Annotated in this window: 35 protein-coding genes and 3 pseudogenes; 19 read left to right on the top strand and 19 right to left on the bottom strand. The window is 62.9% G+C overall.

The features are described 5' to 3' along the window. On the bottom strand, window positions 1-292 hold a 292-nt coding region (locus tag K288_RS0130580; RefSeq protein WP_027582976.1), incomplete at its 3' end, for a transposase. Between the two features lie 592 nt (window positions 293-884). On the opposite strand from K288_RS0130580, the gene K288_RS0130575 reads away from it, so the two are divergent. From K288_RS0130575 to K288_RS0130565, 3 genes are all read left to right on the top strand, one after another. Then, complete coding sequence (locus K288_RS0130575) at window positions 885-1340, top strand: (2Fe-2S)-binding protein (protein WP_027582975.1); 456 nt, start codon at window positions 885-887, stop codon at window positions 1338-1340. Further along, window positions 1324-3552 carry a xanthine dehydrogenase family protein molybdopterin-binding subunit gene (locus K288_RS0130570; protein WP_244443314.1) on the top strand — a complete coding sequence of 743 codons (2229 nt, stop codon included), beginning with the start codon at window positions 1324-1326 and terminating at the stop codon, window positions 3550-3552. Before K288_RS0130575 ends, K288_RS0130570 begins: the two co-directional genes overlap by 17 nt. A 459-nt stretch (window positions 3553-4011) precedes the next feature. Further along, entirely contained in the window at window positions 4012-4950 is a 939-nt protein-coding gene (locus K288_RS0130565; RefSeq protein WP_244443313.1) for an AraC family transcriptional regulator, read from the top strand. Between the two features lie 230 nt (window positions 4951-5180). On the opposite strand, the gene K288_RS0130560 is transcribed toward K288_RS0130565, so the two are convergent. From K288_RS0130560 to K288_RS0130545, 4 genes are all read right to left on the bottom strand, one after another. Then, window positions 5181-5696: a DNA starvation/stationary phase protection protein gene (locus K288_RS0130560; RefSeq protein ID WP_027582972.1), complete on the bottom strand. Its 516-nt coding sequence runs from the start codon at window positions 5694-5696 to the stop codon at window positions 5181-5183. A gap of 221 nt (window positions 5697-5917) precedes the next feature. Further along, window positions 5918-7513 (bottom strand): GMC family oxidoreductase N-terminal domain-containing protein, encoded by a 1596-nt coding sequence (locus tag K288_RS0130555; RefSeq protein WP_027582971.1) that lies wholly within the window; start codon window positions 7511-7513, stop codon window positions 5918-5920. Between the two features lie 393 nt (window positions 7514-7906). Continuing rightward, the gene (locus tag K288_RS0130550) at window positions 7907-11080 is read right to left on the bottom strand and encodes a multidrug efflux RND transporter permease subunit (RefSeq protein ID WP_027582970.1); all 3174 of its coding nucleotides are present in this window, start codon (window positions 11078-11080) and stop codon (window positions 7907-7909) included. Continuing rightward, window positions 11077-12219 (bottom strand): efflux RND transporter periplasmic adaptor subunit, encoded by a 1143-nt coding sequence (locus K288_RS0130545; protein WP_244443315.1) that lies wholly within the window; start codon window positions 12217-12219, stop codon window positions 11077-11079. The genes K288_RS0130550 and K288_RS0130545 overlap by 4 nt, the downstream gene beginning before the upstream one ends. An 850-nt stretch (window positions 12220-13069) precedes the next feature. Here K288_RS0130545 and K288_RS51000 point away from each other — a divergent pair. The 4 genes and pseudogenes from K288_RS51000 to K288_RS50995 all read left to right on the top strand — a co-directional run bounded on the left by K288_RS51000 (window position 13070) and on the right by K288_RS50995 (window position 15571). Continuing rightward, window positions 13070-13561 (top strand): OsmC family protein, encoded by a 492-nt coding sequence (locus K288_RS51000; protein WP_160169026.1) that lies wholly within the window; start codon window positions 13070-13072, stop codon window positions 13559-13561. 260 nt (window positions 13562-13821) lie between these two features. Further along, complete coding sequence (locus tag K288_RS0130525; protein ID WP_027582967.1) at window positions 13822-14739, top strand: NADP-dependent oxidoreductase; 918 nt, start codon at window positions 13822-13824, stop codon at window positions 14737-14739. A gap of 40 nt (window positions 14740-14779) precedes the next feature. Beyond that, window positions 14780-14989: pseudogene (locus K288_RS0130520) on the top strand (nitroreductase family protein); the annotation flags it as partial. A 36-nt stretch (window positions 14990-15025) separates the two neighbouring features. Then, window positions 15026-15571 carry a carboxymuconolactone decarboxylase family protein gene (locus K288_RS50995; protein WP_084799809.1) on the top strand — a complete coding sequence of 182 codons (546 nt, stop codon included), beginning with the start codon at window positions 15026-15028 and terminating at the stop codon, window positions 15569-15571. Between the two features lie 392 nt (window positions 15572-15963). Here the strand turns inward: K288_RS50995 and K288_RS54955 are convergent. The 9 genes and pseudogenes from K288_RS54955 to K288_RS0130465 form a co-directional block, all read right to left on the bottom strand. Continuing rightward, window positions 15964-17229, bottom strand: a pseudogene (locus K288_RS54955) (MFS transporter); the annotation flags it as partial. Window positions 17230-17386: 157 nt separating this feature from the next. Continuing rightward, on the bottom strand, window positions 17387-17791 hold the full coding sequence (locus tag K288_RS47020; RefSeq protein WP_064737368.1) for a DUF4440 domain-containing protein: 405 nt from the start codon (window positions 17789-17791) through the stop codon (window positions 17387-17389). Between the two features lie 385 nt (window positions 17792-18176). Then, window positions 18177-18578 carry a hypothetical protein gene (locus K288_RS0130495; protein ID WP_027582964.1) on the bottom strand — a complete coding sequence of 134 codons (402 nt, stop codon included), beginning with the start codon at window positions 18576-18578 and terminating at the stop codon, window positions 18177-18179. Between the two features lie 354 nt (window positions 18579-18932). Continuing rightward, window positions 18933-19832, bottom strand: a complete 900-nt coding sequence (locus K288_RS47015; protein WP_152535753.1) for an ATP-binding protein — start codon at window positions 19830-19832, stop codon at window positions 18933-18935. Further along, window positions 19819-20352: a DUF1993 family protein gene (locus tag K288_RS0130485; RefSeq protein ID WP_160169025.1), complete on the bottom strand. Its 534-nt coding sequence runs from the start codon at window positions 20350-20352 to the stop codon at window positions 19819-19821. The genes K288_RS47015 and K288_RS0130485 overlap by 14 nt, the downstream gene beginning before the upstream one ends. 170 nt (window positions 20353-20522) lie before the next feature. Further along, window positions 20523-21098: a cytochrome P460 family protein gene (locus K288_RS0130480; protein WP_027582962.1), complete on the bottom strand. Its 576-nt coding sequence runs from the start codon at window positions 21096-21098 to the stop codon at window positions 20523-20525. 221 nt (window positions 21099-21319) lie between these two features. After that, complete coding sequence (locus tag K288_RS0130475; protein ID WP_027582961.1) at window positions 21320-21601, bottom strand: GNAT family N-acetyltransferase; 282 nt, start codon at window positions 21599-21601, stop codon at window positions 21320-21322. Window positions 21602-21613: 12 nt separating this feature from the next. Beyond that, window positions 21614-22351, bottom strand: coding sequence for a peroxiredoxin-like family protein (locus K288_RS0130470; RefSeq protein ID WP_027582960.1), 738 nt, complete (start codon window positions 22349-22351; stop codon window positions 21614-21616). Continuing rightward, window positions 22348-23283, bottom strand: a complete 936-nt coding sequence (locus tag K288_RS0130465) for a LysR family transcriptional regulator (RefSeq protein WP_027582959.1) — start codon at window positions 23281-23283, stop codon at window positions 22348-22350. Before K288_RS0130465 ends, K288_RS0130470 begins: the two co-directional genes overlap by 4 nt. 698 nt (window positions 23284-23981) lie before the next feature. Between K288_RS0130465 and K288_RS55540 the strand changes: the two genes are divergently transcribed. Next, on the top strand, window positions 23982-24116 hold the full coding sequence (locus tag K288_RS55540; protein ID WP_256378855.1) for a hypothetical protein: 135 nt from the start codon (window positions 23982-23984) through the stop codon (window positions 24114-24116). A gap of 49 nt (window positions 24117-24165) precedes the next feature. Here K288_RS55540 and K288_RS0130455 read toward each other — a convergent pair whose 3' ends face one another. Next, the gene (locus K288_RS0130455; protein ID WP_244443312.1) at window positions 24166-24957 is read right to left on the bottom strand and encodes an antibiotic biosynthesis monooxygenase; all 792 of its coding nucleotides are present in this window, start codon (window positions 24955-24957) and stop codon (window positions 24166-24168) included. A gap of 554 nt (window positions 24958-25511) precedes the next feature. Here K288_RS0130455 and K288_RS0130445 point away from each other — a divergent pair. Beyond that, the gene (locus tag K288_RS0130445) at window positions 25512-25913 is read left to right on the top strand and encodes a host attachment protein (RefSeq protein ID WP_027582956.1); all 402 of its coding nucleotides are present in this window, start codon (window positions 25512-25514) and stop codon (window positions 25911-25913) included. A 37-nt stretch (window positions 25914-25950) separates the two neighbouring features. On the opposite strand, the gene K288_RS0130440 is transcribed toward K288_RS0130445, so the two are convergent. Continuing rightward, complete coding sequence (locus K288_RS0130440) at window positions 25951-27243, bottom strand: c-type cytochrome (protein ID WP_027582955.1); 1293 nt, start codon at window positions 27241-27243, stop codon at window positions 25951-25953. A 534-nt stretch (window positions 27244-27777) separates the two neighbouring features. Between K288_RS0130440 and K288_RS0130435 the strand changes: the two genes are divergently transcribed. The 3 genes from K288_RS0130435 (at window position 27778) to K288_RS0130425 (ending at window position 35613) form a co-directional block, all read left to right on the top strand. After that, complete coding sequence (locus K288_RS0130435) at window positions 27778-28578, top strand: hypothetical protein (RefSeq protein WP_027582954.1); 801 nt, start codon at window positions 27778-27780, stop codon at window positions 28576-28578. An 811-nt stretch (window positions 28579-29389) separates the two neighbouring features. Then, window positions 29390-31267 carry a BamA/TamA family outer membrane protein gene (locus tag K288_RS0130430; RefSeq protein ID WP_244443311.1) on the top strand — a complete coding sequence of 626 codons (1878 nt, stop codon included), beginning with the start codon at window positions 29390-29392 and terminating at the stop codon, window positions 31265-31267. Next, window positions 31267-35613 (top strand): translocation/assembly module TamB domain-containing protein, encoded by a 4347-nt coding sequence (locus tag K288_RS0130425; protein ID WP_027582952.1) that lies wholly within the window; start codon window positions 31267-31269, stop codon window positions 35611-35613. Before K288_RS0130430 ends, K288_RS0130425 begins: the two co-directional genes overlap by 1 nt. Window positions 35614-35683: 70 nt before the next feature. Here the strand turns inward: K288_RS0130425 and K288_RS47010 are convergent. Next, window positions 35684-36112: pseudogene (locus K288_RS47010) on the bottom strand (integrase core domain-containing protein); the annotation flags it as partial. Between the two features lie 308 nt (window positions 36113-36420). Here K288_RS47010 and K288_RS47005 point away from each other — a divergent pair. From K288_RS47005 to K288_RS0130390, 5 genes are all read left to right on the top strand, one after another. Beyond that, window positions 36421-37020, top strand: coding sequence for a TonB C-terminal domain-containing protein (locus K288_RS47005; RefSeq protein WP_152535752.1), 600 nt, complete (start codon window positions 36421-36423; stop codon window positions 37018-37020). A 128-nt stretch (window positions 37021-37148) separates the two neighbouring features. After that, window positions 37149-37712 carry a sigma-70 family RNA polymerase sigma factor gene (locus K288_RS47000; RefSeq protein WP_051334822.1) on the top strand — a complete coding sequence of 188 codons (564 nt, stop codon included), beginning with the start codon at window positions 37149-37151 and terminating at the stop codon, window positions 37710-37712. Between the two features lie 195 nt (window positions 37713-37907). Further along, window positions 37908-38873, top strand: a complete 966-nt coding sequence (locus tag K288_RS0130405) for a DUF4880 domain-containing protein (RefSeq protein ID WP_027582950.1) — start codon at window positions 37908-37910, stop codon at window positions 38871-38873. 140 nt (window positions 38874-39013) lie between these two features. Next, entirely contained in the window at window positions 39014-42493 is a 3480-nt protein-coding gene (locus tag K288_RS55685) for a filamentous hemagglutinin N-terminal domain-containing protein (RefSeq protein ID WP_160169024.1), read from the top strand. 190 nt (window positions 42494-42683) lie between these two features. Then, window positions 42684-50039: a filamentous hemagglutinin family protein gene (locus tag K288_RS0130390; RefSeq protein ID WP_343208846.1), complete on the top strand. Its 7356-nt coding sequence runs from the start codon at window positions 42684-42686 to the stop codon at window positions 50037-50039. A 94-nt stretch (window positions 50040-50133) separates the two neighbouring features. Here K288_RS0130390 and K288_RS0130385 read toward each other — a convergent pair whose 3' ends face one another. Beyond that, window positions 50134-50880: a DUF3616 domain-containing protein gene (locus tag K288_RS0130385; protein WP_160169023.1), complete on the bottom strand. Its 747-nt coding sequence runs from the start codon at window positions 50878-50880 to the stop codon at window positions 50134-50136. Between the two features lie 599 nt (window positions 50881-51479). On the opposite strand from K288_RS0130385, the gene K288_RS52765 reads away from it, so the two are divergent. Both K288_RS52765 and K288_RS0130380 read left to right on the top strand, forming a co-directional pair. Beyond that, window positions 51480-51764: a hypothetical protein gene (locus K288_RS52765; RefSeq protein ID WP_152535750.1), complete on the top strand. Its 285-nt coding sequence runs from the start codon at window positions 51480-51482 to the stop codon at window positions 51762-51764. Next, complete coding sequence (locus K288_RS0130380; protein ID WP_027582945.1) at window positions 51737-54517, top strand: phospholipase D-like domain-containing protein; 2781 nt, start codon at window positions 51737-51739, stop codon at window positions 54515-54517. The genes K288_RS52765 and K288_RS0130380 overlap by 28 nt, the downstream gene beginning before the upstream one ends. 169 nt (window positions 54518-54686) lie before the next feature. On the opposite strand, the gene K288_RS54950 is transcribed toward K288_RS0130380, so the two are convergent. Beyond that, window positions 54687-54945: transposase (locus K288_RS54950; protein WP_027583457.1), on the bottom strand; the 259-nt coding region annotated here is incomplete at its 5' end.

The following is a 54945-nucleotide window of genomic DNA, read 5'->3' as shown; positions in this document are numbered from 1 at the left end:
GGGCTGCGATCATCATGAAGTCGGCGCGCTCGATGCACGCCTTGGCGATGCGCCGGGAGGAGTAGATGCCGCTCGCATAGCCGTTGAGCAGCAGCGCCACCATCAGGCGCGGATCGAACGGCGGCTGGCCGAGTGCACTCGTGTAGCTGCTGATAATCTCGGTGAGGTCGAGGCTCTCCCGCACCAGTTCCACGATGAACCGTGACAAGTGGTCCCTCGGTACGAAATCCTGCACGCTGGGCGGCAGAAGCTGCGGCTGATCAATCTTCCAGAGGCGAAAATACTTGCTCATCGCCGCCAATAAAATCAGACTCCCACCCAATTGAACAGGGACTACTCGGACAGGCTCCTAGTGCCCGTCATTGTTCCGATTTGAGCACTTCATCCGGACGCTTGTTACGTCGAGCGCCGAACTACATCGATCGCAATCGGTCAGCGCTCCCTCCCGCTCGATAGGCCCTCGTTGTCGCCTTCATTTTAGCTGAGTCGCGGCGCTCAATTTGCGCCAGGAAAGGTGCAAAACTGCACGACCGATGTTCTTATTCTGAAGAGAAGCCTAAGCCGCGTTCAGCCGCTGTATCGGCAATCAATGCCGTCGCGGCCTGCGCACTTGCCCCTGATTTACGAATGGCAGAGAGGACCGTCGCAGCAGTATTCCCCGCTGCTATGGAAACTATACATGCGGGCTATTGGAAAATTTTGTCCCGCGCTGCGATCAATGGGTGCCACTGTCGCAGATTTCATCGAGTAACGCCCAGCGCAACCTCAATCCGAATCCAATCTCCCCGAACATACCGCATCGGGCAACTTGATCCTGCGAAGAATTTCAATGCGTGGGTGTTCGTCGGCTCACCGCTCACTCCTTACGCGCTCAAGAGGCATCCATGGCTTTCACGTTAAAGATCAACGGTACACCCCATGATGTCGATGTCGACGGCGACGCCCCGCTGCTGTGGGTGCTGCGCGATGTGCTCGGCATGACCGGGACCAAGTTCGGCTGCGGCCAGGCGCTGTGCGGCGCCTGCACCGTGCATATCGACGGCCAAGCGGTCCGCTCCTGCCAGACAACGGTCGACAGCGTTGGCGACAGCGCGGTCACCACGATCGAGGCGATCGGCCGGGCCCCGCAGGGCGCGGCCTTGCAGAAGGCGTGGCTGGAGCTGGAGGTGGTGCAGTGCGGCTATTGCCAGTCCGGCCAGATCATGTCGGCGGCGGCGCTCCTGAAGGACACGCCGAAGCCGACGGATGACGACATCGACGCCGCCATGTCGGGGAATGTCTGCCGATGCGGCACCTATCAGCGCATCCGCGCTGCGATCAAGCATGCTGCGGGAGTTTGACATCATGGATAGGCTTACTCTGAGAGAGCAGATCGCCGATGAAAAAGCGATGTCGCGGCGTGCCTTTCTACAGGGCACAGGTTTGCTGCTTGGTTTTGCGCTGACCGGTGCAAGCACGGAGTCCGTCTTCGCGGCGCCTGCTTCGCAGGTGGTCGAAGACGAGGTCATGGGTGCTTTCGCGCCGAATGGATTTATACGGATCAATCCAACCGGCGCCGTGACCCTTGTCATTCCGATGATCGAGATGGGGCAGGGGGTTTACACGTCGCTCTCGATGCTTCTCGCTGAAGAACTGGAAGTGAAGCTTGACCAGATTCAGGTTCAGCATGCGCCGCCCAATCATGCGCTTTACGCCAACTCGATCATAGGCATTCAAAATACAGGTGGTTCCGCCTCTGTCCGCGCCTTCTGGATACCGCTGCGTCAGGCGGGGGCGGTAGGTCGAAATCTGCTGATAGCAGCAGCCGCAAAGCGCTGGAATGTCGATCCAGCGACTTGCCGCGCCAAGGGTGGCGTCGTATTTGATGCGTCGGGCTCGAAGCATCTGAGCTACGGCGAACTTGCGAAGGCCGCGGCGAAATTGCCTGTGCCGCCTGCGGCAAACGTCAAACTGAAGGATCCGAAGGATTTCACGCTGATCGGCACGCGTGCCAAGCGCGTGGATTCGGCAATAAAGGTCGATGGGCGCGCGCTCTACGGCATCGATACGCGACTGCCGGGTATGAAGGTTGCGGCGGTTGCTATTTCGCCTGTGCTCGGTGGTAAAGCGAAAACGGTGGACGAGAAGGCCGCGCTGGCAGTGAAGGGCGTCCGGCAGGTGGTGAATATCGATGAAGCTGTTGCCGTGGTAGCGGATCACATGGGTGCGGCGAAGAAGGGGCTCGAGGCCGCCGCGATCACGTGGGACGACGGGCCGAATGGCAAGGTCAGCAACGCCGATATCGTCAAGCAATTGGAGGAGGAATCCAAAAAGCCGGGCGCGGTTGCCCGTAACGTCGGTGATGTGGCGAAGGCGCTTGCGGAGGCAGCGCAACGGGTTGACGCCATCTATCAGGTGCCTTTCCTGGCCCATGCGGCGATGGAGCCGATGAACTGTACCGTTCATCTGCAGAAGGATCGTTGCGACCTTTGGGTCGGAACACAGGCGCCTACGATCACGCAGTCTCAGGTGGCCGAACTCACCGGCCTGCCAAAGGATGCGATCAAAATTCACAATCATCTGATTGGTGGCGGCTTCGGCCGACGGCTGGAAGCCGATGGTACGATCCTCGCCGTCAAGATCGCCAAGCACGTCGACGGCCCGGTGAAGGTGATCTGGAGTCGCGAGGAAGACATCCAGCACGATATGTATCGGCCGTACTATCTGGATCGGCTGTCGGCCGGACTTGATGCGGCCGGCAAGCCGGTTGCCTGGACGCATCGGATCGCCGGCTCCTCAGTCATGGCTCGCTACTATCCCCCTTACGTCAAGGACGGATTGGACCCCGATGCCGTAGAAGCGGCGGCCGAGCCGCCCTATGAACTGCCCAATATCCATGTCGACTTTGTCCGGGTCGAGCCCCCTGGTGTCCGGACGTCTTGGTGGCGCGGTGTCGGACCGACTCACAATGTTTTTGTGGTCGAAAGCTTCATAGATGAGCTCGCGCATGCTGCGAAGCAGGATCCCGTCGCTTATCGCAAGGGATTGCTTGGCCACAATCCGCGAGCGCTTGCCGTTCTGTCGCTTGCTGCGGAAAAAGCGGGGTGGGGATCACCACTTCCCGCGCGGCATGGCCGCGGGATTTCGGTACAATTCGCATACGGAAGCTACACGTCGCAGGTTGCTGAGGTCGAAGTGGCGGCCGATGGCTCTGTCAAAGTCAAGCGGATCGTCTGTGCGATTGATTGCGGCATGTACGTCAATCCCGATACGATCGAAGCACAGGTTCAGGGTGGAACGCTTTTCGGGCTGACCGCTGCGCTCCATGGGGCAATCACTTTCAAGAATGGACGCGTCGAGCAGAGCAATTTCGACAGCTATCTGCCGATGCGTATCGACGAGGTGCCAGTGGTGGAGACGCACTTGATCAAGAACGCGGAAGCTCCAGGTGGCATCGGTGAAGCTCCGACAGCCATTGTCAGTGCTGCAGTCACAAATGCGATCTTCGCTGCCACCGGCAAGCGCCTGCGCAGCCTTCCGATCGATACGGATTCGCTGAAGTCATCGTCATAGTCTTTGCCCGTCATCCCGAACGCATCGCAGCGCGCACGGGAATGACGGTCCGGGACCAGAGCTCCCAAGCACAACGACTATAGGAGCCCTCGCGTTCTCCGCTCGGAAGAAATCACCTCTCAGAAGGACGCCGTCTCGGGTCGCAAACTCGATCCGCTTCGAAGCTGTCATGTGGGCTCCCTACGTAGTGCCTGCAACCGAATTACGGCCTGGTCCGTTCAGGGGTCCCAATTCGTCTCAAGACGTCGCGCGAATCGATGGCAAGAGACGAAGTTCAGTGGTACGAACGAGCATGGCGACGCCCTCGCTGATCCTTAGAGAACGGGCTTCGGAGCATTATCGGCGCCGGTAGCCACGCAGTAAAGGGCCACTACAATCATGCGGAATACCCCGAAAGCAGTTCCAAGGCAGGCTCTCGTCGGGCAGAACGTTTCGCTGCCCGCGAGCTCCACTGTCAAATTGTCTACAACAGACCTCAACAACTTGATGCAGGCGCTCAACATCGATGTCATCGCCCTGACTGAGCTTCTGGTGCCGCACGGCCATCGAGCCGAAATGGGAATGATTGACGCACCCGGGATCCACTACAACTTGAGTGGCGTGGGACGCATGTCGATCAACGGCGGACCAAAGATGCCGTTGAGCCCTCATTTGCTCATCATCGTGCCGCCAAACACTCCATTCATGATCGAGGTTGACGGTGGAAGTGGCCCACTGAAGCTCATTTCGAGAGACTGCTGGACTCGTCAAGACGGCATCCTCCGCATCGCTGCGCCAAACGAGCAACCCGAAATCGTTCAGATATGCGGCTTTTTTAACGCATCCTTTGGTCAATCTGTGAGGCTGTTCGGAGAACTCCGCGAACCGGTGATCGAGCAGTTCGAGCCTGCGGACAAGATCGATCTGAAGCTTCGCGAGGCTATGGACGAGCTGCTACAGCAAGAGGTCGGCGTTGGAGCCATGACGGCGTCTCTGCTCAAGCAAATCGTTGTCTCATTGGTGCGACGGTCCCTTAAGTCATGCCAGCGGTGGACTGAGCGATTCTCGATACTTGCCGACAGGCAGGTCACCCGTGCTTTTGCAGATATGGTGGCGCGGCCGGGAGCCGCCCATTCAGTTCAAAGCTTGGCACACAGTGCAGGATTGAGTCGTTCGGCGTTCATGGCGCGATTCTCGGACATCTTCGGACAATCCCCGATGGTCATCTTGCGAGACTTGAGAATGCGCCAGGCCGCGATCGATTTGACGACAACGACGATGTCGATCGACGTCGTTGCTCTTAATGCAGGGTACGAGAGCCGTTCAAGTTTTGTGCGAGCTTTTCGAAAGGCGTATGAACGAGATCCGAGCGACTATCGGCGGATAGCCAGGGAGGGCAAAGCCCAGAAGGATATCTGAGAACGAGGTACGATCTATAGCAAGAAGTGGGCCGCCCGTCACGGCGTGTCCCCCGCTTTGCGTCATACAGAAATGCACTCTACGACGCATACCCTAAGCATCCTAGAGGGAGTGCCTGACGCGTTGGACGTGTGCGGCACCAGCTCCTTGTGTACCGAGGTCATCACAAGCGGAGGGATTTTTGCGGGGGCGTAGGCAGTCGAGCTTCGCGGGTGGGCGTGCACTCGGGGTCAAGCTCTCCTGGTCGCCTCGAACAGGAACCATGAGCGGCTTTCCGCCTCATCGATCCAGTTTTCGATCAGGCTGGCCGTGGCGACATCGCCATGCTCGTCGCAGACATTGTGGGTCTGCCGCATGCGCTGGGTGAGCGCAAAGTTGTCTTCCTTCAGCTCGGCCAGCATGTCTTCGGGCGTGACGAAATCCGCATCATTGCCCTCGATATGCTTCACCCTGGCGATGGGGCCGATCGAGCGGGTCGTCGTGCCGCCGATTTTGCGGGCTCTTTCCGCGATCTCGTCCGTCATCGCGAAAATCTGCGTGGCCTGCTCATCAAGGAGGAGGTGATAGTCCCGGAAATGCGCGCCTGATATGTGCCAATGGATGTTCTTGGTCTTGACGTAAAGCGCGAACACGTCTGCCAGAAGCACAGTGAGGGCGCCCGAAATATCCTTGGTGGCATTGGAGCCGAGATTGCTCGGCGTGTCGAGTGGCGCCTCGCCGCGCGTTTTCGCGTCTTCTATATTCATTTTGATCCCTCCTTCGGTATTGACGCAGTCCTGCTGTTCGCCGGAGGATGCTTCTGAATCAGCAATTCTGCGAAACTGTTCACCGAGTGGCAGTGGGTCACGATCACGAACACCCCGCCCGCCTATTCCTTACAAGAGTATAGACACCTCCCGCGCCCCCCCCCAGCGGGCGTGGGCGGGGGACCGCGGCCATCGCTGTCGTCGGCTCGCGCCAGAACTCCCTAGGTCCGCTTCAGATCCTCGACCAGCATCGCCGCGGCGTGGCGCGCAAGCGCCTGGGTCGGGGCGTTGGTATTGCCGCTAGTGATGTTCGGCATGATCGAGGCGTCGATCACCCGGAGGCTGTCGACCCCGCGGACCCTGAGCCTTGCGTCGACCACCGCTCGCGCATCCTGGCCCATCCGGCAGGTGCCGACCGGGTGCCACATTGTCGTCACGACACGCTTCACCCATTCGCCGATCTCCGCGTCCGACTGGATATGCGGGCCGGGATCGATCTCCTCCTCGATCACCGACGCTAACGACTCCTGGGCCATAACCTCGCGGATCGCGCGCACCGATTCCACCGCGACCCTCAAGTCTTCGTCCTCGCCGATGAAGTTTGGGTTGATGAAGGGCATCGACGTCGGGTCGCTGTCGGCCAGCCGCACCCAGCCACGGCTCTTGGGCTGAAGCACCACGAGTTCGAAAGTGATGCCCGAGCGGTCGCCCGCCGGCCCGAGTTGCTCGTTCAAGACGATAGGAGCGTGATAGCATTGGATCGTCGGTTCGGCGGTGAAGTCGGACGGATTCCAGTGGGTCACCGTCTCGATGCCGTTGCCCGACGCCGGGCCATCCTTGGTGACGAGATAACGCAGGCCCGCCTTCACAGTGCCGATTCCCTGCGCGGCCGCCTGATAGCCGAGATCGCCCTTCACATAGGCACGGACCGGTACCATCGGGTGGTCGTGGAGATTTTCACCCACCCCCGGAGAATCGACGTTCACGGCGATGCCGTGCTCGCGAAGGTGCTCGGCCGGTCCAATGCCCGAGTGCATGAGGATCTTCGGGCTATGGACGGACCCGGCCGACAGCACGACCTCGCCGGCCTTGATCCTCTCGAGGCCGTTGTCCTTCAGCTCGATGCCGGCAGCCCGCTTGTTTTCGATAAGAATCCGAATGACGGTCTTGCCGGTGAGAAGAGTGATGCGGCCCGAGGCGAGGTGCGGACGCAGATAAGCGTCGACCGCACTGCACCGGCGCTGATCTCCGACCGTCGACTGCACCGGCGAGACGCCGACTTGGCTCTTGCCGTTATAGTCGGAATTATAGGGAACCCCATATTCCTGGAATGCCTTGAGGCAATATTCGTTCAGCTTATTGATGCCCTTGGGCAACTGGACCGCCAGACCACCATTGATGCCGTGATATTCGTCGTGGAAGGTGTCGTTGCGTTCCTGCGCCATGAAGACGGGAAGCAGGTCTCTATACGACCATTTGCCGGTGTCGCCGACCGCGTCCTGCCACGCGGCGAAGTCGCGTATCTGACCACGGACGTAGCACATCGCGTTGATCGAGGAGCCGCCGCCGAGTACCTTGCCTGAGCGATAAGCTCGCTTGGTGCCATGCTGGGGCACCGTCTCGTATTTCCAGACATGCCGATCGTGTACCAGTATATTGGCGAAGCCAGCGGGAATGTGGATGAACGGATCGCGATCCAGGTCGCCTGCTTCGATCAGCGCGATCGACGCATCGGTGTGTTCGGCGAGATAACTCGCAACGACGCAGCCGGCCGCGCCCGCGCCAACAATGACAATGTCGTACTCCTTTTGAGACATCAGCGTCTTTCTATTTCGCGCCATTAGTATCGTTGAATCAATACCCGGAGCTGGCGCGGCGCCATCACGGTGCCTGATCCTGAGATTGATTGGACCATGCTTTTGGAGAGTGCCCTTGCAACGCCCGCGGGGGAAATCACCTCTCGCCATAGAGTCGATAGACGATCGTTATTGCCGCTCGCCGCGCGACGTGATGCCGTCGCAAGGAAGGCCACTAGCCACGTCGCACCTCGAAACCGACGTTTTGGTCTTCTCAAATATCTGAGACGAGATGGCGATCAGCGAAGCTCCAGTCCGCCGAGAAGGTGCAGGTCGAGCGAGACGCGCGTTCCGCGCTCCTCAGGGTGACGGAGATAGTGTTCCGGCTTCATCGCGCATAGGCGTCACCGCGACTCACTCCGCCGCTGCCGCGGTCGTCTGGGTCGGCTTGCCCTCGTTCTTGCCTTCCGCGAGGTTGCGCACCACCATGTAGAAGATCGGCGTGAAGATCAGGCCGAACAGCGTGACGCCGAGCATGCCGAAGAACACGGCGACGCCAACCGCCTGACGCATCTCCGAGCCGGAGCCGGTCGATACCACCAGCGGCAGCACGCCGAGGATGAAGGCGAACGAGGTCATCAGGATCGGCCGCAGGCGGAGCCGGCAGGCCTCGATGACAGCCTCCAGCCGCGACCTGCCCTTGAGCTCGATGTCGCGCGCGAACTCGACGATCAGGATCGCGTTCTTGGCGGCAAGTCCCACCAGCACCACGAAGCCGATCTGGGTCAGGATGTTGACGTCCTGGCTCATGATGCGCACGCCGATGGTGGCCGCGAACAGGCACATCGGCACGATCAGGATCACCGCGAATGGCAGCGTCCAGCTACCATATTGCGCCGCCAGCACCAGATAGACGAACAGCACGCAGATCGGGAACACATAGAGGCCGGCATTGCCACCCGTCACCTGCTGATAGGACAGATCGGTCCATTCGAAGGAAAAGCCGCTGGGCAATGTTTCGTCGGCCAGTTGCTTGATGGTGTTGAGCGCCGTCGTCGAGCTCACGCCCGGCGCCGGCTCACCCTGCAGCTCGGACGCGGAGTAGAGATTGTAACGCGCGACACGATCGGGGCCCGAGATGTTCTTGAAGTCCACGACGCTGCCGAGCATCACCATGTCGCCAGCGGCGTTGCGGGTGCGCAGCCGCGCCAGGTCGGAGGTCTCCTTGCGGAATGGGAGGTCGGCCTGCGCCGTAACGTGATAGGTGCGGCCGAACAAATTGAAGTCATTGACGTAGGTCGAGCCGAAATAGGTCTGAATGGTGTCATTGATGTTGGCGATCGGCACCCCGAGCTTCTGCGCCTTGACGCGATCGATGTCGACGAACAGCTGCGGCGTGTTGGCGAAGAACGGCGAGAACACCGACGTGAGATTCGGTGACTTGCGCGCGGCCGCCACCAGTTCGTCGGTCGCAGCCGCCAGCAGCTCAGGGCCGCGGCCTTGCCGATCCTGGATGCGGATGGTGAAGCCGCCGCCAGTGCCGATGCCTGGTACCGCCGGCGGTGGAATGACGATGATGAAAGCGCCCTGGATCACTGACAGCCGCTTGCGCAGATCGGCCGTGATCGCGTTGGCCGACAATCCCTTCTTCAGCCGTGCCTCCGGCTCTTCGAACACCGGGAACAGCGCTGCGGCGTTGCCGGCCTGCGTGCGCGTAGCGCCGGAGAAGCCGTTGAACGCCCCGACATGGTCGATACCTGGCGTATCCAGCGCGATCCGCTCGATTTCGTGCACCACCGCAGCCGTCCGCGCCAGCGACGCGGCGCCTGGCAATTGCACCGAGATGATGAGGTAACCGCGATCCTGTTCGGGAATGAAGCCCTGCGAGGTGGTGGCGAGCAGCCAGCCGGCGCTGCCGATCAGCGCGAGATAGATCACAAGCATCACCGCCGTATGCCGGATCACGAAGTTGGCGGCGGCCGCGTAGCCGTGCGCCAGGCGATCGAAGATGCGGTTGAACAGCGCGGTGAAGCCGTCCCAGCCGCGCGCAATGATGTTCCAGCGCGCCGGCGGACGTTTCTCCTCGTGCGGAGTAAGGATCTGCGAGGCCAGCGCCGGCGACAGCGTCAGCGAGCAGAAGCAGGAGATCGCGGTCGCGACCGCGATGGTGACAGCGAATTGCTGGAAGAACTGGCCGGAGATGCCACCGAGAAACGCTGTCGGTACGAACACAGCGCACAGCACGAGCGCGATCGACACCAGCGCGCCGCCGACCTCCTCCATGGTCTTGAGCGCCGCCTCGCGCCGGCTCAGACCGAGCTGGAGATGTCGCGCGACATTCTCGACAACCACGATAGCATCGTCGACCACGATGCCGACCGCGAGAACCAGACCGAACAGCGTCAAATTATTGATCGAGAATCCGAGCGCCGCCATCACCGCGAAGGTGCCGACCAACGACACCGGAATCGCGACGATCGGGATGATCGCGGGGCGCCACCCCTGCAAAAACACCAGCACCACGATGACGACGAGCGCCATCGCCTCGTAGACCGTCTTGATCAGCTCATGGACCGATTGGGCGATGAATTCGGTGGGGTTGTAGCCGATATCGTAGTCGAGCCCCTTCGGAAAGCTCTCCTTCAGCTTCGCCATGGTGGTGGAGATAGCCTTCGCGGTGGCGAGCGCGTTCGATCCGGGCCGTTGCGTCACCACCATTGCGACGGCCGACTTGCGCAGTATGCGGCTGCTGGTGGCGTAGGACAGCGCACCGAGCTCGACGCGGGCGACATCGCGCAGCCGCAACGTACGACCATCCGAGCCGGCCTTCACCACGATGTCCTCGAACTGGCTGATATCTTTGAGGCGCCCAGTGAAGACGAGGTTCGGCTGGAATGCGCGATCGACAATCGGCGGCTCAGCGATCTGTCCGCCGGCGATCTGCAGGTTCTGGGCGCGGATTGCCGCCAGCACCTCGCTCGATGTCAGACCGACATCAGCAATCCGGTCGGGATCGAGCCACAACCGCATCGAGTAGTCGCGCGCGCCAAACATCTGGATGTCACCGACGCCGTCGAGCCGCAAAAGCTGATCGCGGACCTGCAGCAGCGTGTAGTTGGAGATGTAGAGCTGATCGAACGAGTCGTCGGGCGACAGCACGAACACAGCCATCAGGATGTCGGGCGAGTTCTTGCGGGTGACGACGCCGTTGCGCTGCACCTCATCGGGCAGCCTCGGCTGCGCGATCGCGACGCGGTTCTGAACCAGCACCTGGGCCTTGTCGAGGTCGGTGCCGAGCTTGAAGGTGACGGTGATCGTGAGCTGGCCGTTCGAGGTCGCCTGGCTGTAGAGATACAGCATGTCCTCGACGCCGTTGATCTCCTGCTCGATCGGGGCGGCGACGGTGTCGGATACGGTCTGCGCCGAAGCGCCGGGATATTGCGTGGTGACGGTAACGGTCGGCGGCACGACCTGCGGATATTCCGAGACCGGCAGCGTTTGGTAGGCGATCGCGCCGACGATCAGCAGCACGATCGACAGCACCATCGCGAGGATGGGCTGGTTGACGGAAAGCCTTCCGAGATTCATGGCTTGGCACCTGCCGGAGCCTCGTCGCCTGCCGGCGCCTGCGCCATTTTCGGTGCCACCTTGGCGCCGACGCGGACACGCTGCAGCCCGTCCACAATGACGTGATCCTCCGCCTTGAGGCCCTCGCGAATCACGCGCAGCCCCTCATCGAGCGGCCCGAGCACAACCGGCCTTGCCTCCACCGTGTTGTCGTCCTTGACCACGAACACGATCTTGCGCGACTGGTCGGTGGCTATAGCGGTGTCCGGAATCAGCAGCGCCTCGTAGGGCGAGGAGCCGATGATCCTGACGCGGCCAAACTGCCCCGGCAGGATCGAGAGATCCTTGTTCGGGACGATTGCGCGGCTGCGCAGCGTCGCGGTTGAGATGTCCAGCCGATTGTCGAGGAAGTCCATCTTCCCCTCATGCGAGGGCTTTATCTCGCCGGCGAGTGTCACCTGCACCGGGTTCGGGGTGTCGCGCGAGCTCGGACGCTTGCCTTCGAACCAGAGCTTGCTGTTGCGCTGATAGGTCGCCTCGTCGACGTCGAAATAGATGTAGATCGGGTCGAGCGACACGATCGAGGTGAGCAGCGTCGCGCCGCCCTCGCTGCCCTGCACCAGATTGCCCGGAGTCACCAGATGGCGGCTGACGCGGCCGGTGATCGGCGCCAGCACATGGGTGAATTCGACATTGAGCTGGGCGGCCTTCAGCGCGCCTTCGGCCTGGGTCTCGGCGGCGCGCGCCGCCTGCAACGCCTGGCGGCGCTGGTCGACGACTTGTTCGGAGACAGCACTGGTCTGCACGAGGTTCAGGCCGCGCTCGAGATCGCGCTTGGTAAGCTCTTCCTTGGCGCGTGCATCGGCCAGCTGCCCCTCGGCTTGCAGCACGACTGCCTCGAACGGGCGCGGATCGATGATGTAAAGCAGATCGCCAGCGCGGACGATCGCACCATCCTTGAACTCCACACTGTTGACGAAGCCGCCGACGCGGGCACGGACCTGAACCTCCTCGATCGCCTCGAAGCGGCCGGTGAACTCGTCCCAGTCGGTGACCGTACGCTTGACTGGTTGTGCGACTGTCACGGGCGGCGGCGGGGGCGCGGCCGCCTGCGATTGCGCCTTCTCGTTGCAGCCAGCGAGCGCCAGCGCAAACAGCATGCCGATCGGTGCGCTGCCGCATCGTGGAAGGCGACGAAACGAACCGCGATCGAGCCGGGTCGCCGGGGCAGGATGCTCCGTTCTGTCAGTCGTACTCACTTCCGTCTCTCCAAGGACCTAGGATGTTGCAATTGAATTGGACCGGTCGACACCGTTACCGTCGGGCCGTCTCGATACAGGCAGCAGCATTCGCACCGCCGTTCCGATGCCGACCTCGGACTTGATTTCAAGGACGCTGCCGTTTTCTCGGACAAATGCTGAACCTGGCCGAGACCGAGACCCGAACCTTGCCACGCGGAACCGCAAGTTTCGGCACGACGATGCTTTGGAGGATGACCTTGCAACGCCGGCGAGGAAAATCACCTCTCGCCATGGAGTCGATAAACGGTCGTTATTGCCGCTCGCTGCGCGGCGTGATGCCGTAGCGAGGAATGCCACAAGCCGCATGGCACTCGAAGCCGACGTTTTTATTCAGGCTTCCAAGCGGCGTTCAGTGGCTAAATCTGCAGCCGATGCCGTTGCGGCTTGCACAACTGGTACCGCGAGATTCGCGTAGCGAGCCCCGAGAGAAGTTCTTACATGGCGTACGGAACGGCAAAAAGCGCGCGGGGCACTGTGGGTCATTCATGACCGGCATGAGTAACGGCGCTGACTTCACAGAGCATTCGTGGCGGTTATGGATATGATAGCTTTACCGGAATGGTCGCCGGATTTAGTTGCTGAAGGCACTGGCTGGAGAGGACGCGGCGCTGCAATCTCGCACGAACTCCAAGACTTATTTTGCGCTGCTGCCGGCGTACACACTCGTCGAGGCTGGTGGATCAATCATTCGAACGATCGGGACCTAATCATGACCAAGATCCGCGAAGTTGTCGTCGTAAGCGACCCAATCAACCATGGCGCGCTGGTTGGCCACGTCGGCGAATCTCAGTTTTCTGTCGGCGGCCCGGATGGCGTCGGCCACATATCTTCTGGTCCCAATCCTTACGACCTTCTTGGCGCATCTCTCGCCGCATGCACCGCTATGAGCGTTCGTTTTCAGGCTCGGCGCCAGAAACTTCCGCTGGAGCGAGTGGAAGTGAGCGTCAGCTTCCACCACGGCGCCCAGGGCGAAAGAGATTCGTTCGAGCGCACCCTCGTGCTGGGGGGAGAACTCGACGCGCAACAGCGAGCGTTCTTGCTGGAAGCCGCAAACCTTTGTCCCGTTGGCAAAATTCTCGGTATTAGTGCGGATATTAACACACGCCTCGACGCTACCACGTCCGGCCGCGACGAAAGCCCTCAGGCCAACTATGAGGATGATCTGGCTGAATTCCAAATTCCGAATATCAATCCGGATTGAGCGTCTCTCGTGCCGTCGATTGCTGCACCGGGGCACCGCGGCCTGTCATGCATACCCCAACTCTCTCTCACGCGTGTCCTCGCGCGGCATTGGCTCCGGTTCACTGCTGCGTTTGACGCACTTTGATCTTCGCGCGCCGCGTCGATGGCATCGATTCCATAGCTACAGGTCATTGGACCATCGAGTTTCGCGGTCGTATTTTTGCTCGCCTGCAAGGGAATTCGGAAGATGACGACATACCACACACAAGGAGGTGGACGATGAAGGCGATCGTCGTAACGGACAAGGCGGCGGGAACGGCCGGGATGAAGCTGGTGAAGCGGCCCGAGCCGCAGGCAGCGATCAACGACGTCGTCGTTCAGGTTCATGCATCGGGATTCGTCGGGACTGAGCTGACGTGGCCCTCGACGTGGACCGATCGCCTCGACCGTGACCGGACACCGTCGATTCCCGGGCACGAACTGGCCGGAGTGGTCACCGCCCTCGGCTATGGCACGACGGGGCTGTCAGTGGGACAGCGGGTGTTCGGCCTCACGGACTGGACTCGCGACGGCACCTTGGCGGAGTACGCGGCCGTGGAGGCACGCAACCTCGCGCCGCTGCCGGGCGACGTCGACTTCACGGTGGGCGCGAGCCTGCCAATCTCGGGCCTGACTGCGTGGCAGGGATTGTTCGAGCACGGCCGCCTTCAGGCGGGGCAGAGCGTCCTCGCGCACGGCGCAGCCGGCGCGGTCGGGTCGATGGTGACGCAACTCGCACGATTGGCCGGCGCTTACGTCATCGGCACCGGACGTGCAGCCGATCGTCAGAAGGCGCTCGAGTTCGGCGCGCAGGAGTTTGTCGACCTCGACAACGACGTCCTCGAAGACGTCGGCGGAGTCGATCTGGTGTTCGATGTCATCGGCGGCGACATCGGGAAGCGTTCCGCGCGCATGATTCGAGCTGGAGGAACACTTGTGTCCATCGTCGGGCCGAGCGAGGCGCGGCCTGACCACGGCCTGGCGGTCGACTTCGTTGTCGAGTCCGATCGTGCTCAACTGAGTGAGATCGTCCAGCGGGTGCGGGACGGACGACTGCAGACGAACATCGGCAACATCGCGACCCTCGACGAAGCCGTTGCCGCTTTCAATCCGAGCAAGCGGATCAGCGGGAAGACGATCATCCGCGTTCGTCCGTGAGCGACACGCGCCTTCGATGCACGCGGCTGGCTGCGTCCTATCCTTCGGCGCAGCCGCGATGATCTATGCGGCCCGCTCGCGAGGCCTGGGTTCGACGCCGATGATCGGTTTCGATGCCGAAGTAGTGCACCGCGAGTTCGGGCTGGCTGAGGACGAAGTGCCGGTCATGCTGTCGTCAATAGGGGAGCGTCCGGGAAACTGGCCGCAGAGGCCGTGCCGTCCGGTGGCCGATGCGTTGAATCTCGTATAATTTTGTTTCTAAAATCAATAACGTGGGGGGACTACAATGCCAAGATGTGCCGCTCTAAAGTCGGAACAGGTGCCGGCCGATTCGAAACCGAACCTCGATATGTTCACCAAGAACATCGGGTTCACTCCAAATATGATGGCGACCTTCGCGGCGAGCCCGATCGCGTTCAACTCATGGGCCGCTCTGCTCGGCTCCTTGAGCAAGGCGCTCGACGTGAAGACGCGTGACAGCATCGGCCTCGCTGTCTCCGAAGTGAATGGCTGCGACTACTGCCTGACGGTTCACAGCTTTACGGCCGATCATATGGCCAAGCTACCGGCCAATGAAATCATTCTCGCTCGGAAGGGCCATGCCAGCGACCCGAAGCGGGACGCCGCCGTCCAGTTTGCGCGCAAAGTCATCGAGACCCGCGGCAAGGTCAGTGACGCCGATCTGAAAGCCGTCCGCGATGCCGGCTACACGGATGCGAACGTCATCGAGATCGTCGCGCTGGTTGCCATGTACTCCCTGACGAACTTTTTCAATAACGTGTTCGATCCCGAAAATGACTTTCCCGCCGTTGCGCCGGCAGGCTCGATCTGAACTCTATCCGGTCGCATCGACCATCTCCGAGGGTGCTTGGAGCTTTTATGTGATCCGAGCGTAACGCCGCAGCCTCGATGCACCCAGGAAAGATTCTTGGGAACGCGTCGGGGCTTTTGGTATATGCCGACAAGGTTGGGATAATTTAGCATGCCACGATCATCTCCGCGGCATTGCTTCCTCTCGACCTTGCCGGCCGGCTGACTACGGACACAGCACGGGTCAGTCTCGCGGGATGAAGTCGATGTGGGGCCCGGCTCGATAATGAACACTGCGAGCGTCGCGAGACCGCAGGTGCCTGCGGCGATTGACGTCGCCATGTGAAATCCTGAAAACAGCTGAGGACCGCCCTGCTGCAGGACGCCGCCGAGCAGGGCAATGGCGAAGAGCGACCCGGCGCGCGAGACCGCGCTGTTGACGCCAGATGCGGTTCCGACGCGATCGGGCTCGACGGAGGTGAGGACGAGGGTCGTCAACGGCGCGATCGCCAGGCTCATGCCCAGCGCCAGCAACAGGATGGCGGGGAAGATGTCTGCCCAATAGGTCGCGCTCGGACCGATACGCAGCGCCATGGCGCATCCCAAGGCGACGACGGCGCCACCGGCGAACAACGGCAGGCGCCGGCCGAACCGGCGGCAGAGCATACCAGCGAGCGGCGAGACGACCGTAATCAGCACTTGCAGAGGAATGAAGGCCAGGCCCGCCACCAGCGTCGGCAGGTGCGCGCCCCGGATCATCAGGAACGGGATCAACGTTAGCATGACCGTGAACGCTCCGAAGAGGAGCGCGGTGAACAGGTTCGCGCCGACGACCGACCGCGAGGCGAAGAGGGACGGGGGCAGCATGGCGTTGTCGCCTAATCGCCGTTGGGTCACGATGAGGCCGGCTAAGCCGCCCACACCGACGATCAGGGTGACGAGCACCCAAAGGTTCGGACCGGAACCGTTGGTCAGGTTGGTCAGCCCCGCGCCCAGCCCGCCGAGCCCGACTGTCGAAAGGACCGCGCCACCGACGTCGACCCGGGCGTGGCTGGTCGGGACGTCCTTGGGTATCCACACGGCGCCGACGGCCAGCGCGCCGACGACCACAGGCAGGAGCATCAGAAAGGTCGTCCGCCAGGACCCGTGATCGAGGATCGCGCCCGCGATCGCGGGCGCGACGCCGCTGGCGACAGCCGCGGCGGCGGACCAGATGCCGACCGCACGGGCTTTCTCGTCGGCGGGAAAAGCCTGCCCAAGCACGGAAAGGCCGTTGGGCAGGATCATGGCTTCGCCCAAGCCTTGCAGGAAGCGGCCGACGATAAGCGGTGCGAAACTCGGTGCGAAACCAATCGCGGCCGCGCCCAGGCCGTAGAGAGCGATCCCCCCGAGGAAGATCCGCTTCTGTCCGAACCGGTCACCCAAAGCGCCGGCGACCAGGGTCAGGGCCGCGAGCGGCAGGAACTCGGCGTTCATCACCCACTGCAGGTCGAGCGGCGACAGGCGCATGTCTCGTCCAATCGCCGCGAGCGCGACCGTGACGACGGCGCTGCTGACGAACACGAGGCAGCAGCCCAGGCTCGACGCGGCGAGTACCTTGGTGCTGCCCTGCGCGCCGACGGCCTTAAGCTCGGAGAGCGCAAGGCCGCGGTCGGTCAGGATCAGGGACGCGCTGCTCACGACCTAATCCTCAGGTAAGGTCGCGCGATTCGCGGCGCGAGCTCATTGACCAGCAGCCCGAAGCCAGCAGCAGCTGCGCCAGCACGGTGTCACGGTGATCGTCGACGCCAGTCTGAAGAGCGGCTCCATCACTGAGAGCTGCCGTGGCCCACATACGTCAGGCGGGATGTCGTACCGCCGTGCCTTGATTATTGTCGATAATGTACCGCCAGAACCCATCCGCGCCGCGCCGCATGATGTCGCTCGCTGTGCCGTGCATGTGCACGATCTTGCCGTCAGGACCTGTTCCGTCAATTGACCAGTCCAGCACAATCTGGGCGGTGTCGCCGCCGACGAACACATGGCGCACATTTGCCTTCAGCGGCAGGCCGAGCTTGATATCGTGCTCGAGTATGGCCGTGAACTCGGCGCGATCAGTGATGGTTCGCCCGTCGTTCGCGACGAATACCGCCTCCGGGGCGTACAAGGCCATCATTGCCTCGATCTTTCCGGAGTTAAATCGCTTGAGCAGAGACGGGATAACGCCTTCGGGTTTAGTTGGGAGTGGAAAGCTCTCGGACATCAGGGTCTCCTGTTTTCTGCTGGGCGCTATTCGGTAAGATTTGCGAATGTCGCAGTTATTGATCGCAGTGCCGGACGAATTTTTCCAATAGCCGGCGCGTATAGTTTTCATAGCGGCCGGGAATTGTGCCGCGACGGTCCTCATCGCCATTCGTAAATCAAGGCAAGTTGCGCAGGCTACTGCGTCACGCCCGCGCGGCGAGCCGCAATAAAGATCGCCTATCGATTCTATGGCGAGAGTGATTTCCCTCTCCGGGGTTCGACCGCCACAGTGTGAGACCCGCTTTCAGAAACACCTACAACCTGAAGCGAGACTGCAAGTGACCACCCCTACAAACCAGAGACGGCGAGCTTGTCGCCAGGAGGCGCCAGAATCGAAGCCATCCTCACAGGACAGTCCCCGTGCCGAGGTTCGCTCGCGGGGCGACGCTCACCTCGGGCGCATTGAAAACTGAGGTCGTCAGCAGGACCGCAGCGGCGAGAACCCAGTAGTACCAGGCATCAAGCCCGGTGAAATGGAAGGCGAACGGGGCAATGACGAAGACCACGCCCACGGTGCGGTCCACCCAGAGATGCAGCCAGTAGGGGATGACCCGGACGAGCCCCGTCGGGTGGTCCGTGAGAGCCGCCAGCAGCAGTGCCGCGACGCCGGTCACCACCGAAAGCCACAGCGCGACAGGGCCGCTCTGGCCGAGTTTCAGCAGGAATGGCGCGACCATCAAGACGATGGCGACAGGATAGTCGATTAGGTAGGCGTGGATGGATTTTGTGATGAAGCGGAAGGACATGGCGTAACTCCTGCGTCTGTGCTGCTCGATCGAGTTCTTGCGACACCGAGAGTAGAGGCTGCGCACACGAACGGCGGGTCGACCGCGTTGTGATCGATGAGCCACCCGTGCTGCCACCGAGTTATCCCGATGATGTGCAGGGTGAAAGTATTCCCGTCTGCGCGCTGTTAGAAATGCCGGATCGTTATTGTTTTCATTCCACTCCGGGGCCCGCGTCTATAAAGCTTTCAGACGCCAACGATCCCCGCGCAGGATCAGGGTAAGCGCTCGGGTAGAAATTTCTTCCGTTCGAACGCTTCCTGTTTGCCCATCCTAACCGATACCAACCTAGCACCGGCGGAGCTGAGTAGCGATTTAAGCTGCTTCTATCTGACTTTCGGCCGCAACCGGTAAGCAGAGCTTTATGCATGTGCCCTGTTGCGGCGTGCTGTGAACTTCAATGTGGCCGCGCGCCTGATCAACAAAATGGCGTATCATTGGAAGTCCAAGCCCTGTTCCAACACCTTGTGGCTTCGTTGTAAAGAATGGTTCGAATATCTGTTCCAGGACGTCGGAGGTAATGCCGCATCCAGAATCAGTGACGCATAGGGAAACATACTCTTGGCTATCGTCGCCTTGGGGCGAGTAAGTCTCGCTGGTCTCGATTGTAATAATACCTCCCTCGGGCATAGCGTCTCGGCTGTTTATCACAAGGTTTATGATCGCACACTCGAGCAGGTGAGAATCACATCGGATCCGAGTTGCTGAATCCGATAAGGCCAAGCGTAGCACGATTCCTTCTCCGACGACGCAGCGCAGCAGATCATTCATTGAAAGGATGGCATCGTTAAGTTGAAATAGATTGTCTGATTGATGAAGCGTTCTACGCGCAACGCTCATGAGACGATGCGCGAGCTTGCTGGCGCTAACTAATGACCGTTCCGCAATTTCTACAAGAGAACCGAGGTCAGACGTGCACCCCGCGGCAACGCGCACACGTATCAGGCTGAGGGCGCTGGCCATGTTCTGCAATCTATTATTGAAGTCGTGAGCAACCCCGCTTGCGAGTACGTCCATCATATGCATGTCGTTGTCTCGCCGAACGGTCTCATGGAAACTCATGCAATTCGCGCCTCCAGCCTTGAAGTCCGCTTCGCTTTGCAGCGCGCCAATGACCTCTCGCAACTCGCTCACTTCCGGCGGTCCTAAAATTGCTTTCCCGCCTTGAAGGCCGCGGCCCGTGCCGCGCACCGCGCCGGCTTCACGAGTAGTCACCGCCGCTCTGCTGACTGAGGTTGCCGAGGTAGTCGCGCTTCCCGATCTTCGCTCCGAGGCGCCGAAGGATCGCGTGCGCAATCGAGACGTGGAAGAAGAAGTCGGGGAGTACCAAGTGCCGGATATAGTCGTCGCCGCCGAACCAGCCGCGCACGATAGGCGGCGTCAGCTCGTATGTGTGGGACTGCGCGCTGGCAATCTCGTCCGGCTGCACGCTTTGCAGGAAGCCGCGCGTCTCAAGAAGCCGTCCCTTCAACGCCGGATACAGCATCGGGGTGTTGCGGGGTGCCGGCGTGTCGCGCTGCATCAGCTTCGCCATGTGCGCGTCGACCTTGTTGCAGCTTACGGAAAACTGCTCTCCGAAAGTCAGCATGTCGGACGCGAGCCGCTCGCCAAGGATCCTTCCAGGCTCAATCCCCCTGGTCCGCTCGAGCGCTCGGGCGTGGTCGAGATAGTCGTCCATCACGTTCAGTCCGTGCACCATGACAGGAACCGTGATGTCATACACCGAGAAGGACACGTCGAACTCCATATGCTCGTCTGTACTCTGAACGGCGGTTGGACCCGAAAGGTCGATAACCGAAACGAATGGTCACAATAGGCTCTTCAATCTTCCGGCTTGCCGCACCAGCTTGCGGGATTCGACATCACCTCCGCGAAATTGCGGCCAGCGCCCACGCATACGGTCGCCTAGTGACGCAGGACGGGATATCCATTCACATAAATCCAGTCCGTGGCCTCGGCAGGCACGTGGCACCCCTGGCAATCGGAATGGTAGTCCGTCGAGGTGGTTTTGAGCGGCTTGTCCGCGTCGAACCACGACCATCCCCACCCGTCGCCCCACAACGGGTTGCCGGGGTGCGTTCCCTTGCTGTCTCTCACCATGACGAACCAGCCCTTGAGCTTGTCGGCGTGGCTTACCGTGCCGGTGGTCATCTCGTTCGTCGAAGTCTCGAAGACCTCTTTCACCAGAACGGCGCCGTCCGGGAAGTGCCCCGTCTTCCGGTAGGCGTCGATCGCCCCCGGGGAAGCGTAGACGGCGTGGATTTCTTTCGAGCCCTGGCCGCCGTCGGCGGCAATCGCCCAGCTCCCGAGCGCTTGGTAGAGGGTTTGGTAGTCCGCCGGCACGCGCAGGTGCCCGGCGGCGTCCACCACGTTCGCGGTCGGGCCGGCCGGAGCCGACCCGCTGATCTGCGCGAGCGCCGCGACGGTGCCGGCGACCAACGAGACGGCGACAGACAGGCCGACAGTCCTCGATAATTTCATGGGGGTCTCCTTTGCTGCTCGCGCACGGCACGGCGACTCGGCGCAGCGGCTTCAATCAGTGTTTCAATCGCTGTGAAGGCGACCGCGTGTGCTCGGCCATCCTAGCAGACCCATAGATCGGGCGCCGCCGGCGAAATGAGAAATTCCCTTTGGACATGCATTCGATAGTCGGAGGTATCGTCCAAATGCGCTATGCGCGCCGGCGTCCCATCCGTCCGCGATCAGCCGTCGAGGAGTGCGCCGTACTCGGGGTGCCGGGCGGCGTAGGAGGACATGAAGGGGCACTTCGCGATTGCTCTTTTCCCGTCGCGTCGCAACGCTTCGAAAACGCCGTGCGCCAGCCTCGATCCGTACCCTTGGCCGGACAGCTCTTGTGGCACCTCCGTGTGCAGCAGGACGACGCGACCGTCTTCGACCTTGTAGTAGGCGACTGCGAGCGCGCTGTCGCCGAGGGGCATTTCAAACCGGCTCATTGTCGGATTGTCCCGGATGTCGCTTTCCACCTTCCGCCTCCCTCACCAGGGCGTGGAAGCGGCCTGGCGCAGCGCGGCCAGGATTTGCGCCGGCTCCTCCCGTATCGTGAAGTCAGGCTCGACGAACGCGCTGCGGATCCGGCCTTCTGCGTCGATCACGTAGGTCGCGGGAATGGGTAGCATCCAGACCGATGACCCGTGTCGGGCGCCGAAGTCGAAGCCTAGCCCGGAATAGTGCGCTTTGGTCTCGTAAGGCACCCGGAAGAGTACGCCATACGACATGGCAACGCCGTAGTCGACGTCGGAGAGCACCTTCAGGTCCAAGCCCAGGCTCCGCTTGAGCTGCCGCGGGAAGTCCCTCGTCTCGGGTGTCACCACTGCGAGGTTCGCGCCGACGCTCGCGAACTCTTCCTTCGCGGCCTGGAGGGCGCAGAGCTCAGCGGTGCAGAACGGACACCAGCCGCCTCGGAAGAAACTGAGGACGAGGGGGCCGTTGCGGCGCAGCTGTTCAGAGGAGTGGAGACGGCCGTCGGCGTCCGGCAGGAGGAAGTCCGGCGCGTCGTCTCCGACCTTCAATGCATGCGATGCCACGTCTGTATCGCGGAGCCAGCCTACGAGGTGGTTGTATGACTCCCAATCCGCGGCGCTGAACGTCGTCAACAGCTCGGTGCGAATCCGGGCGAGTGTCTTGTCGGTCTGGTTTGGCATCGGTGGAGCGTCGTCAGGCTGCTGATCGATTGGCTGGAAGCGGTTGGCCGTCGGCGTGCGTGTCGTGATCATGCGGGCGCGCTCGCCACCTCCGGGACCGTTGCGTGCGGCACGCCCCGGTTGGGGACTTCGAACGACCAGTCGCGAAGCCGCGTGACCTTGACGAAAGCGTCCAGCGCCGGCGAGTAGCGGCGTCCCTGCACAGCCAGTAGCCGCACCTCCCGCGAAACCGGGTCGCCTTCGAGCGGAATGGTCTTGAGCGTCGGAAGGCGCGGCATGTGCTCGGGCGCGAGCATCACGCCGAAGCCAGCGGCGGCCATGTGCTGCAGGTGTAAGTCGTGACTGCTGCAGTGGCCGAGGTGGGGCGGTTCCTCGGGGAAATACAACTGCTGGATCTTCGGGGCGACGTCGCATTCGGCGCGTTCCAGCAAGACGGTCTCGCGGAGGTCGTCGATCCCGATCGAGGGACGGTTTGCGAGCTCGTGTGTCGGCGCGAGAACCGCGACGTAGCGCTCCTCGAACAGCGACCAGTCGTCGATGCGGGCGGGCACGTCCTGCACGTCCCCGACCATTGCGGCGTTGATCTCCCCCTCAAGCAAGAGGTCGACGAGCTTCTCCGCCGCGCCCTCGCGCAGCTCGACGTGAAGTCCAGGGACGAATTTTGCGATCTCCGCGATCGGATCGAGGACGAGCGACGCCGAGATGGAAGGGGCGAGGCCAATCTTCAGTGGCGCAACCTCTTTGCGTTGGAACTCCTGAGCCCTGCGACGCACGGCCTCTGCCGAGGCCAGTGTGCGCTCCAGCATCGGAAGGACTTCCTTTCCAAGGTCGGTGAGCTGCGTCAGCTGGCGTTCGCGGTAGATCAACTGGCCGCCGAGCTCCTGCTCGAGCTTCTGCACCCCCTTGGTCAGGGCGGGCTGCGTGACATTGCACTGCTCGGCTGCGCGGGTGAAGTTGAGCGTGGACGCGACGGCGAGGAAGTAGCGAACTTGATGAAGCTCCATGGGTTGTTCTCCGTAGCACTCGACGACGTGACGGGGCACGTCGCAATCATGGGGCGTAGATGCGACTTGCATGCACACGTTGGAACGGCCCGGTCTATTGATTTGGACGCACGGACACGCTTTCTGGAGCCTCTGAGAGTCGGGCTAGTGCGCGGCGAGATGGGCGAGGACCGGGATCAGTGGTGAAGCCGCCGTTGATCGCGTGGGTGATCCCCGTCGCGTAGCCCGACTCGTCTGAGAGGAGGTACTCTACAAGACCGGTAACGTCTTCCGGTGTGCCGTAACGTTTAAGCGCGACGGACTCTGCAAAGCTTTGATCAGTGCCCGCAAAATCTGAACTGCAAGGGTAAAGGTCATCTTGCTTGCGATTACCCCTGGGCTGCAGGCATTTGCCCTCACCCTACGTAACGAGCTGTGCGGATGCCTCACCAATTTCGAATTCACGGAGACAAGCGCCCATGACGTCTCAGCTAAGCCACGGCGCCGGCTGGCCACTCTGCATAATGTGTCTGTGGACGCCGCCGAGCGGCTTCACACCGGCTGGCGTCGCAGCGTTGCAATCCATGCGTTGCGCCATCTGACATCTCCCGTTGATCGCGCCGTCTGCATTGAACGGTCTTCATGGACTTTCTCCTCTTGCCACTCGGGAAGTGCTCCTGTGCTGAACTAGACAAAAGTACCAAGAATGCGAAATAGTAGTGTACTACGGTGGCATGACGAAGACCCTGCACATGAACGTCGACCGCTCCGCCAACACACCGCTCGCCGAGCAGATCCGACACGGAATTGCGACCGCGATCGAAGCGGTGTGCTCGAACCGGGCGCCCTATTGACGGGACGATCAACAGCGCCGAGCGCTTCTCGTCGTGCCAGGTTGCGGTGTCAGGCGTGGAGGGTCGCGCCGCCCCTGGCATCTGCGTAGTACTGAGGCGCCTCGCGACGGTCGTATTTCCCGTAGTCGCGCACGATCCGCACTTTCCGGACCCTCGCCTTGTCATTCGGCGCGGAAGCGTCTTCGTAAGCCTGCGCCGCAACACCGTCCTTCCAGGATATAAGCAGAATCAGGTCGCCGGGCGTGAGCATGGCGTCGAAGATGTCCCAGGACGTGCTATCGGCTGCCCACGGATTCAGGCCGAGCCACTCGGCGCAGTCGTACGGGTTGTTAGTCTGCTTCCACTCCGCGGGGCGCGTCGCGTTGATCAGCGTGACCGTCGTTCCCTCTCCGACTTCGGTCTCGTCGAGCCGCTGCTCCGTGAGGGCGTACCCCCGGGGCACCTGATTGTCGGCAGTGATCTGGCCGACGCGGAGGTGGTAGTCCGCGAGGATTTCGTCGCGGCCCTTCTGCTGGACCTCATGATGACGCATGCGGGTGCGCCAGCGGACGAGCGACTTCTCGTCCCGCCAGTTCGAAAGCGAAAGGATCCAGCCCTCGCGGGTCAGGCTCTTGTAGCGGATGTTGTCGACGAAGCCTTCGACCTGCTCCAGCTCGGCGCGCAACATCTTCGCGTTGTCGAGGTAGTCATCCCAGTTCCCTTTATTGGGGAGGACCTCGAAAATCACTGAAAACATGATCGTATCTCGCTCCTTGAGTGCTGCGACGTGGTCGATCGCGACGTCGAAGTGCCCCGCCCACGCGCCGCGTTCGCGGCAGAAGACAGGTGTTGTGCGCTGCATGAGCGCGGTACCCGCCGGAGCATGGGATTCCGCGCGGCGAACGGGAAATGACGTCACGCTATAAAGTCGATAGCTGCGCGTTATGATGGCCGTAGGTCTTCCGCATCGGACTCGCGTGCACCCGAGGCCGACTGCTCCAGCAGTTCGGTCAGGACCCTGAGATCACCGCACGCCGCTCGGGCGTCGCCGAGAGTTCCGCCCGGGCGAGTCCTCGCAGAGGAAAGCGCCGCACTTCCGCCGCAGCGTGCCAGGCGTCTTTCAGTCGATAACAGTCGGCTATCGACTCCATGGCGAGAGGTGATTTTCCTTTCGACCGCCATGGACTCAATCTTCGACCTGTCGTCGGCCGGCCGGGCAGGCGTTTCCAAGCGCCACCGACATCTCGGCCGCCAGGATCGCCGTGTTCGCCGCGTCGATTCTTTCGGCCTTGTCGTTGGGACTGCCCCGCTCTGGGGAGCTTCGCGCCAGGAGCTTGAGAGGCGCCGCAGAGCGCCGGTACGCAAGTGTCATAGCCCGCCGGTGTTAATGCGGGATCGTGAACGGGAGGTCTTTCGATGATTCTACCTACCGGTACGACAGTAGCCGTCGCCGACGGCGAGACGATCCGTCTGTTCCACAATACAGGCGTGAAATCTGGGGTGCACTTGGTCGAGATCACGGCGGCTCCGCCCGTGCCCGCCCACTCAGGCTCGGGTACGCGGCGTCACACCGGCTCTGCCAACCCCGATGGCAGGCGGCTCGTCGAGGACTTCGCGGCAGCGACGGCCGCGTTCCTGAACAAGCTCAGCCTGGACGGGACCATAGAATACCTGGTCGTTGTCTCCGACCCCAGGACCCTGGGGGAGATGCGCAAGCACTTCCACCGCGACCTGAGAGGGAAGATCATACGCGAGCTCGCGAAGGACTTCAGCCGGCGTCCGCTTGAGGACATCGCCTCACTGATCGCGGACGCCTGACGCGCCTTTGGAAACGGCCGCCGCCGGCCAGGACTTGCTACTTCGACGTCGCACGCGCCAGAAAGTCCGTGAGCGCGCGGCGATCCTCGGCTGAGCCAATTTGCTGCTCCGGCATCTTCGTGCCGGGCGTATAGGCATTCGGTCCGATCTCGAACAATTTTGAGACGGTTTCCGGCGTCCAGACGATGTCCATCGTCTTGAGCGCTTCGGAGAAGCGGTAGCCCGGCAGCGAGGCGATCTTTCGGCCGTAAATTCCGGCGAGCGTTGGGCCGGCACGCTGGACTTCGGTTTCCGACAGCGTGTGGCAAGCGACGCAGGCCCTGAAGATTTCGGCGCCGTGATCGCCGGCATAGGCGGCGAGCGGATCGGTCGATGTGCCAAACACGTTTGAACCGACGGCATCGCCGGTCAGTGCATTCCAGCGCCTGATCTTGCCGTCAGCGCCGCCGGTCAGGAGCGTCGCACCATCGGGAAGGAACGCAACCGACCAGACCGCCAGGTTGGGACCGACGAGCTTACGCAGCGTGCTGCGCGCCTTGCGATCGACGATGGACACGGTGCCACGAACGCCGGCCGCGGCAATCATGGCGCCGTCACCCGAGATCGCCAAGGCGACGATCGACGTGCCGCCGGTCGCGACGTCGCCGCTCTCCTTCCCGTCAGAGGTCATCATGCGGATCCTACCGTCCGCCGCGCCTGTGACGATTTCGCCATCCGGCGCGATCGCAACTGCGTTCAATGGCGCCGGCAACGTGGCAATCTCGGACGTACCATCCGCCAGGCGCCAGACCCTTACCGTTCGGTCGTAGCCTACGCTTACGACCGACCGTCCGTTAGGCGAGAAGGCAACGCCGTTGACGTTCTGCGAATGCCCCTCGAGCACGCGCGACGTGCCGTCCGACAATGACCAAAGCCGCACCGTACCGTCCCAGGAGGCGGATGCGATTGTCGACACATCCGGCGAGATGGCAAGGGCAACGATTGGCCCCGTATGGCCTTCAAAAACTTTGTCAGGTTGCTGGCGGTCTGCCGTCCAGATCGCGATGCGTCCATCCGCGCCGGCCGTTGCCATTCTCCTGTCCTTGAGAAAGGCGACGGCGTTCACCGCGTCCGAATGAAACCGAAGCACTTGCTCCGCGGCTTCGGTCGTGAGCGACCAGCGGATCGCGGCAGTGTCAAAGCTTCCCGACAGGGCCGTCTTACCATCGCCTGAAACGGCAATCGCTCGTACAGGTCCGCCGTGTCCCATCAATTGGGCAGATGCAGTTCGCGGAACCAGAAGCAGCGAAGTAGTGAGAACCGCGGCAATGAGACGCAAAATCACACTCATTAAGTCTTCCCACGCGATTGCGATGGACTTCGTTCCCATCCTGCCTACCTTTCTCTAACGAGGCGACGGATCTTCCGCGTTGTCAGTAGCTATTTTTGCGGGGCTACGATGGCCTTATTTGAGAGAGATTGCAGCGGGTAGCCGGAATCGAACCGGTCGTCATTGGTTTGGAGGACCGAAGCTCCCAATCCTAAAGAGAATGTTTCAAATGCCTTTCGGTCATGAGCTCCTCCATACTCCGTTGGAAGGTCGGGATCTGGACCGAATTCAGGGGTGACCGGGGCACCAAGTCGAAGCCACGCGGCACCGTCGTGAAGGGTCAGGTTCATTTCCGTAGTTTCGGCCGTGAACATAGTTACAGTTTTGGGGCGAGCTGGTAAAAAGACGAACGTGACATGCAGACTGCATGCCCATCCCTGGGAACGCTCGTAGGTTCAAAAACCGTCTACGCCCCGTTGATCGTTAGGTTGACGTAGCGCAGATGCGCGGATCGCTCTCAGGCGGGTGCAATTGTATTTGGATACGGAGCACCAAATGGATTCGACGCTGGAGCTTGCGGAACGGCAGATCGCGGAGCAGCTTTCGAACCTGGCGCGCGAAGCGGAGATCGGTCCTTCGGCCCCGCCGACCAGCATGAAGACATCTCGCGCGCCACTGGCAACGGTTCATCAATTAGCGAATTGGCGCTACCTGGAATTAGCGAATTGGCGCTACCTGGCTTTCGTCTGCTCTCTGGTTGCAGTATCCGTTTGTGCTGCTGCTTGGCGGTGGTCGTCCTCCGCTCATACGGCGACGATGGCTCCCTCGGACGCAGCACCTCCGACACAGGCCCTGCCGGAAGCAGTCGTGCCGTCTTCCGTCGCCCTATCTTCCGACTTCGCGCAGCAGCTCCAGCCGATGACGCGTGATCTCGCTGCCTTGAGGCAAGATGTCGAACAGCTTAAGTTGAGGCAAGAACAACTGGTCCGCGACAATGAAAATGTCGTGAGCCAACTCAAGGCGAGCCAGGAAGAAACGGCGCGTAACAACAGCACCATCGACGAGATCAAGGCGATCCAGATCCAGATGGCGCGCGAAAACCAGACGCTCACCGAGCGCCTTAACGCGAGCCAGGAACAACTCGCCCGCGTCATCGCCAACGCTTCAGCGCCAAAGGTGACGTCTGAAGAGTCAAAGGTGAGCCCCGAAGAGCCAAAGGTCATGCCCGAAATACCACTGCCGCGTCCGCGGCGGTCGGCCAGTGTTGCCCAGGCGCCAAAGCCAGGGCCAACCCCGGCAAGAGCGCAAGCCGGAAAACCGCAACCGTCGTTCGCCTGGCCATGGTCAGCGCGCTAATGCCGTGACCGACCTGCTCCCTGCGACGGCACCTAAAGTTGTAGCGGCTCGCTGACTGGGGACCGCGCATTTGGCGCGTACTCTGCTAGCGTGGCTGCGGATGCACGAAAGCGGCACAGCGACGTCGATGGTCTGAGACGAGCGCGAAGAGCACGAACTCGTCATGATCGAAATAGCTCGCGCATCCTGGTGGCGATAGCCGGGATGCCTTTGGGGAAGTGCAGCACTGGATAGAGGTGCTTGAGTTTGCCACGGCTGCTCCGCAGCTACTCAAGGGGTGGCCGCCGGGAGTCACGCCTTTGAAATTTCCTGATTATGGTTTCGATGTGGATGTTCCCCGTCGAAAGAAGTTCCGGGAGAACTCGTTCCCGGGAACGCCGTCCAAACGCCACAATGGTAAAGAGTCGCGCGCTGTACTCTTCGGATGGGCCCCCAGTTTGCAGAGCAGTTTTTCGTGGCTCTTTTTTTGAACGTCGTGGTCTTGTTCGAGAAATAGAAGATCACGAAAGCGATTTTTTTTGATGCCCTACATTGTCCATCATGATGTCTATCAATTTCGCGTGTGGTGCCTGTTGACTGCGGAGACAGGGGATCGCTGCCTCTGAGTTGCAGAAACTCGGATTGTATCAATAGGCGAGCACGGAGCGGAACAATCAAGCAAATCGTGGTGCGACGATGCCTGCCGCCTTTGCTGTGGCGGGCAAGGCAAAGGCATTTTCTCGCTGCGGCGCGATGCATTCTCCGTTCGGGTTGTGTCGCCGTCGTCGGTTGGTCGCTGTGCGAGCAGGCTTGTGCGCTCGATTTCTTTGGCTTGTTCGGTTCCGACGATCCACCGCCGGTTAGCGCCACGACGCTATCCTACCGCGTGGAGATCGAAGCCAAGACAACAGATGGGAAGCACGATAGCGATGCCGAGCAGGCATTGCGCGACGCTTCCGGCACTCATCGCCTTCGACAGGAACCTCCGCCGGATGGCGAAGATCTCGTGCGCCGGCTTCAGGCTGATATCAATCCGCTGCTCGATGCCCTTTGGGGGCTTGGTTATTACAACGCTCAGATCGATGTAACGGTGGATGGAGTTCCAGTATCGCTCGATGAGACCGGACTCGCCGCTGCAGCGCGTCGGGCCGACACCTTTCGCAATCGGACGGTCGTTCCCATCAAGGTTGCTGCGCGACTCGGCCCGTTGTTCAAGCTGCGCACCGTCGATGTCGACTACTCGCGCGACCAAGCGCCGCGTGGATTGCCACGCAGCGCCTTTGCGCTGAAACCCGGCGATCCGGCTATCTCGGCCGACCTGCGCGCCGCGCAGGTGAAACTCGTTGACTGGTTCCGCAGCAACGGACATCCGCTCGCAAAGATCACCGACGTCAAGGCCACCGTCGATCACGCGGCCGCCGCGATGGACTTTAGGCTGCGGGTCGAGGCAGGCCCCAGGGCCGGCATCGGCGCCGTGGCGATTTTGGGCGGAGATGTCGACCCGAGGATGGTGGCCACGCATGTCCACCTGAGGGAAGGGGAGCCTTATTCGCCCGAGCGGCTCGCCTTGACGAAAACCTCGATCGCCAAGATCCCGGCCGTCGGAGGAATTCGCATCCGCGAGGCCGACAAGCTCGACGCCAATGGGAATTTACCGGTCTTCATCGATCTGACCGAAAGGCCCAGGCACGCAGCCGGCCTCTCGGCGAAATATTCGACGGTCGATGGTCCAGGCATTGCAGGCTATTATGAGGATCGGAACATATTTGGCGGCGGCGAGCGCCTGCGGCTCGAAGCGGGCGCCTCGCTGTTGCAGCGGATCGATGGCACTTCCTTCAACGGTTTCAGCAATCTCCGTGCTTCGGATTTTGGCGCGCGATTTACCGGAACCTTCATCAAGCCGGGCTTGTTCGGCACGGCCAACGATCTTCTGATCGAGGCCACCGCGTTCCGCGAACGCGTCGGCAACAACGACCTCGGCGGTTACGCCGACGATACGGTGCGCGGCACGTTCGGCGTGATCCATCGCTTTTCCGAGACGGCTTCGTTGCAGGCCGGACTTCAGGTCGAGCAATCGAGATCAGAGGACGTGCTGGGGCGGGTCGATGCGACGTTGATCGGCTTCACCGCAACCGGCCGCTACGACACCACCGACAATCCGCTCGACCCCACGCGCGGTGTGCGCCTCTCGGCGACCGTCAATGCCTATCCGAAGCTGATGGGTTCCACGATCGATCTCTTCGAAGGGCGGGTCGCGGGCTCGGCCTACTATGCGCTGGACGAGCAGGCCGACTACGTGCTGGCAGGCCGGTTGGCCGCGGGCTCGCTTGCGGGTGCGCCGCTCGCCGACATTCCGGACGCTCACCGATTCTTCGCGGGCGGCGGTGGATCCGTACGTGGCTACGGCTTCAACACCATCTCGCCGATGCTGTTCGGTCAGATCACCGGCGGCCGCAGCCTGATCGAAGGCTCCGCCGAAGTGCGGGTAAGGATCACGCCCACCATCGGCCTTGTGCCGTTCTTCGACTTTGGCACCGCGTCGAGCTCATCCCTGCCGGGCTTCAACGACTATGTCGGCTACGGGGCGGGGCTCGGCCTGCGTTACCTCACGCCGGTCGGCCCGATCCGCCTCGATGTGGCAACACCGCTGAATCCCCGCCGCGGCGACAGCCGCTACGCGATCTATGTCAGCATTGGGCAAGCGTTCTGATGCGCATACGGCCGCTCATCATCTGTTCCGCCGTCGCCGCCTTGGGCCTTGTCGGTGTCGCGGTGCTTGGCATCGTTCTCTACGGAATGGCGAGCGAAAGCGGGGAGAACCAGCAGGACGTGCTTGCCAGCCTCATCTCGCGGTCGCTCTCGACGTCGGCGACCGAGGTCCATGTCGGTGCTGTTGATGGAGTCTTGTCCTCAGATGCCACGGTCCGCGACGTCACCATCACCGACAAGGAGGGCGTCTGGCTGGCGCTCGACAAGGCGCGCCTCGTCTGGCGACGGAGCGCACTGCTGCTGGGGCGACTGGAGATCGATCGTCTCGAGATCGGTACGCTTGAGGTCAGGCGAAAGCCGCTGCCGTCCGATCAGCCGGCCGCGCAATCCGATCAGCCGATCCTGCCCGATCTTCCGGTGAAGGTGCAGGTGAAGGCGTTCGACCTGCACGCCCTGACGCTGGGGCAGTCCATTCTGGGCGAGGCTCTGAGCGTCACGGCGACCGGCAATACCGAGTTGGGCTCGCCCGCTGAAGGGCTCGTCTTCAATCTCGATGCCACCCGCAAGGATTTTCCAGGACACTTCAAGGCCGCTCTCGCCTACGTTCCGCAGGGAAATGCACTCACGCTCAACGTCACGCTCGACGAGCCCGCGCACGGGCTCATGTCGAAGCTCGGCCATCTGCCGGGCGAGCCGCCCGTTACGTTCGCGCTGGGCGGCCGGGGCACGCTCGACAACTTTCGTGGTGCCCTGAAGTTGCAGGCCGGCCCCACGATCGACGCGACCGGCACGATCACGCTTGATCGGGAAAGGAGCGGCCGCGTACTCGCAACCCGGCTTTCCAGCCATCTCGGGCCGTTGCTGCCGGCGATTGCCGCGCCGGTCTTCGCTGGAGAAACCAATCTCGAGAGCATGACGCGTATCGGCGACGATGGAAGCATTGCGCTGAATGGGCTGACGCTCACGAGCCATCTTGCGCGGCTCGATGCGAAGGGTCTGCTCGGGGCCGACAAGATGATGGATTTCGCGGCCTCTATCCGCGCCCTGCCAAGCAACGGTGAACTGACCGAAACCGATCAGGGCTCTATCCGCAGCCTCGTCTTCGACGCGCGCGTCAACGGCCCCCTCAAGGCTCCCACGGGTTCGGTCAAGCTCGCGCTGTCGGGTGCTCGTCTGCCGGACGGAGACGTCGAGACGCTCGACGCTTCCGTCACGGCCGCCCCGCGTACTGAGGCCGGCGATCCCGCAACGCGTATCATCCTGGACGCGAACCTGCGCGCCTCCGGCATCGCGCTGCGCGACGCCAGTCTGGCGGCAGCGATCGGCAGCACCGCATCGCTCCTGCTCCACGGCGACACGGATCTAGGCGGCCACGCCAAGATCGAGCGGTTTGAGATCGGCACGTCCACGGTTCAGGCCACTTATACAGGAGATGTCAGCGCCGATCGGTTGCAGGGCCGTGCAACCGGAACGCTGCCTGACCTCGGCCACTTCGCCGACCTTGCCGGGCTGAAGCTCAAGGGCTCTGTGGCGTTCGGTCTCGATCTCGACGCCGACCTCCAGCGCGGCGGCTTTGACGCCAGATTGTCGGGTACCGGTGAGAGGCTTGCGACGGGACTTGCGGCGCTGGATGGGCTCGCGGGGGCGCGTCTCGCACTGGCGGCCGATCTTTCCGCCGACGGCCGCGACGCCTACACGGTCCGTGGAGCTTCGCTCGACGGAGCCCACATTGCGGCTCGGGCTAACGGAACGGTTACCCGCGAGTCGAGCGACCTGTCGGTACATGTGAATCTGCCCGACCTCTCGGCGGCCGATGCTCGCCTCGCGGGTACAGGGACTTTCGACATCGGCCTGACCGGCGGGCTCGCGCATCCCGGCGTTTCGTTCGCGGCTTCGGTGGATCGCGCCACCGCCATGCGGAGCCCCATCCCGAATCTGAAGCTCGCCGTAACGGTCAACGACATCAACGGGCTCTGTGCCATCGATGCCAAGCTCGATGGCTCCATCGAAGGCAAGCCAGCGCGCGGAATCGTTCAGGTGAGCCGCCGATCGCTGGATCGCGACGGTCGTGGAGTTCCCGCTTTTGCAGGATGGGACGCAAAGACCCTCGACATCGAGATCGGCTCCGTTTCGCTGAAGGGCGCAGGTACGGTTGACGCACAGAATGTGGCACGCGGACAAGTTCGCTTTGCCGCGGGGTCGCTCGCCGACCTCTCGCCGCTCGCTCTTGCGGAACTTGGTGGTTCGGCTTCACTCGATGTTGCCGCTTCGGCCGATGCCGGTCAGCAATCCGTCCGTCTCGCGGGCAAGGGCACGAGAATCCGTGCTGCCGGTGCGGTCATCCGCAGCTTCGATCTGCGTGCCGATGGTGCCGATCTCTATAGCCGTCCGGTGCTGAACGCGGATGCCCAGGTCAACGGTGCCACGTTCGGCGGTCAGACCGTCTCGAACATCACGCTGACGTCCAAAGCTAACGCCGATGGGAGCGCGATCGTTTTCTCCGCCAAGGCTGCCGGCTTCGATCTCAATGCCGCAGGCACTTTGGCATCGAGGGATCGGACGCGGTTCGATCTCAACCGCTTCAGCGCACGGCGCAGCGCCAAGGCGATCGCGCTGCAGGGGCCGGCGAGCTTTACGTTCGACGATGGCACGGTGCTGATCGAGCATCTCGCCCTCGGGATTGGAAGTGGCCGTTTCACGGTCGACGGCAAGGCCGGTAAGGCGCTTGACCTCAAGGCCGTGGCAAGCGCGATCCCGCTCGGCGAGGCCGATGTCGCTATGCCGGGTTTGGGTCTCGCCGGGACCCTCAACGCCTCGGCCACGATCGCCGGCTCCGCGAGCGCGCCGGTGGGCCAGTACAAGGTGGCCGTGAAGCAACTCACGGCGCCGCAGACCAGGAGCGCGGGCCTGCCGCCGATCGACGTCGCCGCGGAGGGGTGGCTCGACGGAAGCCGCGCGAGCCTGAACACCACAGTTGCCGCGGGAAAGGCCGGCGCGATCACGACGTCGGGCACAGTGCCGCTCGACGCTGCGGGTCCTATCGCGCTGACCGCGAAGGGCCGTGTCGATGCTGCTGTCGCCAATGCCGCGCTGTCCGCCTCCGGCCGCACGGTGTCCGGCACCGTCGCGCTCGATGCCCGTATCGGCGGCACGCGAGCCAAGCCCCAGATCGGCGGGGTCGCCACCTTGAGCGGAGGTGCCTTCCGCGACAGCCTGCTCGGCACACGCCTCGATAACATCGAGGCGAAAATCGCCGCCGAAGGAGAGCGTATCGTCGTGGAGCGCCTGGCCGCGGTGACGCCCAACGGCGGCACGTTGTCTGGTGCCGGCCAGGTGCGGGTTGCCCCGGATGCAGGCTTCCCAGGTACGGTCTCGATCCGTGGGCAACAGGCGACTCTCGCCGCCAGCGCGCTCGCGACCGCTCAGGCCAATCTCGCTATCGACGTTACAGGCGCCCTGGCACGCGATCCGCGGATCGCCGGTCGCATCGACTTGACCCGTGTCAATGTCGATATTCCGGATCGCCTGCCTTCGACGCTCAAGCCGATCGACGGCATCAACCATGTGAACGCCTCTGGCCAAGCGGCTGCCCGGCTCGCGGCTGTGCGCAAGGTCGAGGCGTTGAAGGGCGACAAGGGGCGCCCGGCGCTCTTCAACGCCGCGCTCGACGTGACGGTCTCGGCGCCGAACCATGTCTTCATCCATGGTCGCGGAGTGACTGCGGAACTCGGCGGCTCCGTTCGCGTGGGCGGTACGACCAACAGTCCGGTGCCGAAGGGCGCCTTCTCGCTCTACCAGGGTCAGTTGGTGGTGCTCGGAAAGACGTTGACCTTCACCAAGGGCAATCTCTCCTTCAACGGAGATCTCGCGCCCGAGCTCGATTTCGCGGCAGAGCTAAAGGCCTCCGATATCACTGCACAGGTCGGAATTTCGGGACCTGCAGCCGCGCCGGTGTTTGCCTTCCACTCGCAACCCGAGTTGCCGCAGGACGAGATCCTGTCGCGTATCCTCTTCCAGAAAGCCTCGGGCAGCCTAACGAGCTCGCAGGCCCTGCAGCTCGCAGGGGCGGCGGCTCAGTTCGCAAGCGGTGGCGAGGGGACCGTGGACCGCATGCGCCGTTCGCTCGGGGTCGACAATCTGGACGTGGGCGCCGGGGCGGGTGGCCCGATGGTCGGCGCGTCGCGCGCGATCGGCGACAGGCTGAGTGTGGGTGTGCGGACGGGTGCGAGCCCCGGCCAGTCAGGAGTGTCGGCCAATGTCGACGTGACGCGCCACATCCGCGTCGAGTCGGATGTCGATGCGAAGGGCTCGACATCCGTCGGGGTCGGCACGCGATTCGAATGGTAAAGCGAGAGCGACTTCTGCGACCGATGCCGCCGGTTCCGTGTCCGATAACGCACTTGGCGCCCGAAGGTACCTAAGACATAGGTGACAACCTCGTGCCGAACGGGTTGTCGAGGGGTTGGAGGGTTTTCTGCCCCAGGTCGAAGTATCCCAGATCATAATGCATGAAGCTGACGAGCCAAATGCCGTCGTCGACTTCCTTGATGCCGAGCCGCTGACCTGCCAGCACAGTTGAGATGTTGATCTTCTTGCGGTGCAGGCAGAGCCGTCCGCAAGCTGTGACGAGCACGTCGCGGTCGTGGAAGGGATAGACCAGATCGGACAGACCGTCGTAGGGGCGCGGCGAGGCTATGTAGAGCTCTGCGGGACACTTCATGTCGAGCGCCTCGTGTGGCCGTTCAACATTGAACCCCCGAACGAAGGCATCGAAGCGCTCCTGCTGTTGCAGGCTGTTGAGGCCGGGCGGCCGGGTTGCTTCCTTCTTGAGGGTGAGGTGTATGCGGCGACGGGTGAGAGTCCCTCCTGCCGTCCTCGCTGCAGCAAGCGTTAGGGCGGTGCATCTTCGTTTCCTCAATTGCATTTTGGGGGGACGGATTCTGGTCTAGAAGGGGGCTACGATCGATGTGACGGCTGGCGGTTGTTCCTTGGGGGCGCCGTGTTTGGTCGCGCGAATGATAGTCGGGGCCGCCTATGCGTTTCTCCTCCGTCCGAGCCGGAATTGCGGACGCCAGTCGGACCTTCCGTGGTCGGCGAAAGCGCTCCCCTCTGACAACGCATCGACGCGGCGCGCTCGCGGCCGTTCTGCTTGGCGTGCTGCTGATCGGCGCTACCATCCCGTCCGGCGCGGAGCCGGCAGGATTGGATGTGCAACTTGCCTTCGACATTCCAGCGCAGGACATCGACCTGGCGCTCAAGGCGTATGCCACAATCACGGGATTGCAGATCCTTTATGAGCCGGCCGTGACCATGGGGCGGCGCTCGATGCCCGTGAACGGGGCCATGACGCCGGAGGCGGCGTTGTCGGTCTTGCTTGCCGGGTCAGGCCTGGTCGGTCGTCGCACGGATGTCGACGCCGTGGTTGTCGTGGCGGGGGCGCCCCCATCCGTCGATGTGGTAGACGCAGTTTTCCTCGGCGCCTTGCAGGCCGGCATTTTGCGTGGGCTTTGCCGCGACGAGCGCACGAGGCCGGGCGCTTATCGTGTTGCCGTCCAGGTCTGGTTGACGCGGAATGGCACGATCCGGCGGACCACTCTTCTCGGCTCGACCGGAGAGGCGCGTCGGGATGCTGCGCTGCTTCGCGCTCTCGATACGGTCGTGGTCGGGCATGTGCCTGCCTATGCGGCGGAAAGGCCTCTGACCATGACGATCAATCCGGGCATGCCCGGAAGCGGCGCGGCGTGTGGCCAGTGACGCAAGAGCCTCCAATGGGCCCTGTGGTTATTCTGTAATAATTCGCTGGTATTGGCTCGCGTCCATGCCCAGACGAGAACCGCAAGCGGGAGCTTCGATGGGGTTGGAGCGTCGTTCTGCGAGTGACAATGGTGCCGACCGAAAATGCGACCTGGGCACTGCTGCGCGATGTGCTGGCGGAACGATATGATGAGTTGAGAAAGCGGTTGAGCCGGTGGCTCGGCTCAGACGAACTGGCGCGCGAGAGCCTGAACGAGACCTGGCTGCGGCTGCACCGCGAGGACAAGCCCGGGCCTGTGCACGACCCTGCCTCTTATGTGCTGCGAACCGCCGCCAACATCGCCACCGATTGGCGGCGCGGAGACAAGCGGCGAGCCAAACGATCCGAGGTTCGGGAGGTGATCGAGCTTGCCTCGTCCGCTCCGGATGCGGAGCGCGAGCTTGGGGCGCGGCAGGAGTTCGAGATGCTGCAGCGGGCCATTCACGAATTGCCGGAACGAACCCGCAAGATCCTGATCTCGGCACGCCTGCACGGGCGTGGACAACAGGAGATCGCCGCCGAATTCGGCATCTCCACCCGGATGGTCCGCCTCGAACTGAGGCGAGCGCTGGACTTTTGCGAAGCCCAAATGCAAAAAAGTCCGGACGATCACTTCCTGTCCGGACCGCCGCAGTCGTCTTGGAAGAAATGACTTGGTAGATAATGACAGGGCAGAATCCCTCGGCGGTGATGACTCGGCAGCAAGGATGACTTGGCTTTCGCCAGGACCGCTCGATCGGCGCTGGGCCACGGACAGGACGGTCGACATCCGGCCAGTCGCGGTGGTCGGGGACGTCTTGTTCGGGCACGGCTTGGCGAGCGCAAGCGGCACGGCCGGCATTGGGCCATGAACATCCAGGACGATGACGACAGGACGCTTCGCGACCAAGCCAAAGACTGGGTCGTGCGGCTCACGACGGGCGGAGCGACGCAGCACGACCTGCAGGCGCTGGCCGAATGGCGCGCCATAAGTCCTGCGCATGAGACCGCCTTCGCGGAGGCGTGCCGGCTCTGGCAGGCATTGGGGACTCCGCTTGCTGTGGCTGCCGGCCAGCCGCAAGCCGATCCGATGCCTGCGCGGCACTGGCGACCGATTGGCCGTCGCGCGTTTCTCGGGGGGACGGCTGCGGCCTCGGTGGCGGCGATTGCCGGCACAGCGGTGCTGCGTCCACCGCTCGGCCTGTGGCCCTCGGTGATGGAGCTTGCCGCCGACTATCACACGGGCATCGGCGAACAGCGGCGGATCGATCTTGCCGACAAGGCATCGATCGAGATGAATACCCGCACCAGCCTCAACATCCGAAACGTCGCCGATGCCGATATCGAGCTATGGGCCGGCGAAGCCGCCGTTACTCTTGGGCCGCAACGCGTGGTTGTGGCTGCGGCCGGCGGGCGAACTGCCGGTAGCGGCGCCGAGTTCGTCATTCGGTGCGACGGCTCGAGCGTACGAATCACCTGCCTGCATGGGCGCGTTTACGTCGCGCATGCGGGGCAGAGCGCCGCGCTGTCGGCACCGGATCAGTTGACGTATGGTCCTGCCGGTCTCGGGCCGCCGCGAGCGGTCGATCCGCAGGCCGCAGCCGGATGGCGCGGCGGCGTACTGGTGTTCGACAATGCGCGCGTGTCCGATGTCGTCGACGAGGTCAACAGATATCGGCATGGGCGGATTGTACTGACCAATACTTCGCTCGGCGCGCGGCGCGTGACGGCGCGGGTCGGATTGTCACGACTGGATGCGATTCTGGGCCAGCTTCGGGATGTCCTTGGAGCCAAGGTGACGCTGCTTGCCGGAGGGTTCGTGCTGCTGAGCTGATCCGCGCAAACGTGGTTCGAATGCGGGGACCAAAAAAAATCGACCTCCGCATTTCCTCTCGCGCCTCGCCCAGACGTCTTCAGGCTATCGACAGCGGTCGGACAATCTTGCCGGCCGCGATCCGCTTGAAGGAAAGACGCATGTCCGCCCGCATCGCATTCCCGCCCGTCGCGTTCCGCGCCGTGAGCCTGTCCCGCTCGATATTGCTTGCCGGCGTCAGCGCGGCGGCTTTGCTGGCCGGAACATCGGTGCCGGCAGGAGCGCGGCCTCTGGGCGGAGCTAACACGAGCGCGACTGGAGTTGCGGCCGCCGCCGCACAGGCGAGTGCGCAGGCTGCCGCTGCGGTGGCGGCGCAGGCGATGAGCCGGGCCAACGCATCAATGCAGGCATTGAGAAATGCGCAGGACGCGGCCCGCGCGGCGGCGCTTTCCGGAGCGAGCAAGCTTGGCCAGCAGCTTCCCGACGTGCCCAACGGGTTGTCGTCCGGCGGCCTCAATCCAACCGGCAATCCCAACGCGATCGTTGATGGACAACCTGCCTGGACCGGCGCCGATCTGCCGACGCAATCCGTATCGGCGAATGGCCGTATCCAAGTGGACATCGTGCAGCGGCAGCAGAAGGCGATCTTGACCTGGGACAAGTTCAATGTCGGGCGGGAGACAGACCTCTATTTCAATCAAGCCGCGGGCGGTGGCGACGCCGCCAATTGGATCGCGCTCAATCGTGTCATCGATCCGAGTGCCATGCCGAGCCAGATCCTCGGCACCATCCGGGCCGAAGGGCAGGTCTACATCATCAATCAGAACGGTATCATCTTCGGCGGTGCCAGCCAGGTGAATGTTGGCGCGCTGGTGGCCTCGTCGTTGTCCTTGTCGAACCAGCAGTTCATGGCCGGCATCAACGCCCAGTTGCTGATCTGGAACGACGTCGCCGCAAGCAGCATCGCAATGCCGCAATTCGGCTATCTCGGCCAGCAGAAGCCTAATCTTTCTGTCGGTGTCAACAACCCCCAACAGATCCCGGCGGTCGCCATCGGCCGTCCACCCGGCGACGTCACGGTGCAGGCCGGTGCCTCGATCGAAACTGCGTCCGGCGGTAAGGCGATGCTGTTCGCGCCGCGGGTCAGCAATGCCGGGCGGGTTGCGGCGCCCGACGGCCAAGTGATCATGGCGGCCGGCGAACAGGTCTATCTGCTCACTGACCAAACCGGCGTTCGCGGCCTCGATGTTGCGGTTTCCGCTCCGATGCCGTGGGCCTTCAACTACGATACGATGGCAATCGCCACTGGGCAGTTGAACTTCCCGGGCAACGCCTTCACGAACGACCTGAAGAACCTGGTTCTGCCCGGAATGGAGCAGCGCGCCGAGACGGTCGGTTACCAGGTGCTCAACACGGGTCTGGTAGAGACGACGCATGGTAACATCACGCTGATGGGCCGCGAAGTCGTCCAGAACGGCGCACTCATCGCCTCCACCGCCCTGAACAACCGCGACGGCTCGATCCGGCTGCGGGCCTGGGGTGAGGGCATGATGTCCTACAGCAGCACGCTCGCAGGCCTCCCGCTGAAATACTGGTCCGCGGGCACCCTGGTGCTGTCGCCGGGCAGCGTCACCACGGTGGTGCCGGATCTGACCGACACTAGCCCGATCGAGGCGACGGCGGCGCAGACACGCTACACGCCCGGCCGCGTCGAACTGCGGGGCAAGCTGATCGATATCGAAACACGGGCGAACGTGATCGTTCCGGCCGGTACCATCAGCATCGTCGCCAGCACCTCCGCTCTGTCAGGGGATACGGTGACCAATCCAGAGCCGACTATTCGCGACGGCAGCCGGATCTATCTCGGCGAGGATGCATTCGTCAGCGTCGCTGGTCTGCTGGACGTTCCGGTGGCGATGGAAAGCAACCTCGTCGCCGTCAACATGCGCATCAACGAATTGCGCGATTCGCCGCTCTACAAGGACTCCTGGCTGAGCGGCGTGACCGTGTATGTGGACAAGCGCAAGAAGGGCACTTTTTCCGACGGCCCAATGGCCGGCGTGAACTGGATCCCCAACTCGCCTGGCGCCTGGGTTGGTACGCCATTGGGCGACGCGAGCGGCTGGATCGGCAACGACCTCACCACGCTCGCCCAGCTAATGACCGGCGGTGGCAAGATCGCCATCAAATCCAGCGGATCGCTGATTACTCGCCTCGGCTCGATGCTCGATGTGTCCGGCGGCTCGATCCGCTATCAGGGCGGCTATGTCAACACCACCAAGCTGATCGGCTCCGATGGCCGCATCTACGACATCAGCCAGGCGACCCCGGACCGGGTCTATGTCGGAATAGCCAGCGGTTTCACCGTGCGGCACTCGGGGAAAATCAACGAAATCTTTGCCAACCCGCTGCTCGGACGCGCCACCTGGGAGGCGGGCTACACGGAAGGCCGCGCTGCGGGTGAGATCAGCATGTTTGCCGGCGAGGGCACGGTGCTCGAGGGCAGCTATTACGGAGGGGTCATTATCGGCGAGCGGCAGGCGGCATCCGGCCAGGTCGCCAAGGCTGGATCGTTGAAGTTCGGCGAAGCCTCCGATGCGGCGCGTACCTGGCTGCTTGGCGACCTGACCTTCACGAAGGATCCAGTATTGCTTCCGGCCGACTTCAACGCGAAGACGCCGCTCGATTCTTCATGGTATTGGGGTACGTCGGGTGTGAGCGGAGCTGCTGACGACGTCACGTCGTTCCGCAAGCGCGGGACCTACATCGACACCGACGTGCTGGGGCAGTCGGGTCTGGGCAAGATCGATCTCTACGTCTCGACCGGCTTCACGCTGGGTGCGGGCGAGAAGTTGGAGCTGGCGCCAGGTTCGACTTTTTCGGTGTTGCCGAATACGGCCGCCCTCTACCCAGCAAATCAGTTCCAGATCGACGGCACCATCCGCAGTGCCGGTGGAACGGTGAAATTGTCAGGAAGGTTCGGCGCCTCATCGGTGATCGACGTCAGCGGTCGGGTGGTCAACGACTTCGCCGGCGAAAGGCGAGGGCAGCCGTTGATCACGGGAGGGAACGTCGCGCTGAATGGCGAATTCGCCGCAGGTGCGACAATCGATGTCTCGGGCGGCGCCTGGCTGACGCAGAACGGCAGCAAGAACATGTTGAAGGTCGGAGACGCCGGCACGGCGACGATCGGGGGCGTGACCTCCGAGGAGCTCGCCGGCCTCGATCTGCGCGGCTATGCGGCGGGCTCAGGGGCCACCCTCGAGCTCAATGTCGACGGCGCTGTGCAGATCGGCGGATCTGCGCCGGCGGATATGTCGATCCTCCATCTCCCGCCGACGCTATTCGGCGAGCGCGGAGTCCGCGTGCTCAGTATCAGTGGCGGTAACGTCATCGTTCCCGATGGCGTCACGGCGTCCCTGGTGCCGGTCAGCGTTGCCGGCGTCAATTTCGATTTCGCGTCCGGCGCGCCGATCACCCGCGATCGGCACGCTTCAGGTGCTCAACCAGCAGGACCGCCTCACCCGCCAGGCGGGCGCCATCAATATCACCTCGAGCGGCGCGGTGACGATCGGCGCCGGAGCGACGCTTGCCGCCGATGTCAAAGGGACCATCGCTATTTCGGCGACCACGCCGGGTAGCGGCAGGCTCAACCTGCTCGGCACGCTGGAGGCGCCGGCCGGCACGATCGCCATCAATACCGCCTTCATCGATCTGGCGCGCTCCGGCCGGATCAACGCGCGAGGTGTTGATGCGACCTACGCCAATCCGGCCACCCGGCAGCGCGCTGGGCAGGTGCTGAACGGCGGGACGGTCAACTTGGCTGGTGTCATGAAACTGGCCGCCGGCTCGGTCATCGACGTGTCCGGTGCACGCGGCACGATCGAGATAGGCAGCCGCCGAGCCTGGACACCCATCGACCTCTACAGCGACGGCGGCTCGATCACGCTCACGAACGGCAGCGCGGGCCCTTCGTTGGTGGATGCGACGCTGATCGGAAGGGCCGGCGGTGCCGGCGCGGCCGGCGGCACCTTGTCGATCGCCGACACGAGCTTGGCGAGCGGACCAAAACAAAACGCGGCTCAGATCGGTAACTTCCTCGGCAACTTCTCTAAGCCGACGAGCTACCCGGCGGTGCAGACGCGCTACGACTACGACCCGGTCACGGGTCAGTATGCGGTCAATCCCACAGGCGAATACATCTTCGTCGGCAACACGTCGACCGGCTTCACCGACATCGACATCTACAACGAGATTCCGGCATCTAAGGGCGCCATCAAGCTCACCACGGCGCTCGTCACCGCGATCAGCAACCTGCTCACGACCGCGCCGGGCACCACGCGCATCGTCAAAGGTCTTGCCGCAGATGCTCCGGCCGAAGCGGCGGTTCTTCCGTCCACGGTCAATGCCGGCATCACGCCGGACATCGCCTACCTGCTCGACAAGTACTTCTATGCAGCGCCTTCGCGGACGGGGACCAGCCCGAATTTCGTCTACAAAGTAGGCGCCAAGATCAATGTCGACAATCTGACGCCCGTCGGGATGACGATCGGTGAAGCGTCGATCACGAGTGGAGGATTTTCGGCCGTCAACATCAACGCCCCGAACGTTCTGAAACTCGCCGACGGCCTCAATCTGCAACTGCCGGCCAGCCGCCTCAGCATCTCAACGCCAAGGATCGCCGCGCCCGTGACCGGCGCCAACGCCGAGATTCGTGCTGCCTATCTGGCAATCTCCGGCTTCAACACCACCATGCCGGCCAATGGCACGCCGACATCAGGATCTCTGACGCTTGGCGCATCCCTGATCGACATTGCCTATGCGGTCACACGGGGCTACGGGCAGACCACGCTGGTGGCCGACAACATACGTTTCATCACCCCGTCGGTGGGCAGTACGCAGCTCAACGCCGACGGCACGCTGGTGCTGAACGCGGCGCAGATCTATCCGGACAACCTGACGGTCGCGACGGTCACGGCAGGAAGCCGGATCATTGTCGGGCAGAACGGTGTCGCTACCCCGCCCTTGTCGGCGGCTGGGTCTTTGACCCTGACCGCGCCGCAGATCGATATCAATGGTACGCTGCGGGCGCCGTTCGGCGCCATCCGGCTGGCCGGCAGCGCCATCACGCTCGGCGAGCATGCGGAGCTGTCGGTCTCCGGCGATGGTCTCCTGCTGCCGCACGGCAATCTCTACAACAAGGACTTCTGGGCGCTGCCGGGCAATTCCAACGTGACGGCGCCGCCTGAAAAGAAGATCACCCTGGACGCGCCGAGCGTGATCCTGCAGGCCGGATCGAAGATCGACATCGCCGGCGGTGGAGACCTCTATGCGGCGGAATTCGTTCCAGGCCCCGGCGGCTCGCGCGACATTCTTGCGATGCCGGGCATGTATGCCGTCATGCCGACCTCATCCTCGGTGATCGCGCCAAGCGGCAGCACGCCTGCGACCAGCACGCGCATCTGGCTGGAGGGCGGCAACGGGTTCGCGGCCGGCTGGTACACACTGCTGCCGGCGCACTATGCTCTGCTGCCCGGCGCCTATGCGGTGCAGGTCGTCGCCGGCAGCGAGGGCAACGCGGTCCGGAGCACGGTCACGCTCAACGACGGCACGCTGCTGATGGCCGGCCGTACCGGCGATCTCCTCACGGGCGTCGAGCGCCAGATGGCGGCGACCTGGCGCGTGATGTCGGGCGATGTGGTGCGCGCGTACTCCGAATATAACGAGGCCACCGCCAACGCGTTCTACGCGTCGGACGCCTTCAAGCTCGCGCAGTACCGGGCGACCGGCATCGAGCCGGTGACCCCGCGGCTGCCGCAGGACGGCGGCGCGCTGGTGCTGAAGGCGACGGAAAAGCTGATCCTTCAGGGGCTGGTGCAGTCGCAGGGCGCCGCCGGGGGCCGCGGCGGGCTGGTCGACGTCGCTGCGGCCAAGATCGCCATCGTCGGGCGTGGCCAGGTCAGGAGTGCCGTACCGGCCGGCTATCTGGTGCTGGATGTCGATCAGCTCAACGGCTTGCAGGCGGGCAGCCTGCTGATCGGCGGCACGCGCAGCGGTACCGTCCAGGGCCTCGGCGTGACGGTCACGGCCGGCAGCATCATCGTCGACAATGGCGCGGTGACGGGTCCCGGCGGCACGATCGCGGCCAGCGCCCTCACCGGCTCGGAAATCATCCTGGCCGCCACCGGCAACATCGACATCGCTGCCGGCAGCATCATCGTCGCGGATCGCGAAACCGTTGGCGGCGCCGGCAACCTGATCATGACCCAGGCCGAGACCGCCAAGGACTATGGCGCCCTGGTGCGGGTGTCCAATGGCGATGTCGTCCAGGTGGTCCGCACCAATGTCGACCCGACAGCGACCCGCGGCCTCGTGAGCATCGGCATCGGCGCGCGCCTCGACGGCGGCAAGTCGCTGCTGATCGATTCGACAGGCGATACCGTCGTCGCAGCGTCCGCGGTGCTGTCCGGCGCCGACATCACACTTGGCGCGAGCCGGATCGGATTGGGCGGCGGGAGCGGCGGCATGGTGTTCACCGAGGCGGCCATCGCCCGTTTTGCGCAGGCCCGCAATCTGACGCTGAAGAGTTATTCGACGATCGACATCTTCGGCAGCATCAATGTCGGCGCGACCGGCCTGAAGTCGCTGACTCTCGACGCTGCTGCGCTAGCAGGCCGCGCCAGCGGCGCGACCACGTTGATCGGCGACACGATCGTGCTGCGCAACAGCGGCGCCAGCTTCAACGAACCCGCGGTGCCGGCTCAGGCGAGTTTGTCGATCGTGACCGATACGCTGGTGCTTGGGGTGGGGGCGAAGTCGTTGCGCGGGTTTGCGTCGGCGAGCCTGGCCGCCACCGGCCGGATCATCGGTGAGGGCAGCGGCAGCCTCGATGCGAACACTGCGAACCTTTCTTTGATCACACCGCTGGTCACTGGCCACAACGGCACCAATCAGTCCGTCACCACGACAGGAGCTTTGGTCATGGCGTCCAGCGGGGTGTCCCCGGCGGCGCGCGATGGCGACAGCCTCGGCTCGCGCTGGTCGTTCACCGGCCGGTCGGTTGATGTCGGCACCCGCATCGATGCGCGTGGCGGCACGGTCGCGATCACGGCCATCGGCGGCGACGTCGTGCTTGGCGCGGGCGCGCGGGTCGACGTCAGCGGTCTGGCCAAGAACTTCTTCGACGTTACCGAATACGCCGATGCCGGCACGATCACGCTCACGTCGGTCGCCGCTGGGGTGGACGCGCTCGGTCGGCCGATCGGCGGCAACGTGGCGGCTCTGGCGGGAACGGTTCTCGATCTATCCGCCGCGGCCGGCGGTGGTGATGCCGGCACGCTGTCGGTGGTGGCGTCGGGGGGCGGCGGGGTGGCGCTTGGCGGAGCCATCGATGCCCACGCTGCAAGCGGCAAAGGTGGCTCGTTCGCGCTCGATATCGCTGCGCTCGGCGACTTTGGTGGCTTCAGCCAGCGCCTGGAGAACGCCGGCTTCAGCGGTGCGCGCGATTTCAGGATCCGCGCGGGCGATGTCAGGATCGACGGCTCGACGGTGGTAGACGACTTCTCGCTCACCGCCGATGCCGGCCGGGTCACCATCACCGGCGCGATATTCTCCCGCAAACCCTATGGCGGCAGCGTCACCATCATCGGCGGCAATGGCGTCACCATGGAGGCAGGTGCGAGCCTCGCCGCGATGTCATCCACCGACCTCGGTGGCGGCCGCGTGACCATCGACGCCGGACAAGGCCGGCTCGATGTGCGGGGCGGCGCCATCGACGTCTCCGGTGGGGAAGGCGGACGTGTCCACTTCCGCGCGCGCCAAGTTGCGGGACCTGACTATGTCGCGGTCGATCACCTCGCCGCCAGCATCGCGGTCGCTAGCGCGGCAGTGCTCGAGGGCGTTAAAGTCTATACGGCCAGCGCGACCAGCGCGGTCCAGACAGCGGCGGAGAGCGACGCCGACGCGTTCATAGCTCAGAGCGGCGCGATCGCCAGCCGCCTCCGCGCGCCCGGCATTGCCGTCGCTGCGGGAATCGAGATCCGCAGCGCCGGCGACCTCACGGTCGACCAAGACTGGAATCTGGCGAACCGCGGCAATCATCTGGGCACGCTGACCTTGCGGGCGGCGGGCAACCTGATCGTCAAAGGCAACATCAGCGACGGCTTCTCCAGCGCCGATAGCAGCGGCACCCTGCTGGCACAGGACTCCTGGAACCTGCGCCTGGTTGCGGGCAGCGATCTCGCCGCGGCCGATCCGCTGGCGCTCACGCCCTTGGCCGGGCTCGCGGCGGGCGCCGGTTCGATCATCGTCGGCGACAGTGGCACCGGCAAGCTGGTGCGCACCGGCACCGGCGATCTCGACATCCGCGCCGGCCGCGACCTGAAGCTCGCGCACTACGAGTCGGTCGCCTACACCGCCGGCCGCAGGGACACCACGGTGTTTGCCGACTTCTCCACCGCGGATGCCGCGGCGACCTATGGCATTCTTGGCGGCGACCTGCGCATCGCCGCGCAGGGCGGCATCAGTTCGGCCCTGCCGGTCGACCGTGCCAACAACATGCAGCTCTACACCGAGTGGCTGAAACGTCAGGGCACCGTCGACACGTCGCAGATATTCACGTCCAAACAGAGTTCCTGGTGGGTGGATTACCACGCATTCAAGCAGGGCGTGGGCGCGCTCGGCGGTGGCAATGTCAGCGTGAGCGCCGGCGGCGATCTCGACAATCTCCTGGTGGCGTTGCCGACCAACGGACGCGTCCGCGGCGGCCGCACCGCGGCGGAAGCGAAGACGCTGGAGCTGCGTAACGGCGGCTCGATGACCGTCGACGCCGGCGGCGCGGTGCGAGCGGGGTTCTACTACATCGGCCGGGGTGAGGGCACGATCGATGCAGGCGAATTTGCCATCGGTCGTCAGGTCACCACGACGAGCGGCGCAATTGTCACGACGTATCAAATCGCGCCGGTGCTGTCGCTGGGGGACGCCGCGCTCAGTGTCAAGACGGCCGGTGACCTGCGTCTGCAGACCGTGCTCGATCCGCTGATGGTCGGACCAGCCACGTCCAACCTTCGCCTTGAGCCTGCATACATGTCCGGCCAGACCGAACGCACAGCGCTCGACCTCACATCGACCGGCGGCGACGTCATTCTCGTCGGTCAAGGCAAATATATCTCGAAGGATCTCACCGCCACTGGAACCACCTGGCCTTTTGTGCAGGAAACGATCTATTCGGCCAACATCTATCCGTCGCGGCTGCGGATCTCGTCACTGAGCGGCAGTGTATCTAACCTCGGCGAGATCTATACCATTCCGAGCAGCGAGCCTGAGGTGCGCATTCTCGCTGAACGTAACGTCGCGTTGGGTTCGATCTTCATGTCGCGCGCGACCTTCGAGATGTTCCCTTCGCAGTTCGTGCCGGTCGGTGGCAACGGCGAATACATCTACACCATGCCCTTCAGCCAGCTCTTCTTCAACAGCATCGCCAAATTGGGCAACGCGAACGCCTACGATCTGTATATCGCCAGATTCCGCAATCCGCTGCACCTTCCGAACGAGAACGACTTCGAGCCGAGCCGGATCTATGCCCGCTCGGGTTCGATCATCGGCCCGGTCGCCACCACGACGTTCCGAAGCACGACGATGCGGGCCAACGAGCAGACCTGGCTACGGGCAGGCAAGGACATCCGCAATGTCACGCTGGACCTGCGCAACCTTCACCGCACCGACACGACATGGCTGGAGGCCGGCAACGACATCATCAACGCCGACCTCTCGGTGGAGGGGCCCGGCTCAGTGCTGCTGACCGCCGGACGCGACGTCTACAACCCGCGAACGGTGAGCATCGGCAATCGCCAATTCGACGGCAACAATCGCCCGATCGTGGGGACGGACATCCTCGGCCTTCCTGCCGAGGGGGCGTCCATCGACGTGATAGCCGGGCTGAACGGGAAGTCTCCGGACTATGCGGCGTTCATCGCGACCTATCTCGATCCGGCGAAGGCCGCTGCGATGCCGGCCTATCTCACCACGGTCATCGACGGGCAGACCGTGCCGCTGTACCTGACGGATGCTTACGACGCCAAGCGCGACGGCAAGCAGATCCGGTTCGGCCTGGTTTCTTTTGTCGCAAGCGTCACCGGTCGGACATGGTCGCCGGCCGAGGCATGGGCAGTGTTCCAGACCTTGCCGGCGCTCACGCAGCAGCGCTTCGTCCGGCAGGTCTACATGCAGGAGCTGCGCGAGGCGGGCCGTGACCAGAACGGCGGATTGCTGACTGGTGGGTACAATCGCGGCTATGCGGCCATCGCCAGCTTGTTCCCAGGCAACGATTGGAAGGGGAGCGTGATCAGCCCGTCGGTCTATTTCCGCACCATGGCGGGTGGCGATATCACCGTCATGGCTCCCGGCGGTGGCTTCCAATTGGCTTCGCTGCAGACAACGGTTAAGGAGGGTGACGGCGTGGTCACGCTCGGTTACGGCAATATCAACATATTCGCGCGTGACAGCGTGACCGTGAACCGCTCGCGCATCCTCACCTTCGCAGGTGGCGACGAGACGATCTGGTCGACGCTCGGCGATATCGACGCTGGCCGCGGCGCCAAGACCACCCGGGTGACGTCGGCGCCGGACGTCATCACCGACGTCAACGCGGTGACCCGCATCCTCGAGAGGGCGGACATGAGCGGATCGGGCATCGGTACCGTCGATGCCTTCACCGGTGTCGAGCCCGGCGAAGTCGACCTGATCGCGCCGGTCGGCACCGTGAACTTCGGAGACGCCGGCGTTCGCGTGTCGGGCAACTTCAACGTCGCCGCGCGGTTCGTCGTCAACATCGACAATCTCGCCGTGAAGGGAGAGGTGAAGGGGGTTCCAAAGGACGACGTCAAGGTCGCGCCACTGACCCTCGATACAAAGGACAAGGCGGCAGCGGACGCGGGCAAGGATGCGACCCAGCAAACGTCATCGGATCGGCCTTCGGTGATCATTGTTGAGTTTCTCGGCTTCGGCGGCGGTGACGGCGAGCCACGGCAGGACGACGACAACAAGTCGCGTCGGGCGCCCGAACGCAGCGGTCAGTCGCCGGCTTACGATCCTGGAAACCCGGTTCAATTCGTCGGCATCGGGAAGCTCACTGCAGAGCAGGCGCAAAAGCTGACGCCGAATGAGCGGCGCGCGCTCGAGGCGCAGTAGCTGCAGGAGCGGGCAAGTGCGCGGGGCTTGCCTTGCCGCAGTGCATGTCAGCGATGGCATCGCTCCCGGTGCGAACCTTAAATCGCGTGTTGCATCAGGGCGCCACAATCTTGACCGGCGTCGGCGCGCCTTTCTTGTCGCCGTCGAACAGGATCAAGACGCGCAGCTTCGAGCCGTTTTTTTCCAGAGGTAGCAGAGCCTCTGGCTTTCGAGCAGGATCAAAGGGCAGTTCAGACAGGAGCTTGACGTTTTCGCCCTGGCCGTCCCAGGAATAGACGGCGTAGTTGCCCGGACCGTCCGCAGCCGGCCCCGCAAGGATCAGGATCACCTCGCCAAAGCCGGCAAGGTCGCGGACACCGCGTCCCTCGCCAAGGGGAAGACGGAAAAGCCGGTGAGCGGTCCCGCTCCCCCCGAACAGCGCGTCGACGTCAACAGCCACCACAACGGCGCGATTGCCCTCCAGCACGGGCCCGCGGAGCCCCGCAAACAGGCGATCGTCCTTGATCGCAATCCCCTCAATCGTCAGGCCATTGTCATCGAGCCGCTGATCCACAAAGCGCACCAGGTCCCGGTCTGACGCGATAATCTCCCTAAGCTTGGCCGAGCGCTCGATGTCGGTCGCTCCATTTTCGTCGTCGGCTGGACGAAAGCGGATGACCTGGCTGCTGGCGAAGATGCGCGCCCTGATTTCTTCGGCATCCTCTTTGGGATCGAGCTCGCGGCGCTTGTCGCGGGGATGGCCGTGCGAGCCAATCACGTAGTAACGGCCTTTGGCAAAGGCTATGCCTTCGCCGTCGAGCTCAAGGGGCTTTCCCTTGAACGTGTTGTCGATCAGCTTCACCGGATCTCGCGCGACGAGTTCGCCGTCCTTGACCTTCAGAAACTGGGCGTCTTGCCGATTATCGTCGATCACAAGGCAGGAGCGGGGAAGATCACCGGCAGTCGTGCAGGCAATGCCGCTGACGTCCTCGGATTTCTTCACCTTTTTTCCGTCCTGCTTGCCCAGAAGCTTGTGTTTGACCGGCCAGCTCTCCTGCTCCCTCGCCGCGGACGACGCCGCACCGAATACCGAGGCAACAAGGGTTGCCGCCATCAAGGACACCGCGATCAAAGAACGCGTCACTGGCAATCCTCAGGTCGAAAAAAAGTATGGCTGTAAATGCTATCTAGTGCTGCTCATACAACGATGTGGCGCCCTACCCAGAAAATCGGGTCGGCCCCTTCATGCAGCCGGGGCACTGCGCGCGCCGGCGAGGACGAGAGTGTCCAGGTAAATCTTAATACCCAATGCTAGCACTCTTCTGGCTGGCCTTTAAGCATTTTAATCGCTAGGGTAGTGATGCAGTTTGCCGCACGCTAGGCATGCATGGCCGCAGAACCATTTAGCCCCAGAGTGACTGCTCCTCGCCAAAAGCGATGGCGGTGAGGATCTGCCGCATCGTGGCTAAGCTCAGAAAGATGCGCCCGCGAAAAGAAGGGCCTGCAGAAACAGAAAAGCCTGCAGAGCAAGGGACGTTCGCTTCCGATGAGGAGTTCAGGCTGATCGAGGAGATGCTTTACGCCAAGCCGTTTATTGAGGTCGCGCCAACTCCGATACCGGTGCAGGACCTGCCTGGTCCAGTCATAAAGCTATCGTCGGCAGTTGATACCGTGGTGCGTAACGATGATCGTCAAGTTTCAGCGCGGGGGGAAAGAGTATGGCCAATCCAAGCCAATTCAACTTGACGCCGGAAAAGATCAGCAACTGGCTGCAAAACCTCAACAGCTTCGACCCGGATCTTGCCAGATCGATCAATGCCCGCACAGCTGCGATGCAGCCGGCCGCGCGCCGCGCGGTCGGATTGGAGGCGGCCGTCGCCGAAGCTGCGCCGCCGCTTGATGTGCCGATCGCGATCGAAACGATGGTGCGGCCGGGCCGGCCGGTGCTGCCGATCAAGGGAGACGCAGCTGCACGTACGCCAGCTTTCATTGAGCCTCCGGATGGGGAGATGATGGTGCAGCGGCTCTTGGCTGCGGCCGGCACGATCAACCCGGTCATTCCCCTCGTTGGCCGCATCGATGTCGCCAATTTCCCACGAAATGCGAGTTTCATCGGCACCGGTTGGCTGATCGAGCCCGATATCGTCGTGACCAACAGCCATGTGGCCGAATTGATCGGGCGCCGCGACGGTCGCCGTTTCACCTTCCTGCCTGGTCGGTTTGGAGATCCGATCGTCACCAGCGTGAACTGGAAGCACGAGATGGACAGCGACTTGAGCATCGCCAGTCCGGTCGAGAGCATCATCTTCATCGAGTCGCGACAGGTTGCCGACATCGCTTTCCTGAAGATTGGTCGCCGCAGCGATGGCGCACGGCAGGACCGCATCCTGCTCGCCGAGACCGATGTCGCCGCGGGCACCTCGGTGGCCGTCATCGGCTATCCGGCACGCGCAGGGGAAGATGTCATCCCCGATCAGGCCTGGATGGAGCGTGTGTTCGGCGGCCGCTACGACGTCAAGCGCGCCGCGCCAGGTGTCGTGATGCCGAATTCCCGCGGCTGGGCGACCCATGATTGCACCACGCTCGGCGGAAATTCGGGGTCGGCGGTCATCGACCTCGCGACCGGCAAAGCCGTCGCACTGCATTTCGCCGGCGCCTATGTCCTCGAGAATTATGCAGTGCCAGCCTCCACCATCCGCAACTATCTGAAACGACGACCGTGGGAGACGCCCGAGACGATGGTTACCGACCGTGGCGGCAGCGGTCAGGCAAGCTCCGGCGTGACGCAGACGACGGCACCGCTCCCTGCGACCATAGCAGCCACGGCGCAAGCCGCCTCCGTCTCGATCACACTTCCCCTCACGATCACCCTCGCGATCGGCACCCCGGTCGCCGGGGGTGGGAACACGCCGGCAATCGAGACTGCTCCGATTGAGGATGCGGTGCGCCGCCTTGCGGCTGACTTTCGTGGCGACGGCATCCTCGCCGTCCGCTCTGGCCTGGTCATCAGCAACGGCGAGTTCACCGAAACGCCGTGCGTCAATGTTGTCACCCATCCCGACAAGATCGGCGCGGTGCGCGCTCGCGTTCCCGCGGCCTATCTCGGCCATCCCGTCGATGTCCGTACGGCCGGCGTCGTCGATATGCTTGGCACGGACCTCGTCGGCGAGGCCGCGGTCACCTCGATCGCCTATAACGACGATGACCGAACCGGGGCCAACTTCAGTTTCGGCCAGGTCAATGAAGAGATGGAGCTGACCTGCTGTGTCGGGCCCGAACGCAGCTGGTCGGTGCTGTCTGACTACATCGTCAACGCCAAGGGTCGCATGGTGTCTTCGATGTACGAATTTCACGCCGAGCACATCGCAGACGCCATTGAAAAGCGGCTTGAGGATGGCGTCGAGATGGATCTGGTGATCGACAACGCCACGCGCGTCACCAGAGCGGGTGTCAAGGACGGCGACTTCAACCGCAAGACCGTGTTCCGGAAGTGGGCGAGGGATTTCAGTTTTGACCGCATATACGCCCCCGAGGGAGCGAATGGCCTGATCGCTGACTCCTACCACATTAAGGTGACCGTGGACGACGATGATCGGCTCTGGCTCTCGAGCGGCAACTGGAAAAATTCGAGCCAACCCGATATCGCGGTGGACGACCTCGACAATCTACAGGCCATCAGAGCAAAAAAGGGAAACCGTGAATGGCACGTGGTCATCAAGAATAAGACGCTTGCCAACCGCTACCGTAACCACATCCTCGCCGATCTGGAATTTGCCAAGGAGAACGGTGGAAGCGAGGAGGCGGTGGTCGAGGACGTGTTCATCGACGTTCCGACAGCGATTGAGGAATCCGTCGCGCTCGAACTGGAAGCGCGCGCGGCAACGCGCATCTTCGATCCGATCACAATCAAGCGCCGCGTCAAGGTCAAGCCGCTGCTGACGCCCGACAAGAGGGGCAAGGTCTATACCGACGCCGTGCTGGACCTCATCGAATCCGCGGATGATCAGCTGTTGTTCCAGATTCCCTACATTAACTCCTTCAAGAGCAGCGCTGCAGGCAACCTCGAAAAACTGGTGAAGGCACTCATCAGAAAGTCGAAGGAGATCGACGACGTGCGGGTCATCCTGCGCTCGGACCACGGCAGCTGGATCCCCTGCGCTGAGGATCTAAAGAAGCGCGGGCTCAACCTGAACAAGTGCCTTCGGCACCTTCCAAGCACTCACACCAAGGGCATGATCGTCGACGGCCAGCGCTGCCTGGTGGGGAGCCACAACTGGAGCGGCAACGGGGTTACCCTGAACCGCGACGCAAGCCTGCTGTTCGATGACACCGACGTCGCACAGTATTATGGCGATGTGTTCGAACTGGACTGGGAGCGTGCATCTCGGCCTCTCATTCCGGAATCAGCGATCAGCGAAGCGCCACGGATTGCCGATCCCGAAAGCGCGGTCCCACAAGGCTTCCGCCGCATCACGCTGGAGGAGTTCCTTGAAGGCTGAGTGCGGGCGCAAACCGTTGATGAGGTCTGCTTTACGATCCGCATAAGTCATTCTCAGGCCGAGTTGCGCTAGCAGATGACGCATCGCTCGCGGGCGAAGGCGCTGTACCATGTCCTAGGAGCCCGTCCAGATAGCTTTCTGGTTGGCGCATTTCGACACGAAATCCCGCTCATGGGGGCCTTGCGAGGTTAGCGAGCTTCACGAGGTTGTGGGCGGTGCAGATTATCGCCCATTCGGCACGCACGTTTGCCAGGCCCCGCAACAGGAACTGGCGGAAGCCGCGCGCCTGCTTGATCTGTCCGAACACCGCCTCCACGATCTGCTTTCTTAGCCGGTAGGGGGTGTCGAAGCCGCCATCGGCAATCTTTTTTCTCATCGCCTGTGTCAGCGGTCCGCCGACCTTGCCGTTGTCGGCGGTGGGGCGCTTG

This window comes from Bradyrhizobium sp. Ai1a-2 (assembly GCF_000426245.1).
Lineage (GTDB): Bacteria > Pseudomonadota > Alphaproteobacteria > Rhizobiales > Xanthobacteraceae > Bradyrhizobium.
The sequence above is the reverse complement of the archived record's forward strand: the minus strand, read 5'-3'. Positions and strand labels throughout refer to the sequence as shown.

Bases quoted from the DNA above. Each gene is read 5' to 3' on its own strand.
- K288_RS0130525 (WP_027582967.1), top strand. From the start codon at position 13,822: ATGAAGGCGATCGTCGTAACGGACAAGGCGGCGGGAACGGCCGGGATG.
- K288_RS0130470 (WP_027582960.1), bottom strand. From the start codon at position 22,351: ATGATCACGACACGCACGCCGACGGCCAACCGCTTCCAGCCAATCGAT.
- K288_RS0130380 (WP_027582945.1), top strand. From the start codon at position 51,737: ATGGCCAATCCAAGCCAATTCAACTTGACGCCGGAAAAGATCAGCAAC.
- K288_RS0130465 (WP_027582959.1), bottom strand. From the start codon at position 23,283: ATGGAGCTTCATCAAGTTCGCTACTTCCTCGCCGTCGCGTCCACGCTC.
- K288_RS0130545 (WP_244443315.1), bottom strand. From the start codon at position 12,219: ATGCTGTTTGCGCTGGCGCTCGCTGGCTGCAACGAGAAGGCGCAATCG.
- K288_RS0130435 (WP_027582954.1), top strand. From the start codon at position 27,778: ATGGATTCGACGCTGGAGCTTGCGGAACGGCAGATCGCGGAGCAGCTT.
- K288_RS0130405 (WP_027582950.1), top strand. From the start codon at position 37,908: ATGAACATCCAGGACGATGACGACAGGACGCTTCGCGACCAAGCCAAA.
- K288_RS55685 (WP_160169024.1), top strand. From the start codon at position 39,014: ATGTCCGCCCGCATCGCATTCCCGCCCGTCGCGTTCCGCGCCGTGAGC.
- K288_RS47020 (WP_064737368.1), bottom strand. From the start codon at position 17,791: ATGTCCGAGAGCTTTCCACTCCCAACTAAACCCGAAGGCGTTATCCCG.
- K288_RS0130575 (WP_027582975.1), top strand. From the start codon at position 885: ATGGCTTTCACGTTAAAGATCAACGGTACACCCCATGATGTCGATGTC.
- K288_RS50995 (WP_084799809.1), top strand. From the start codon at position 15,026: ATGCCAAGATGTGCCGCTCTAAAGTCGGAACAGGTGCCGGCCGATTCG.
- K288_RS0130560 (WP_027582972.1), bottom strand. From the start codon at position 5,696: ATGAATATAGAAGACGCGAAAACGCGCGGCGAGGCGCCACTCGACACG.
- K288_RS0130425 (WP_027582952.1), top strand. From the start codon at position 31,267: ATGCGCATACGGCCGCTCATCATCTGTTCCGCCGTCGCCGCCTTGGGC.
- K288_RS51000 (WP_160169026.1), top strand. From the start codon at position 13,070: ATGACCAAGATCCGCGAAGTTGTCGTCGTAAGCGACCCAATCAACCAT.
- K288_RS0130455 (WP_244443312.1), bottom strand. From the start codon at position 24,957: ATGCAGCGCACAACACCTGTCTTCTGCCGCGAACGCGGCGCGTGGGCG.
- K288_RS0130555 (WP_027582971.1), bottom strand. From the start codon at position 7,513: ATGTCTCAAAAGGAGTACGACATTGTCATTGTTGGCGCGGGCGCGGCC.
- K288_RS0130480 (WP_027582962.1), bottom strand. From the start codon at position 21,098: ATGAAATTATCGAGGACTGTCGGCCTGTCTGTCGCCGTCTCGTTGGTC.
- K288_RS0130495 (WP_027582964.1), bottom strand. From the start codon at position 18,578: ATGTCCTTCCGCTTCATCACAAAATCCATCCACGCCTACCTAATCGAC.
- K288_RS0130550 (WP_027582970.1), bottom strand. From the start codon at position 11,080: ATGAATCTCGGAAGGCTTTCCGTCAACCAGCCCATCCTCGCGATGGTG.
- K288_RS0130390 (WP_343208846.1), top strand. From the start codon at position 42,684: ATGAAACTGGCCGCCGGCTCGGTCATCGACGTGTCCGGTGCACGCGGC.
- K288_RS0130440 (WP_027582955.1), bottom strand. From the start codon at position 27,243: ATGAGTGTGATTTTGCGTCTCATTGCCGCGGTTCTCACTACTTCGCTG.
- K288_RS0130570 (WP_244443314.1), top strand. From the start codon at position 1,324: ATGCTGCGGGAGTTTGACATCATGGATAGGCTTACTCTGAGAGAGCAG.
- K288_RS47000 (WP_051334822.1), top strand. From the start codon at position 37,149: ATGGTGCCGACCGAAAATGCGACCTGGGCACTGCTGCGCGATGTGCTG.
- K288_RS0130445 (WP_027582956.1), top strand. From the start codon at position 25,512: ATGATTCTACCTACCGGTACGACAGTAGCCGTCGCCGACGGCGAGACG.